At 68.9% G+C, this 56850-nt stretch carries 54 protein-coding genes (2 of these 54 cut by a window edge); 30 read left to right on the top strand and 24 right to left on the bottom strand.

Features of this window, described 5'->3' with window-relative positions:
* Together MUN33_RS07080 and MUN33_RS07075 are read right to left on the bottom strand one after the other, a co-directional pair.
* Nucleotides 1-573, bottom strand: partial view of a DNA alkylation repair protein gene (locus MUN33_RS07080; RefSeq protein WP_244804201.1) — the 5' portion only. Its footprint begins 159 nt before the window's first position; the window shows 573 of its 732 coding nt (coding positions 1-573); it begins with the start codon at nucleotides 571-573; its stop codon lies off the left edge, out of view.
* A gap of 25 nt (nucleotides 574-598) precedes the next feature.
* Entirely contained in the window at nucleotides 599-2416 is a 1818-nt protein-coding gene (locus MUN33_RS07075) for an alkaline phosphatase D family protein (protein WP_244804200.1), read from the bottom strand.
* A 239-nt stretch (nucleotides 2417-2655) separates the two neighbouring features.
* Between MUN33_RS07075 and MUN33_RS07070 the strand changes: the two genes are divergently transcribed.
* Nucleotides 2656-3702 (top strand): bile acid:sodium symporter family protein, encoded by a 1047-nt coding sequence (locus tag MUN33_RS07070; protein WP_244804199.1) that lies wholly within the window; start codon nucleotides 2656-2658, stop codon nucleotides 3700-3702.
* Here MUN33_RS07070 and MUN33_RS07065 read toward each other — a convergent pair.
* Complete coding sequence (locus MUN33_RS07065; protein ID WP_244804198.1) at nucleotides 3684-4400, bottom strand: hypothetical protein; 717 nt, start codon at nucleotides 4398-4400, stop codon at nucleotides 3684-3686. The genes MUN33_RS07070 and MUN33_RS07065 overlap by 19 nt on opposite strands.
* Before the next feature lie 123 nt (nucleotides 4401-4523).
* Here MUN33_RS07065 and MUN33_RS07060 point away from each other — a divergent pair, with 123 nt between their 5' ends.
* From MUN33_RS07060 to MUN33_RS07050, 3 genes are read left to right on the top strand one after another with little or no spacing between them, the layout of a single operon-like run.
* Nucleotides 4524-5948, top strand: coding sequence for an MFS transporter (locus tag MUN33_RS07060; RefSeq protein WP_244804197.1), 1425 nt, complete (start codon nucleotides 4524-4526; stop codon nucleotides 5946-5948).
* Between the two features lie 4 nt (nucleotides 5949-5952).
* Entirely contained in the window at nucleotides 5953-6360 is a 408-nt protein-coding gene (locus MUN33_RS07055) for a YccF domain-containing protein (protein WP_244804196.1), read from the top strand.
* Complete coding sequence (locus tag MUN33_RS07050; RefSeq protein ID WP_244804195.1) at nucleotides 6357-7556, top strand: FAD-dependent oxidoreductase; 1200 nt, start codon at nucleotides 6357-6359, stop codon at nucleotides 7554-7556. Before MUN33_RS07055 ends, MUN33_RS07050 begins: the two co-directional genes overlap by 4 nt.
* Nucleotides 7557-7620: 64 nt before the next feature.
* Here MUN33_RS07050 and MUN33_RS07045 read toward each other — a convergent pair whose 3' ends face one another.
* Both MUN33_RS07045 and MUN33_RS07040 read right to left on the bottom strand, forming a co-directional pair.
* The gene (locus tag MUN33_RS07045; protein WP_244804194.1) at nucleotides 7621-8313 is read right to left on the bottom strand and encodes a response regulator; all 693 of its coding nucleotides are present in this window, start codon (nucleotides 8311-8313) and stop codon (nucleotides 7621-7623) included.
* Nucleotides 8310-10022, bottom strand: coding sequence for a sensor histidine kinase (locus MUN33_RS07040; protein ID WP_244804193.1), 1713 nt, complete (start codon nucleotides 10020-10022; stop codon nucleotides 8310-8312). Before MUN33_RS07040 ends, MUN33_RS07045 begins: the two co-directional genes overlap by 4 nt.
* A gap of 158 nt (nucleotides 10023-10180) precedes the next feature.
* Here MUN33_RS07040 and citH point away from each other — a divergent pair, with 158 nt between their 5' ends.
* Complete coding sequence (gene citH, locus MUN33_RS07035; protein ID WP_255806608.1) at nucleotides 10181-11623, top strand: citrate transporter CitH; 1443 nt, start codon at nucleotides 10181-10183, stop codon at nucleotides 11621-11623.
* Nucleotides 11624-11644: 21 nt separating this feature from the next.
* On the opposite strand, the gene MUN33_RS07030 is transcribed toward citH, so the two are convergent.
* A complete protein-coding gene (locus MUN33_RS07030) occupies nucleotides 11645-12940 on the bottom strand; it encodes a PspC domain-containing protein (RefSeq protein ID WP_244804192.1) in 1296 nt (431 codons plus the stop codon).
* A gap of 183 nt (nucleotides 12941-13123) precedes the next feature.
* Between MUN33_RS07030 and MUN33_RS07025 the strand changes: the two genes are divergently transcribed.
* The 7 genes from MUN33_RS07025 (at nucleotide 13124) to MUN33_RS06995 (ending at nucleotide 19295) form a co-directional block, all read left to right on the top strand.
* On the top strand, nucleotides 13124-14488 hold the full coding sequence (locus tag MUN33_RS07025; protein ID WP_244804191.1) for an ATP-binding protein: 1365 nt from the start codon (nucleotides 13124-13126) through the stop codon (nucleotides 14486-14488).
* Nucleotides 14489-14550: 62 nt separating this feature from the next.
* Nucleotides 14551-15288, top strand: coding sequence for a LuxR C-terminal-related transcriptional regulator (locus tag MUN33_RS07020; RefSeq protein WP_244804427.1), 738 nt, complete (start codon nucleotides 14551-14553; stop codon nucleotides 15286-15288).
* 19 nt (nucleotides 15289-15307) lie between these two features.
* Nucleotides 15308-15571, top strand: coding sequence for a hypothetical protein (locus tag MUN33_RS07015; protein WP_244804190.1), 264 nt, complete (start codon nucleotides 15308-15310; stop codon nucleotides 15569-15571).
* Nucleotides 15572-15578: 7 nt separating this feature from the next.
* On the top strand, nucleotides 15579-16004 hold the full coding sequence (locus MUN33_RS07010) for an SRPBCC domain-containing protein (RefSeq protein WP_244804189.1): 426 nt from the start codon (nucleotides 15579-15581) through the stop codon (nucleotides 16002-16004).
* Nucleotides 16001-16945, top strand: coding sequence for a nitroreductase family protein (locus MUN33_RS07005; protein WP_244804188.1), 945 nt, complete (start codon nucleotides 16001-16003; stop codon nucleotides 16943-16945). Before MUN33_RS07010 ends, MUN33_RS07005 begins: the two co-directional genes overlap by 4 nt.
* A gap of 97 nt (nucleotides 16946-17042) precedes the next feature.
* A complete protein-coding gene (locus MUN33_RS07000; RefSeq protein ID WP_244804187.1) occupies nucleotides 17043-18836 on the top strand; it encodes an ABC-ATPase domain-containing protein in 1794 nt (597 codons plus the stop codon).
* 21 nt (nucleotides 18837-18857) lie between these two features.
* Entirely contained in the window at nucleotides 18858-19295 is a 438-nt protein-coding gene (locus MUN33_RS06995; RefSeq protein ID WP_244804186.1) for a helix-hairpin-helix domain-containing protein, read from the top strand.
* On the opposite strand, the gene MUN33_RS06990 is transcribed toward MUN33_RS06995, so the two are convergent.
* The 5 genes from MUN33_RS06990 to mmuM all read right to left on the bottom strand — a co-directional run bounded on the left by MUN33_RS06990 (nucleotide 19261) and on the right by mmuM (nucleotide 23344).
* On the bottom strand, nucleotides 19261-20217 hold the full coding sequence (locus tag MUN33_RS06990; protein WP_244804185.1) for a hypothetical protein: 957 nt from the start codon (nucleotides 20215-20217) through the stop codon (nucleotides 19261-19263). The genes MUN33_RS06995 and MUN33_RS06990 overlap by 35 nt on opposite strands.
* Nucleotides 20218-20361: 144 nt before the next feature.
* Nucleotides 20362-21204 carry a MetQ/NlpA family ABC transporter substrate-binding protein gene (locus tag MUN33_RS06985; protein ID WP_244804184.1) on the bottom strand — a complete coding sequence of 281 codons (843 nt, stop codon included), beginning with the start codon at nucleotides 21202-21204 and terminating at the stop codon, nucleotides 20362-20364.
* A gap of 121 nt (nucleotides 21205-21325) precedes the next feature.
* Nucleotides 21326-22156 (bottom strand): N-acetylmuramoyl-L-alanine amidase CwlD, encoded by an 831-nt coding sequence (locus MUN33_RS06980; protein WP_244804183.1) that lies wholly within the window; start codon nucleotides 22154-22156, stop codon nucleotides 21326-21328.
* A 74-nt stretch (nucleotides 22157-22230) separates the two neighbouring features.
* Nucleotides 22231-22437 carry a hypothetical protein gene (locus MUN33_RS06975; protein ID WP_244804182.1) on the bottom strand — a complete coding sequence of 69 codons (207 nt, stop codon included), beginning with the start codon at nucleotides 22435-22437 and terminating at the stop codon, nucleotides 22231-22233.
* 1 nt (nucleotide 22438) lies between these two features.
* Nucleotides 22439-23344, bottom strand: coding sequence for a homocysteine S-methyltransferase (gene mmuM, locus MUN33_RS06970; RefSeq protein WP_244804181.1), 906 nt, complete (start codon nucleotides 23342-23344; stop codon nucleotides 22439-22441).
* A gap of 36 nt (nucleotides 23345-23380) precedes the next feature.
* Between mmuM and MUN33_RS06965 the strand changes: the two genes are divergently transcribed.
* Nucleotides 23381-24817, top strand: a complete 1437-nt coding sequence (locus MUN33_RS06965; RefSeq protein ID WP_244804180.1) for an amino acid permease — start codon at nucleotides 23381-23383, stop codon at nucleotides 24815-24817.
* Between the two features lie 19 nt (nucleotides 24818-24836).
* Here MUN33_RS06965 and MUN33_RS06960 read toward each other — a convergent pair whose 3' ends face one another.
* Nucleotides 24837-26294 carry an MFS transporter gene (locus MUN33_RS06960; protein ID WP_244804179.1) on the bottom strand — a complete coding sequence of 486 codons (1458 nt, stop codon included), beginning with the start codon at nucleotides 26292-26294 and terminating at the stop codon, nucleotides 24837-24839.
* Nucleotides 26295-26505: 211 nt separating this feature from the next.
* Between MUN33_RS06960 and MUN33_RS06955 the strand changes: the two genes are divergently transcribed.
* On the top strand, nucleotides 26506-27960 hold the full coding sequence (locus MUN33_RS06955; RefSeq protein ID WP_244804178.1) for an APC family permease: 1455 nt from the start codon (nucleotides 26506-26508) through the stop codon (nucleotides 27958-27960).
* Between the two features lie 93 nt (nucleotides 27961-28053).
* Complete coding sequence (locus MUN33_RS06950) at nucleotides 28054-29361, top strand: flavin monoamine oxidase family protein (protein WP_244804177.1); 1308 nt, start codon at nucleotides 28054-28056, stop codon at nucleotides 29359-29361.
* 12 nt (nucleotides 29362-29373) lie between these two features.
* Here the strand turns inward: MUN33_RS06950 and MUN33_RS14220 are convergent, their stop codons facing one another.
* Nucleotides 29374-30369: an AraC-like ligand-binding domain-containing protein gene (locus tag MUN33_RS14220; protein ID WP_244804176.1), complete on the bottom strand. Its 996-nt coding sequence runs from the start codon at nucleotides 30367-30369 to the stop codon at nucleotides 29374-29376.
* Between the two features lie 214 nt (nucleotides 30370-30583).
* Here MUN33_RS14220 and MUN33_RS06940 point away from each other — a divergent pair, with 214 nt between their 5' ends.
* On the top strand, nucleotides 30584-32020 hold the full coding sequence (locus tag MUN33_RS06940; protein ID WP_244804175.1) for an aldehyde dehydrogenase family protein: 1437 nt from the start codon (nucleotides 30584-30586) through the stop codon (nucleotides 32018-32020).
* A 25-nt stretch (nucleotides 32021-32045) separates the two neighbouring features.
* Here MUN33_RS06940 and MUN33_RS06935 read toward each other — a convergent pair whose 3' ends face one another.
* The 8 genes from MUN33_RS06935 to MUN33_RS06900 form a co-directional block, all read right to left on the bottom strand.
* The gene (locus MUN33_RS06935; RefSeq protein ID WP_244804174.1) at nucleotides 32046-32720 is read right to left on the bottom strand and encodes a vWA domain-containing protein; all 675 of its coding nucleotides are present in this window, start codon (nucleotides 32718-32720) and stop codon (nucleotides 32046-32048) included.
* Between the two features lie 61 nt (nucleotides 32721-32781).
* Complete coding sequence (locus MUN33_RS06930) at nucleotides 32782-33930, bottom strand: magnesium chelatase ATPase subunit I (protein ID WP_244804173.1); 1149 nt, start codon at nucleotides 33928-33930, stop codon at nucleotides 32782-32784.
* Complete coding sequence (gene catC / locus MUN33_RS06925) at nucleotides 33927-34229, bottom strand: muconolactone Delta-isomerase (RefSeq protein WP_244804172.1); 303 nt, start codon at nucleotides 34227-34229, stop codon at nucleotides 33927-33929. Before catC ends, MUN33_RS06930 begins: the two co-directional genes overlap by 4 nt.
* 44 nt (nucleotides 34230-34273) lie before the next feature.
* Nucleotides 34274-35398, bottom strand: coding sequence for a muconate/chloromuconate family cycloisomerase (locus MUN33_RS06920; protein ID WP_244804171.1), 1125 nt, complete (start codon nucleotides 35396-35398; stop codon nucleotides 34274-34276).
* Between the two features lie 4 nt (nucleotides 35399-35402).
* On the bottom strand, nucleotides 35403-36278 hold the full coding sequence (gene catA / locus MUN33_RS06915) for a catechol 1,2-dioxygenase (protein WP_244804170.1): 876 nt from the start codon (nucleotides 36276-36278) through the stop codon (nucleotides 35403-35405).
* Nucleotides 36279-36646: 368 nt separating this feature from the next.
* Nucleotides 36647-37573, bottom strand: coding sequence for a dioxygenase family protein (locus MUN33_RS06910; RefSeq protein ID WP_244804169.1), 927 nt, complete (start codon nucleotides 37571-37573; stop codon nucleotides 36647-36649).
* 7 nt (nucleotides 37574-37580) lie between these two features.
* The gene (locus tag MUN33_RS06905) at nucleotides 37581-38762 is read right to left on the bottom strand and encodes a maleylacetate reductase (protein ID WP_244804168.1); all 1182 of its coding nucleotides are present in this window, start codon (nucleotides 38760-38762) and stop codon (nucleotides 37581-37583) included.
* 171 nt (nucleotides 38763-38933) lie between these two features.
* Complete coding sequence (locus tag MUN33_RS06900; protein WP_244804167.1) at nucleotides 38934-40505, bottom strand: PAS domain-containing sensor histidine kinase; 1572 nt, start codon at nucleotides 40503-40505, stop codon at nucleotides 38934-38936.
* Nucleotides 40506-40675: 170 nt separating this feature from the next.
* Between MUN33_RS06900 and MUN33_RS06895 the strand changes: the two genes are divergently transcribed.
* From MUN33_RS06895 to MUN33_RS06870, 6 genes are read left to right on the top strand one after another with little or no spacing between them, the layout of a single operon-like run.
* On the top strand, nucleotides 40676-41848 hold the full coding sequence (locus MUN33_RS06895; protein WP_244804166.1) for an acyl-CoA dehydrogenase family protein: 1173 nt from the start codon (nucleotides 40676-40678) through the stop codon (nucleotides 41846-41848).
* 35 nt (nucleotides 41849-41883) lie between these two features.
* Nucleotides 41884-42258, top strand: coding sequence for a hypothetical protein (locus MUN33_RS06890; RefSeq protein WP_244804165.1), 375 nt, complete (start codon nucleotides 41884-41886; stop codon nucleotides 42256-42258).
* Nucleotides 42259-42284: 26 nt separating this feature from the next.
* Nucleotides 42285-43571: an aromatic ring-hydroxylating oxygenase subunit alpha gene (locus MUN33_RS06885; RefSeq protein ID WP_244804164.1), complete on the top strand. Its 1287-nt coding sequence runs from the start codon at nucleotides 42285-42287 to the stop codon at nucleotides 43569-43571.
* Nucleotides 43558-44097: an aromatic-ring-hydroxylating dioxygenase subunit beta gene (locus MUN33_RS06880; RefSeq protein ID WP_244804163.1), complete on the top strand. Its 540-nt coding sequence runs from the start codon at nucleotides 43558-43560 to the stop codon at nucleotides 44095-44097. The genes MUN33_RS06885 and MUN33_RS06880 overlap by 14 nt, the downstream gene beginning before the upstream one ends.
* Nucleotides 44098-44110: 13 nt before the next feature.
* A complete protein-coding gene (locus MUN33_RS06875) occupies nucleotides 44111-44881 on the top strand; it encodes an SDR family NAD(P)-dependent oxidoreductase (RefSeq protein ID WP_244804162.1) in 771 nt (256 codons plus the stop codon).
* Nucleotides 44882-44915: 34 nt separating this feature from the next.
* Nucleotides 44916-45866 (top strand): PDR/VanB family oxidoreductase, encoded by a 951-nt coding sequence (locus tag MUN33_RS06870; protein ID WP_244804161.1) that lies wholly within the window; start codon nucleotides 44916-44918, stop codon nucleotides 45864-45866.
* Nucleotides 45867-45899: 33 nt separating this feature from the next.
* Here MUN33_RS06870 and MUN33_RS06865 read toward each other — a convergent pair whose 3' ends face one another.
* From MUN33_RS06865 to MUN33_RS06855, 3 genes are read right to left on the bottom strand one after another with little or no spacing between them, the layout of a single operon-like run.
* Nucleotides 45900-46532: a response regulator transcription factor gene (locus MUN33_RS06865; protein WP_244804160.1), complete on the bottom strand. Its 633-nt coding sequence runs from the start codon at nucleotides 46530-46532 to the stop codon at nucleotides 45900-45902.
* 1 nt (nucleotide 46533) lies between these two features.
* Nucleotides 46534-46839 carry a hypothetical protein gene (locus tag MUN33_RS06860; protein WP_244804159.1) on the bottom strand — a complete coding sequence of 102 codons (306 nt, stop codon included), beginning with the start codon at nucleotides 46837-46839 and terminating at the stop codon, nucleotides 46534-46536.
* Complete coding sequence (locus MUN33_RS06855) at nucleotides 46833-48209, bottom strand: amidase (RefSeq protein ID WP_244804158.1); 1377 nt, start codon at nucleotides 48207-48209, stop codon at nucleotides 46833-46835. The genes MUN33_RS06860 and MUN33_RS06855 overlap by 7 nt, the downstream gene beginning before the upstream one ends.
* A gap of 309 nt (nucleotides 48210-48518) precedes the next feature.
* Here MUN33_RS06855 and MUN33_RS06850 point away from each other — a divergent pair, with 309 nt between their 5' ends.
* The 8 genes from MUN33_RS06850 to benC form a co-directional block, all read left to right on the top strand.
* A complete protein-coding gene (locus MUN33_RS06850; protein WP_244804157.1) occupies nucleotides 48519-49709 on the top strand; it encodes a flavin reductase family protein in 1191 nt (396 codons plus the stop codon).
* A 37-nt stretch (nucleotides 49710-49746) separates the two neighbouring features.
* A complete protein-coding gene (locus MUN33_RS06845) occupies nucleotides 49747-50304 on the top strand; it encodes a nuclear transport factor 2 family protein (RefSeq protein ID WP_244804156.1) in 558 nt (185 codons plus the stop codon).
* Between the two features lie 177 nt (nucleotides 50305-50481).
* On the top strand, nucleotides 50482-51579 hold the full coding sequence (gene dctP / locus MUN33_RS06840) for a TRAP transporter substrate-binding protein DctP (RefSeq protein ID WP_244804155.1): 1098 nt from the start codon (nucleotides 50482-50484) through the stop codon (nucleotides 51577-51579).
* The gene (locus MUN33_RS06835) at nucleotides 51576-52214 is read left to right on the top strand and encodes a TRAP transporter small permease subunit (protein ID WP_244804154.1); all 639 of its coding nucleotides are present in this window, start codon (nucleotides 51576-51578) and stop codon (nucleotides 52212-52214) included. The genes dctP and MUN33_RS06835 overlap by 4 nt, the downstream gene beginning before the upstream one ends.
* A 3-nt stretch (nucleotides 52215-52217) precedes the next feature.
* A complete protein-coding gene (locus tag MUN33_RS06830; protein WP_244804153.1) occupies nucleotides 52218-53549 on the top strand; it encodes a TRAP transporter large permease in 1332 nt (443 codons plus the stop codon).
* A 121-nt stretch (nucleotides 53550-53670) separates the two neighbouring features.
* Nucleotides 53671-55149 (top strand): benzoate 1,2-dioxygenase large subunit, encoded by a 1479-nt coding sequence (benA, locus tag MUN33_RS06825; protein WP_244804152.1) that lies wholly within the window; start codon nucleotides 53671-53673, stop codon nucleotides 55147-55149.
* A gap of 28 nt (nucleotides 55150-55177) precedes the next feature.
* A complete protein-coding gene (gene benB / locus MUN33_RS06820; RefSeq protein ID WP_439647839.1) occupies nucleotides 55178-55684 on the top strand; it encodes a benzoate 1,2-dioxygenase small subunit in 507 nt (168 codons plus the stop codon).
* Nucleotides 55685-55693: 9 nt separating this feature from the next.
* Nucleotides 55694-56850 carry the 5' portion of a benzoate 1,2-dioxygenase electron transfer component BenC gene (benC, locus tag MUN33_RS06815; RefSeq protein ID WP_244804151.1) on the top strand. It continues 436 nt past the right edge of the window, so the window shows 1157 of its 1593 coding nt (coding positions 1-1157); the start codon lies at nucleotides 55694-55696; its stop codon lies off the right edge, out of view.

Genomic DNA, 56850 nt, shown 5'->3' with positions numbered 1-56850 from the left:
GCACTCGTTCTGTGCCCACTGCAGGCGCTCCGCGCTGTCCACCATGGTGGCCTCGATGGTGTCGAGCAATTCCGCCACCTCCGCCGGGTCCACCTCACCGGGACGCGCCACCAGCCGCCCGGTGGTCAGGGCCCACCCTGCCGAGGCGACCACGGGGTCGGGGTCGGTGAACCACCGCCCGCGGAGCTCGTCGACGCTTCCGCTCTTCGTCACCACGTAGCTCATCAGCCAGCCGTGGACCTTCGGGCTCCCTGCCTCGCGCAACATGGTGTCCAGGGTGTCGGCGTCCAGCTGCTTCGGACGCAGCAGCAGGGTGGCGACGAGCCTGCACGCGGAGTCCCCGGTCGCCCACAACGCCTGGCCGAGCTCGTGCTTCGCCGCGGGGCGACGGCCGGTCCCGGCCTGTTTGGCGACCTCGCGGAGCTTCGTCAGGTTGACCGCGTGGTCGTCGCCGTGACTCTGGTTGACCGCCAGGATGCCCGGGTCAGCCAGCCGTGACAACGCGTCCCGGACGGCACCGACCGCCTCGGCAGAATCGGCGGAATCGGCAGGGGCACGTGTCTCGTCACTCATGCCCCCATCCTATTCGCCGGCCCGCTCACCCGGCGGAGTACACGGCACGCGACCGGTCGAGCTGCCCGCCGGCCGGACGTGCCCCCGGGTCACCGGCGGTGGTGCGCCAACTGGTGGTGTAGGTGAGCGGCTCGGTCCTGCCGAGGACCTCGCCGTGGTACCAGTCCACCTGCGTCCGCGTCGCGTCCACGTCGACCACCATGGTGCCGTGCCGGCTCAGGTCGACGTACTTGTACCACGGGTCGGCTTCGGTGAGCAGCCGCTCGCCCACCTTCAGCACCTCCCGGACCGCGGGTGCGGCGGCTGGCGCCGGGGCGATGGAGTCGAAGGCGCTGGCGGCGGTCACCGACGGCACGACGAACTCCGCCGCGGCCACCGTCCTGTCCCTGCCCAGCCGGTACTCGCCCGCCTTGGCGGGCACGTCCGAGGCCCACGAGGAGTGGATGTCGCCGGTGAGGAAGACGACGTTCATGTCCCGGCGGTCCGGGCTGGTCCGGCTGTCCATGATCAGGTCCACGACGCGTTGCCGCTCCGCCATGTACCCGTCCCACTGGTCGGGGTTCAGGGCGAAACCCTCGGCCGGCAGGTCGACGGTGTCGACCAGCCAGTCGTGCAGCCGCGGGTCCAGGGAGTGCGGCAGCGTCATCGGGGAGAACATCACCGAGTTACCCACCAGTTGCCAGGTGGTGGAGGACGTCGCCATGACGTTGGCGAACCAGTCGAACTGGTTCTGCCCCATCATCGTGCGCCCCTCGGCGGCGGAATTGAACAGCGAGGCCTCGATGTCCCGGTAGGTGCGCAGGTCGGGCAGGATGATCTCGGCCAGCGTGCCGTAGCGCAGGTGGCGGTAGAGGTGACGGCTGTCGTCCGTGCCGAAGCCCTCACCGGCACGGACGGGCATCCACTCGTAGTACGCCCGGGTCGCCGCCTGCCGCACCGCGGCGTACTCCGCCGGCCCGCCGTACTCGGAGTCCCCGGTGGCCCCGTCACGCCAGGCGTTGTCGAAGAACTCGTGGTCGTCCCAGATGCAGATCATGGGCTTGGCGGCGTGCAGGTCCGCCAGGTCGGGGTCACGGCGGTAGTGCCCCTGCCGCACGCGGTAGTCGTCCAGGGTGGTCGTCCGGTGCGCCGGCTCCGCCCGACGCACGGTGGTGCTGTACGCCGCGCCGTACTCGCCGGTGGCGTACTCGTAGGTGTAGTCGCCCAGGTGCAGGACGAACTCCACGTCGTCGCGGTCGGCGAGCTCCCGGTACGCCCGGAAGTAGCCGGCCTCGTAGTTCGAACAGGAGCACACCCCGAAACGCAGGTGTTCCGGGGCGGTGTCCTCCGCCGGGGTGGTGCGGGTCCGGCCGGTACGGGACACCGCCCCGGCCGCCGGCCCGTCGAGCACCGTGAACCGGTAGTGGTAGGTGGTCGCCGGTGACAGGCCGGTGACGTTGACCTTCACGGTGTGGTCGCGCTCGGGACCGGTGGTCAGTTCCCCTCCGGCGGCGACCGCGGCGAACCCGGGGTCGGTGGACACCTCCCAGCGCACCCGGGTCGGTTCACCCAGCCCGGACCCCGGCGTCGCCTGCGGGACAGGGGTGACGCGGGTCCAGATGACCACACTGTCGGGCCACGGGTCCCCGGAGGCGACCGAGTGCAGGAACGCGTCGCCACCCGGGCCGTCCCCGGGATCAGGGGCGGCCACACCGGCGGCGGCGGTGCCGACGGTCCCTGCGGCCAGGCCACCCAGGGCGGCACCCGCGCCCACCGTCACCGCACCACCGAGGAAACGACGTCGTGAGACACCTCCGGCGGCCCGCGCGGGGATGTCGGTCGGTGTCATGTCTTTCGGCCTCATCGGCACAGCGTCCTTCTCCGTCTCTTATCCGGCGCACCGGATTTCCTCCGGCACTCCCACCGGAGATACAGAGTAGCGGGCCTCCGGCGCGCCCACTGATCAAACTGATGTATTTCTGTCAGCGTTTCCCGATTGTTCACCACGGGTTCAGACCCGACATCCAGGCAATATCCCATGATGCGAGACAAATGCACCCATATTTTGGGAAATTGCACCGGGTGCCGTTAGATTCGGGAGCCATGAGGAACCACGAACCCCGCACCGCAACGGTGGACCGTTCAGCAGCCGTCGCGGTCACCGCCTTCCCCCTGTTCATCCTCGCCGGCACCGTCGTCGCGTTCATCGCACCGGAACCGTTCATCCCGCTGACAGACCACATCAACCTCTTCCTCATGGTCATCATGTTCAGCATGGGCCTGACGTTGACCGTCCCGGACTTCACCGTGATCGCCAAGCGTCCCACCCCGGTGATCGTCGGCGTCGTGGCACAGTTCGTCGTCATGCCGCTGCTGGCGATCCTCGTCGCCAAGGTCCTGGGGCTCAACTCCGCACTCGCCGTCGGCCTGCTGATGCTCGGCTCCGTCCCCGGCGGGACCGCCTCCAACGTGATCGCCTACCTCGCCAAAGGTGACGTCGCGGTGTCTGTGGCGATGACCAGCGTCTCCACCCTGGTCTCCCCGATCATGACCCCGGCACTGATGCTGCTGCTCGCCGACACCCGCACCGGGGTCGACGGCGCCGGCATGGCGCTGAGCCTGGTGCAGACCGTCCTGCTGCCGGTCGTCGGCGGCCTCGTGGTCCGTACGGTGCTCAACCGGTGGGTCGACCGGATCTCCCCGGTGCTGCCCTGGCTGTCCATCGTCGGCATCGGCGGCGTGGTCTTCCCCGCGGTGGCGAACAACGCCGACCGCCTGGCCGAGGTCGGACTCATCGTCTTCGCCGCCGTGCTCCTCCACAACGTCTGCGGCTACATCCTCGGGTACCTCACCGGCCGACTCTTCCGCCTGCCGGAGCCGGTCAACCGAACCATGGCGGTGGAGATCGGAACCCAGTCCGCCGGACTCGCCTCCGGCATGGCGGGACGCTTCTTCTCCCCCGAAGCCGCGCTGCCCGGCGCCGTCGCCGCGGTGATGCACAACATCACCGGCTCCGTCTACGCCGCGCTGGCCCGCCGCCGTCCGATCGCCCCTGCCGCCACCGGCTCCACCGACTCCGCATCCTCCACGTCGACCGGTGCCGCACCGGCAGCCGACACCGGGTCGACGTCTCAGCCGACGATCTCGTAGCTGTCCGCGGTGACGCGGGTGGTGACGCCGTCCGCGGTGATCAGGGCGGCGTCCGGCTGGGTCAGGTCCACCACGAACCGGTCACCGACACCGGTGACGGCCCCGTCCTCGAGAGCTCCGGCGCGGTTGATGCCGGCCGCATTGCCGAGCAGCGCGTACAGCGCGGGGTCACCGCCGGCGCGGTACGCCACACCGTTGGCGTCCCCGCCGCGGGTGGCGTCCCACCCGGCGTGGAAGTTCTCTGCCTGGCAGCCCCAGTCGAAGCCGTCGGTCTCCTGGCTGTCGCGGAACATGCAGATCATCGAGTCCTGGCCGTTGAGGGGGACGGTGTAGTCGGCCATCGCCACCTGGTTCGGCGGCGCCACGTCCCCACCCGGCGTCGCCTTCGGCGCGGGGGCCGGTGCACCGTCCCCGGCGGGCTCATCTGCAGGCTCACCGGCGGGCGTCGGCTGCGGCGCATCGCCGTCCGTGGGCCCGGCCGCCGACGACTCCGCGGCCTGGTCCGACATGGTGGAGGAGACGGCGGCCTCGCCCGGGTCGGCGCTGACCGCCGCCCCGGAGCCCTGTGCCTCGTCGACCCCTGCCCCGTCGTCGGAACACCCGGCCAGGACCAGGCCGGCGGCGGTCACGACGGCGAGCCCCGCCGCGGGAAGGAACGCGCCTCGTCGGATTCCGGTCACATCACGCACAGGGCTCATCTCCAGTATCTGTAGTTCACAGCAGTGTCACCACCACCGTGCCACACCCGTACGGTGCAGCGCTACAGGACGACGGACATCCCCCACGTCGGGCCCACGGTCGGCTTCGCTACCATGGCGTAAATGGCGATGTCAGTCTTCCGGGACCGTCGCGGCCCCGTCCTCATAGCGATCATGCTGTCGTCCGCCCTCATGGCGGTGGACGCCACCGTGCTGGCCACGGCGGTACCGAGCATCGTCGCCGACCTCGGCGAGTTCTCCCGCTACCCCTGGCTGTTCTCCGGCTACCTGCTGGCCCAGGCCGTGACGGTCCCCGTGTTCTCCCGGCTCGCCGACACCTACGGCCGCAAACCGGTGATCCTCACCGGCATCGGCGTGTTCGTCCTCGGTTCCGCCCTGGCGGTTCTCGCCCCCAGCATGACCGTCCTCATCCTCTGCCGGATCGTCCAGGGCATCGGCGCCGGCGCCGTGCAACCGATGGGCCAGACGATCGCCGGCGACATCTACACCGTGCGTGAGCGGGCGAAGGTCCAGGGATACCTGGCCAGTGTCTGGGCGCTCTCATCGATGTTCGGCCCGCTGATCGGCGGGCTCTTCTCCCAGTACGTCTCATGGCGCTGGATCTTCGTGCTCAACGTCCCCCTGGGGCTGCTCGCCGCCACGATGGTCTGGCGCAACTTCCACGAGCAGGTGGAGAGGACACGGCACCGCATCGACGTCGAAGGCGCACTGGTGCTCACCCTCGCCCTGACACTGCTGCTGCTCGGGCTGCTGGAGGGCGGCGAGGCATGGGCGTGGAACTCCACGGCGTCGCTGGTGTGTTTCCTCGGCGGGGCCGCCGCACTGGTGCTGTTCGTGTTCATCGAACGCCACGCCGCCGAACCCGTGGTCAACCTGCGCCTGCTCTCCCGCCGGCTGATCGTGCACGCCGTGCTGATCTCGGCGGCGATCGGCGGCATCGTCCTGGGACTCACCAGCTTCGTGCCCACCTACCTGGAACGGGCCGCCGGCGCCACGCCGGTGGCCGCCGGGATCGCCGTCGCCGCGCTGACCATCGCCTGGCCACTGGCCAGCGCCAATGCCGGACGGATCTACGTACCCCACGGGTTCCGCGCCTCCATCACCCTCGGATCCTCGATCGTGATGGTCGGGGCGGTCCTGCTGCTCCTGGTGGTGGGACAGCGGAACATCTGGCTCATCGTCGCCGTGGCCCTGGTGCTCGGTGCAGGCCTCGGGTTCACCGCCGCGCCGAACGTGGTGGCCGCGCAGTCCTCCGTCGGCTGGTCGGAACGTGCCGAGGTCACCGGGCTCACGATGTTCGCCCGCTCCGCCGGCAGCGCCGTCGCCGTCGCGGTGTACGGCACGATCTCCAACGCCGTCATCGGCGACGGCGACGGTGCGACGGACCCCGCCACGGTGGTCGACGCCACGACCGGCGTGTTCTACGGCGTCGTCGGCGCCGCCCTGCTGCTGCTCGTGGCCGCGTGGACACTACCGAGGCAGCGAAGGCAGCCGGAGGACGACGGGCAGGCCGGTGCCTTACGATAGTGGGATGAAGCTCCTCCGCGTTGTCCTCAACATCCTCTGGCTGATCACCGGCGGAATCTGGTTGTCGCTCGGCTACCTCGTCTTCGGTGTCGTCGCCTGCATCTTCATCATCACCATCCCCGCGGGCGTGGCGTCGTTCCGGATGGCCAGCTACGCCCTGTGGCCGTTCGGCCGCACCGTGGTCCGCAAGTCCGGTGCCGGGGTCGGCTCCGGACTGATGAACGTCGTGTGGTTCCTGGTCGCCGGTCTGTGGCTGGCCCTCGGGCACATCGTCACCGCCGCCGTCCAGGCGATCACGATCATCGGACTCCCCCTCGCCTGGGCGAACCTGAAGATGATCCCCGTGACCTGCTTCCCCTTCGGCAAGACGATCGTCCCCGACGCCTCGGCACAGGTCGTCCCGGCCCCATGACGCAGACCGACTACCTCGTCATCGGCGCCGGCCTGACCGGTACGGCCGTGGCCCGGGAACTGGCTGACCTGGGCCGGTCGGTGGTCCTCGTCGACCGCGATGTCCCGGCGTCCGCCCACGGCAGCTCCCACGGTTCCGCCCGGATCTTCCGGTACCCCTACCCGGACCCGCTGTACACACGGCTGGTGGTGGAGGCCGCGGCGATGTGGGACGACCTCGAGAAGCGCAGCGGTCACAGGCTCATCACCCCCTCCGGCGCGGTCGACCACGGCTCACTGCGAGACCCGGTGCACCTGGCCCGGGTACTCGACGACGCCGGGGTGGAGCATGAACTCCTGAGCCCCGCGGACGCCGCCGCACGCTGGCCGCACATGACCTTCGACACCGGGGCCGCCACCGGTACCGCCACCGCGACCGACGGGAACCGGCCGGTGCTCTGGCACCCGGGGGCCGGGGTGATCGACGCCGAGTCGACGGTCCACGCCCAGGCCGCCGAGGCGCGCCGCGGCGGCGCGGTCGTCCTGGACCGCTGGGAGGCCGCCAGTGTGCGCCGCCGCGGCGGGTCGCGGACCGGATACACGGTCACCTCGACGACAGGGGAGGTCCTCGAGGCCGGACATGTCGTGGTCTGTGCCGGCGGGTGGGTCAACGACCTCCTGGCACACACCGACCTGCCCGAGGGGTTCCGTGCCCGGCTGCCGCGCGCACGGGTGAGCCAGGAGTACGCCTACCACTTCCCCTACCGGGACGAGGCCGACTGCGGAGCCACGCCGGATGGCTCCTCCACCAGCTGGCCGACGACCATCCACCTCCGCGAGGAGATGCAGGTCTACACCCTTCCCGGCGGTCGCGACGCGGGACACCGTGGGCAGAAGGTCGCGGAGTTCAACGGCGGACGGGCGATGCCCTCGGCGTCCCTCCAGGACGGCCGGATCGACCCGGCCAACCGTGCCAGGGTCGTCGAGTATGTCCGCCGGTATCTCCCGGGACTCGTCCCCGAACCGTTCGCGGAGACGACGTGCCTGTTCACCACCCTGCCCGACGACGACTTCCTCGTCGACACCGCCGAGGCTGTCACGGTGGTCTCACCGTGCTCCGGACACGGCGCCAAATTCGCCCCGCTCATCGGGTCGATGGCTGCTCGACTCGCCACCGGCCGGGCCGAGGTACCCGACCGCTTCCGCGCCCGGGCGTAGACCCCCCGGGCACAGGCCCCCGGGAACAGACCCCGGGGCACAGACCCCGGCATCCCCCGTCCGCTCACCACCCCACACCGGTGGACCGGGCGTACAGGTGCTCCGGACGCCCGGAGCTGCCGTAACGCAACCGCACGGTCACCACACCACGTCCCGCCAACGCCGACAACCGGCGCTGCGCCGTCGCCCGCGAGACCCCGGTGAGCTCGGCGACCTCCGTCGCGGACCTCTCCCCCGTCCCCAACGCACCGAGGACCAGGTCCTCGGTGCTGTTCCCCGCCGCCGTCACCGGCTGGGAGGTCCCGTGCATCGCCGCCAGCGCCCGGTCGATCTCCTCCTGCTTCATCGGGTGCGGTGTGCCGGTGATCCTCCGGAACCGCAGGAACCGGTCCAGCCGCTCCACCAGCGACTGCCGGGTGAATGGTTTGACCAGGTACGCGTGGACCCCGGCCGTCAGTGCACGACGGACGGTGGCCGCCTCCACCGCAGCGGACAGGACGAACGCGTCCGTCGAACTTCCTCGCACCAACTCGATACCGTCGCCGTCCGGCAGGTAGACGTCGGCGAGGACGAGGTCCGGCGGGCGTGTGGCGAGCTCCGCCCGCGCCTCGGCGCACGTTCCCACCGTCGCCTGCACCTCGAACCCGTCCACCCCGGCGACGATGTCGGCGTGGATCGAGGCGACCCGGAAGTCGTCGTCGACGACCAGGACCTGCAGGTCCCGGTGGGTGGACGTGGTCGTCGTCCTCGCTGTCATGGCCGTTCCTCGCCTTCTCGTGTCGGTGCGCCGTCGGTACCTGCCGTGAACACCCCGGGGAGCCGGACCCCGAACACCGCTCCGTGCCCCGGGGACGCGCCTCCCCGTTCGATGACCCAGAGTGCGCCGCCACGCCGGTCCACCAGCTCCCGGGTGAGGGTGAGGCCGATGCCGTAACCGTGGACCCTGTCCCCGGTACCGCTGTCCGGTCCGTGTCCCCGGTCCTGTCCCCGGTCCTGCTGCCGTTCCTGCTCCGTGGCGCCGTCCAGTCCGTTGCCGGAATCCGCCACGACCAGGGTCAGGGCGCCGCCGTCCTGCATCGCGGTGACCTCGACCCACCGGTCGCCGTCGCGGACGGACAGGGCCGCGGTGACCGCGTTGTCCACCAGGTTACCCAGCACCGTGGCGACATCCTCCACCGCTCCGGGGCCGTCGAGGACGTCCAGCACCAGGGTCTCCTCGCTGATCCTCAGACCGACCCCACGTTCGCTGGCCTCCATGGCCTTGCCGCCCAGGAACGACTGCAGGAACGGCTCACCGAGCAGCTCCGCGCCCTGCAACGGGAAGTCCACCGGGCCTCGGTCCGCCATGTCCTGGAGGAAGGCACGGGCGTCGTCCACCCGTCCGGCGTCGAGCAGCCCCGAGGCGGTGTGGATGCGGTTGGCGAACTCGTGGCGCTGCACCCGCAGGGTCTCCCCCAGTGCCTGCACGGTGCCGAGCCTGCGGGTCAGGGCGGTCAGGTCCGTCCGGTCCCGGACGACGACCACGGTACCGAGATGGTGCCCGGCGCGGGTGACCGGGCGTGCGTCCAGGTAAAGGACGCGGCCGCCGACCACGACATTGTCGAAGGAGCCGTCGAGCCCGTCGACGACACGCGCCGGCAGCCCCAGGTCCCGCACAGTGAGGCCCTGCACCCTGTCACCGTCCCGGTCGCCACCCCGGTCGCCACCCCGGTCGCCGAGCCCGAAGAGCCGCGACGCGACTTCGTTGACCACCTCGATCTCGCCGTCTGGGTTCACCGACAGCACGCCGTCCTCGACCCCGTCCAAAACCGCGGCGTGGTGGCGGACCAGCTCGACGAGGTCCTCGGGCTGCAGCCCCAGCGTCAGCCGTTCCCACCGCCGTGTGGTCAACAGGCTGGCGACCACCCCGATGAGCAGTGCGGCGGACCCCGCCGTCCCCACGCCGACCATGACCAGGGGCAGGTCGTCGAACACGCTGGCACGACGGAACCCCACACTGACCTCGCCGACCGGCCGGCTGTCGGAGACGTCCCTGACCGAGTCGTCGGCGGCGTAGACCGGGACCTTCGCCCGGGCGGAGTGGCCGAGCGTCCCGGTCTCCCAGGCGGTGACCTCCTCGCCGCGCAGCGCGGCCTCGTGGTCGGTGCTGACCTGCTCGCCGATGCGTTCCGGGTCCGGGTGCGCCAGGCGGATACCGTCGGCGTCGGTGATCACCACGAACAGGGCACCGGTCCGGGCCTCCACTCCCGCGGCGAGATCCTCCAGATCCGGTGCGGGGGCTCCCGCCGGCACCCCGGCCCGGACCTGGGGGTCCTCGGCCACCGACCGTGCGATGGCGACGGCCGAGTGCATGGCCTCCTGCTTGAGCCTCTCGACCGACAGCCAGGCGAAGATGCCGGAGCACACCGCCACGACGGCGACGACCGTCAGCACCTGGAGGAGGAGGACCCTCGTTGAGAAACGCACGTCGGGAAGTGTACGGCACGCCTCCGCACCACCGGTGAGCACAATGCGCACAAGTCATTGATTGCATAGAAGATGGCCCAACGCACACAAGCCCCCCGCTGTGTCTCCGGTCACTTTATCCTCTCCCTGTCCGGTCAGACACACCTGAAGGAGATGCGATGACCACCGCAGACACTCTGCTGCTGGCGGCAGACTACAACCTGAGCCACACCCCGTCCGACGGGATCCTCGTCGCCCTCGGGTTCCTCATGATCCTCACGTTCATGGCGCTGATCATGACCAGCCGCATGACGCCGATGCTGGCGCTGATCCTCGTCCCCACCGTCTTCGGCCTGATCGGCGGCGCAGGTCTCGGAATCGGCGACATGGTCCTCGACGCCATCAAGGACATGGCGCCGACCGCCGCGCTGCTCATGTTCGCGATCATGTACTTCGGGATCATGATCAACGTCGGGCTCTTCGACCCCCTGATCAGCTGGATCACCCGCATCCTCGGCAACGACCCGGCGAAGGTCGTCGTCGGCACCGCCGTCCTCGCCGGTGTCGTCTCCCTCGACGGCGACGGTTCGACGACCTTCATCATCACCACCTCGGCGATGCTGCCGCTGTACCTCCGCCTGGGCATGAGCCCGGTGGTCCTGACCTGCGTGGCCGGCCTGATCAACGGCACCATGAACATCGTGCCGTGGGGTGGGCCGACCGTGCGCGCCGCCGCCGCGCTGGGCGTCGAACCGTCCGAGGTGTTCGTCCCGATGCTGCCGTCACTGGGTGCCGGCCTGGTGATCTGCTTCATCTTCGCCTGGCTCCTGGGCCAGGCCGAGCGTAAGCGCCTCGGACGGATCGAGACCTCCCACCTGACCGGGATGGGCGGGCCGGCCACCGCACCCAACGAGGCCCCCGCGACCACCGAGTCCACGGCGCAGGCTGTGCAGACGTCGATGGCGGACACGATGCTCGACCCGGACCGGGCGTCGCTGCGGCCGAAACTGCTGTGGTTCAACCTCGCGCTCACCGTCGCTGTGATGGTGCTGCTGGTCGCCGATATCTTCCCCCTCGCCTTCGTCTTCATGGTGGGTGCCGCCGTCGCCCTCACCGTGAACTTCCCGCGGCTGAAGGACCAGGCCAACGAGATGGTCGCGCACTCCAGCTCCATCGTCGCCGTGGTCGGCATGGTGCTCGCCGCCGGCGTCCTCGTCGGTGTGCTGGACGGTACCGGCATGGTCACGGCCATGGCGGAGTGGATCACCTCGGTCATCCCGGACTCCCTCGGCGGGTACCTGGCGCCGATCACCGGTCTGCTGTCGATGCCGATGACCTTCTTCATGTCCAACGACGCCTTCTACTTCGGCATCCTCCCCGTCCTCGCCGAGAGCGCCTCGCACTTCGGCATCGAGCCGGTGCAGATGGCCCAGGCGTCGATCACCGGACAGCCCGTCCACATGCAGTCCCCCCTGGTCCCGGCGATCCTGCTCCTGGTCTCCCTGGCCAACGTGGAGCTGGGCGCCCACCACCGCAAGGTGCTCTGGCGGGCGGCCGTGGTGTCGGTGGTAATGCTGGCCGTCGGTGTCCTCGTCGGCCCCATCCCGTTCCACGTCGGCTGACCGGCACGGCACACCACCCGGTCAGCGGATCTGGTCGAACCGGACCTCGGACATCGTGGCGTTGACGTCCACGGTCACCGTGTGCTCGGCGTCCCGACCGGTGTCGCCGGCATTGTCACCGCGGCTTTTCACGAGCGTGTTGTCGAAGCTCGCGCAGTCGACCTCGCTCATGGTCAGCGACTCGCAGTTGACCCTGACCCGGTAGGACGGCCCGTCGGTGGTCTCCGGGAAGAGCATGCCCACCGAGCCCATGGTCGTCGACAGGGTGATCCTGCTGTCCTGCTCCACCGTGGCCCCGGTGAAGTCGAGGGTCGGCGAACTCATGGTGAAGGAGTAGTCGCGGTCACCGTCCACCACCGGGACGGTCCGGGTGCCGCTGCTGAACGTACCGGACGTGGACGTCCCGTCCTCGGAGGTCACGCCGCCCCAGCGGGGGAACAGCACCCCGGCCAGGACGATCGCCCCACCGACGAGTGCGAGGACCACCGCCAGCACCGCCGCGACGACCAGGGCCTTGACCCCGCGGCGCTTCTTCTTCGGTCCGGTGGGACCGGCGTCCTCGTCCACGGTGGGCTCACCGGGGTCCGGCAGGTCCCAGGCGAACGGTGCCGTGCCCAGCGGGTCCCACGACGGCGGCTGCGTCCGGGGAGGTTCGAAACCCGGCGCGGCGTCGACACCGTCGAGGTCGATCGTCGGCGCGCCGTCCTCGACCGGTGCGGTACCGTACGGTGGCGTCGGAGCTGACGGTGCCGTCGGTGCCGCAGCTGTTGTGGCGGCCGTCGGTGCCGTCTGGGCTGTGGCGCGGTGGTCGTCGCGGTCGAGCAACCCGGCGGGTGCCACCGGCTGGCGTTCGTAGAGCAACCACCAGGCCACACCGGTCAGCGCGGCGGACACCACGATGCCGGTCAGGGTGATCCCGCCGCTGAGGATGCCACCGAAGACCAGGAACACCGCGCCGATGACCAGGGTCCCGACAGCCAGGGAACGGTCGTCGGCGAAGCGGGGGTCACGCTCGCCGCGCACGAGCACCTCCAGCGGAGTCCGCGGGACGGTGTAGCGCCTCATGACCAACAGGGCGATGCCGTAGACCCACAGGCCGACGCCGCCGAGGAAGGCCATGAGGACGAACACCAGGCGGACCAGCAGGGGCGAGACCTGGTAGCGCACCGCGATGCCCTCGCACACGCCGAAGAACCAGGACCGGGTCGACTGACTGCGCGGGAAGCGGACGGGGCGGGTGTCCCACATCCGGCGGACGGTGGATTCGAAGCTGCCCCGGGGAGCACCCGGGGTCGTTGACTGTGTGCCGTAACTCATGGACCCCATTCTTCGCGGAACCCCCTGCGACCACATCGGGGATGCCCCGGATATCGACCCTGATCCTGGCGTCGTCCTACTCCTCGCCCACTCCCCTACGGCCCCTGACTGTCTCCGGGGCCCGTGCGATCTCAGGGTGGTCCCCGATACCCTGAGGCCCCCGGCCCTGGCAGTCTGGGAACCATGTCCCCTCTTCCCGTTCCGGCCGGGCACGCTGCACGGCGTCCCGGTCCGCCCACCCCCGACCTGTACCGGGTCGCCGACGGAGAAGTCGTCGCCGGCGTGTGCACCGGGCTCGCCGCGCACCTGGGTGTCCGTCTCACGGTGGTACGCCTGTTCTTCGCTCTGGCCTGCACCGTCGCCGGCGTCGGCCTCATCGCCTACGGCGCCCTGTGGGTGTTCACCACCCGCGTCGACACCGCCGGTGACGCCTCGAACGCCGCTGCCGAGCGCTCCGTGCGCCACCGTGGCCTCGACCCCGGCCTGGTGAACCGTCCGGCGGCCGGGGTGGACCGGATGCTGGTGGCCCTGGCGTGCGTCCTGTTCATCGGCGGCGCCGCGATCCAACCGCAGGTCGCGGTGAGTGTGATCCTGCTCGCCGGCGGCGTGCTCCTGGTGTGGCGGACCTTCGGCCCGAACGCCCTGGCCGGGGCCACGGGCACTGACGGACGGCTCGGCCAGGCGGACCGACGGGAGCAGCTGCGGCGCGTCCCCGGCGGACTGCAGTGGGCGAGCCTGGTGGGCGGCGTCGTCCTGCTGGCCGTCGGTATCGGCTACACCCTCTTCGGTGTCCGCGCCGACGGCGGGACCGGGGCCGACGGCGGGTCCGGCGGAGTGGTGGTCCCCGCCCTCATCGCCGCCGTCGCGTTGATCGCCGGTTTCATCGTGGTGCTCATCCCGCTGTGGCTGCGGCTGTGGTCGATGGCGAACACCAACGCCCGCGAACGCGCCGCCGAGGAGGAGCGGGCCCGGATCGCGGCGCGCATCCACGACTCCGTCCTGCAGACACTGACCCTGATCCAGAAGAAGTCGGCTGAACCCGAGATCGCGCAGATGGCGCGGAGCCAGGAACGCCAGCTCCGCCAGTGGCTCTTCGCCCCCGGTGAGTCCGTGCGCACCGAGACCCTGTTCGGCGCACTCCGGGTCGCCTGCGGCGAGGTCGAGGACACCTTCGGCGTGCAGATCCGCCCCGTCATCGTCGGTGAGGACCGCGACACCGACGACGCCTCGGTTGCCTTGCTCCTCGCCGGCCGCGAGGCGATGGTCAACGCCGCCAAGCACTCCGGCTGCCAGGAGATCAACGTCTACCTCGAGGCCGGCGACGGTAACAGCGACGGTAACGGCGACGACGGGATCGAGCTGTTCGTCCGGGACCGGGGTCCCGGCTTCCGCGTCGAGGACATCCCCGAGGACCGTCAGGGGGTGCGCGCCTCGATCCTGGACCGGATGGCCCGCGTCGGCGGTACCGTGGAGATCGACTCGGGCCAGTTCGGCACCGAGGTGATCCTCACGCTGAAAGCGCAGACGTCGAAAGGGCAGACACGGTGACCGAGCCAGACAGGACCCCGGCGACCGGGCCGGTGACGGTCTTCCTCGTCGACGACCACTCGATGTTCCGGACCGGGGTACGTGCCGAGTTGGACGGCCGCCCCGAAGTCCGCGTCATCGGGGAAGCCGGTTCCGTCGGCGACGCCGTCGACGGCATCCACGAACACGCACCCCAGGTGGTGCTGCTGGATGTGCACATGCCCGACGGCGGCGGACTGCAGGTACTGCGCCGACTCCGGGCCGACGGGGGCGCCACGGCCCCGGACGGTCCGGACGAGACCGTCCCCCGGTTCCTCGGGCTGAGTGTCTCCGACGACCCCACCGACGTGATCTCCCTGATCCGGGGCGGTGCACGGGGCTACGTGACCAAGAACATCGGCGGCGGTGAACTCGTGGACAGCATCCTGCGGGTGCACTCCGGTGACGCGGTGTTCTCCCCACGGTTGGCTGGCTACGTCCTCGACGCCTTCACCGCCGGGCCCGACGACGGGGCCCCGGCCGGTGCCGTCGCCGGCCGGTCCGGGCAGACTGCCCCGGCGGAGCCGACGGACCTGGCGGAACCGTCCGAACCCGCCCCGCTGCCCGACGACGCCGACCAGACCGTCCTGTCGACCCTCACCCCACGGGAGAAGGAGGTGCTGCGGCTCCTCGCCCGCGGCTACACCTACCGGGAGATGGCCGGGCGGCTGTTCATCTCGGTGAAGACCGTCGAGACCCACGTCTCCAACGTGCTGCGCAAGACCCAGCAGACCAACCGACACTCCCTGTCACGGTGGGCGTCCGACAACAGGCTGGGATAGACGTGTAGAAGTGGTGGGCATGAGCAACCAGAACTCCAGCTACACCGTCAACGTCGTCCGTGGGGCCGCTGCCGGGGACACGGCCGGGCCCACCTGGTACGCCACGGTGGCCGGTGTCGACGGTGCCGTCGTCCGGGGCGACGACTTCGAGGACCTCGAGGCCGCCGTCCGCCGGACACTCGCCGAGCTCGCCGGCGAACCCCAGGGCACCGACCCGGAACTCGTCTGGCAGATCGACAGCGACGCCGAGACGTCCCGCCAGGTGCCGCTGAACCCGATGTGACACACCCATGGTCCCCGCCACGATCACCCTGACCGTACAGCTGCCGACGACGCCGACGCGGGCGTTCCGTGCGCTGACCCGCGCCACCCAACTGCGGCGCTGGTTCGGCGACATGCTCGACTACGACCGCTCACTGCTCGTCTTCGGTGCAGGCCGGCAACTCACGTTCATCTCCGACGGCACGGTCGGACAGGGGCAGGTCACCGTCTTCCGTCCCCCGTCGGTACTGGAGTACAGCTGGAACAACGAGACCCTGCGGTTCGACCTCGACGCCGAAGGTGAGGAGACGTCCCTGACGTTCACCAACACCATCCACGGTGCCGGCGCACAGACCATCGCCGAGGCGGCGTACCCCGACTGGCGGGACGCCCTGGAACGCCTGCGGGCCCTGTTCACCACCCCGCCCACCACCGACCCCGGAGGAGCCGAATGACCGACCACCCCACCCCGGACGACCGCCTGACCGACCGTTACGGGAGGCCCCAACCATGGTCACCCGGGCAGTGGAACGACACCCTGGAGACCATCACCGCACACCGCTCCGTGCGGTTGTGGCAGGACCGGGACGTCGACGACGACGTGCTCTCCACGGTGCTGGCCGCCGCACAGTCCGCCCCGTCGTCGTCGAACAAGCAGACCGTGTCCGTGGTGGCGGTGCGGGACCGGACGGTGAAGGAGCAGCTCGCGGGCATCGGCAAGCAGATGTCCGGCCACGTCGCCACCGCCCCGGTACTGCTGCTGTGGCTGGTGGACTTCTCGCAGATCCGGTTCCTGGCCGCGCAGGCGGAACAGGCGGCGGCCGACGGGGATGCGGACGGGGACGGGGATGCGGACGGGGCTGCTGGCGCCGGGGAGATCCACGGCGTCTCCTCGGCGCCGCCGCACGACCTGGGGTCGCTGGGCTACCTGGATGAGCCGGTGACCTCGGTCCTGGACATCGGCATCACCTCCCAGACCGCCGCCATCGCCGCCGAATCCCTGGGACTGGGCACGGTGTACCTGGGCTCGATGCGCAACGACATCGGTGCCGTCCAGGAGATCCTCGGGATCCCGCAGGACGTCGTCCCGTTCCTCGGACTGGCGGTGGGCTACGGCGACCCCACTGAGAACGCCGGTGTGAAGCCGCGCCTGCCTATGGAGCTGTTCGTCCACCACGACCGGTACAACCCGAGGGCCGACGAGGCCGGCGCCACGGAACGTGCCGGCCTGCTCGCCGACTACGACGACGCTCTCGTCGGCTACTTCGCCCGGTACGGCCAACACCCGCAGTGGTCGGCGCAGACCCTGCACCGGGTGTCGCAGAACGCCGCGACGAAGACGAAACGCCACCTGATCCGGCAGTTCCTGGAGAAGGCGGGGTTCGGGCTGAAGTGACCCTCCCGCCATCGAGGGGAGCCACCGACGACACCGCACACGCAGCAACCCCACGGGTCGGCAACACCGACCTGTGGGGTTGCTAGGCTGCGGAACCATGACACCCGGCCACAGTCATCCCGGCAGAACCACCGACCTCGGCAGCACGCTCAGCAGTCTCGACGGCTCAGGATACGGCGCCTACAAAAAGCTCCACGGGGAGCACCACCTGCAGACCCCGTCCGGGACACCGGTGACGTTGTCGGTGGACAAGGTGCAGTCCGACCCCTTCGCCCCTCCCTCGCTGGTACAGGTCAGCGTGCCGCTGTCGGCCACGGGGATCGCACCGGACCTGGTGGGGTCACGCCGCGACGCGGTACCGGTGCGTGACCACCTGACCCGCCGCGTCGCCGCCGCGATCGCCACCCACAACCCGTCCGGTGGCAAGGGCTCCGGTTTCCTCGCCGTCGACGCACCTGGCCAGCAGGTGATCGACCGCAGCAGCGTGGTCATCGACGCGGACCGGGACCGGGTGACCGTCCGGCTGGAGGCCGCACTGCCGGCGCAGGGACGGCGGATCCGGGGTCCGGCTGCGGCCACGTTGTTCTGCGAGGTCCTGCCGGCCGTCGTGCAGGAGGCGCTGGTGGACCTGGACTCCCCCGCTCTCGACGCGCTGAGCCTCGCCCACGAAACCTACCTGGACCAGGAGTTCCTCCGCGGGGCCCTGGACGGGATGGGGCTCGTCGGCTTCGTGGCGGACGGTTCCGTCCTGCCGCGGGCGGCCGGCAACTCCCAACGTCCGTTGTCCGGTGCCGTGGCGTTCCGTTCTCCGGAATCGTTGCGCCACAGTGTGGCGCTGCCGTCGGGACGGACCGTCACCGGACTCGGTGTGCCGGCGGGGGTGACGTTGGTCGTCGGCGGCGGCTACCACGGCAAGTCGACCCTGCTGCGGACACTGGAACTGGGGATCTACAACCACGTCCCCGGCGACGGCCGCGAGTTCGCCGTCACCGACCCCGATGCCGTCGCGCTACGGGCGGAGGACGGACGTGCGGTCACCGACGTGGACATCTCCCCGTTCCTGCACGACCTCCCCGGGGCGGGACGCTCCCCTGACACGCGCTGTTTCTCCACCACCAACGCCTCGGGGTCGACCTCCCAGGCCGCCGGCCTTGTCGAGGCGCTGGACTGCGGGGCGCGGACCCTGCTGATCGACGAGGACACCTCGGCGACGAACTTCATGATCCGCGATGACCGGATGCGTACCCTCGTGCCGTCGGCGAAGGAGCCGATCACCCCGCTGGTCGACCGCGTGCGGTCCCTGTGGGAGGACCACGGGGTGTCCACCGTCCTGGTGGCCGGCGGTTCGGGCATGTTCATCGACGTCGCCGACACGGTGATCATGCTCGACAACTACCGTCCCGTCGACGTCACCGCCCGGGCGGCGGAGCTTGCCGAGCCGTCTGGTGGGCAGGCGATGCCTCGTCCGGGCCGTCGACGTCCGGGACCGTTCTCCTTCCGCCCTCCGTCCGGCGGAGGGCGCGGAGGACGCGGCGGACGGGGTGGACAGGGCGGCCGGGGTGGACGGGGTCCCCGTCCTCCGCAGGCGAAGGGCCTGGACACCATCCGCGTCGGTGAGGAATCCATCGACCTGTCCGCTTGGGCGCAGCTGGTGGACCCCTCCCAGACCGCTGCCGTGGCCGCGGCGCTGAGCCAGGTCTCCTTCGACGGGGACACGACCCTCGACGAGGTGGTCGACGAGGTCGTCCGTCGCATCCGTGACGGTGGGCTGGACGTCCTGTCCGCGCACGGGCGGGGACGCCATCCCGGACGGCTCGCCGGCGTCCGCCGTCACGAGATCGCCGCCGCCGTGAACCGCTACCGGGGTCTGCGTCCGCGCGGGCGCGGGTGACACCGCGGTAGTCTCGGGGCTGTGACGACTCCAGCACAGATCCGTAAAGCCGCCCTCGCCCTCCCCGGGGTCGACGAGGCCGTGGAAGGGAGGCAACGGACCTACTCCGTGGCGGGGGCGGTCGTCGCCGTCGTGACCCCGGACGCGGATCTCCGGATCCCAGGCCGGCAGGACGTGGCGCTGGCCGGGATCAACGGGATGGAGTCCAACGCCCTGGTGCGCCAAGCCTGGTACGCCGCGGCCCCGGAGAGTCTGACGGCACGGCTACGTGCGGCCGAGGAGGCCGTCGCCGGTGAGGTCGGTGATCTGCCGAAGAGCATCGGGACCCCGGCGACCCGGGCCCTGGTGGAACGGGGTATCACCTGCCTCGCCGACCTCGACGGGATCACCGAGGAGACACTGGCGTCCTGGCACGGGGTGGGGCCTACAGCTGTCCGGATCCTGCGGGAGTCGCGATGACGGTGCCTGACGGGCCGTAGCAGATTTCCGCGGCATCGAGCTGGGCACTGCGTCGGGCGGTGGGACTCGAGCAGTCCCACTCCCCCATCCGCATCGCCAGCGTGTTGCCACCGCATTCGGCGTCGCGCCGCTCACGGTAGTCGTCGATGACCTCCTGAGCGTCGAGACACGACACAGACCCTTCCCTGACCTTGACGAGGGTGTTCCCGGACGCGGCTCCGCACATCGTTCCCGCCGCCACGGGCTCGTCGGTGTCACTGTAGTCTCCGTCGATGCCGGCCGGAGGGGCAACCTGACCTGCGGTGAGCGCCGGGGCACTGGGGTCCACGTGGTATTCGTCGTCGAGGACGTCGCCGGTGAGTGTCATCGTCCGGTCTTCTCCACTGACGGTCAGGACTGTCTCACCGACAGCACAGCTCAGCTCCCGGTTCCCGCCCATCTCGCAGGTGGCGTCCCCGACCGTGATCCGCTGGTCGGGCTCCAGAGCACCCGGCGCCGGCGGGACCCCCTCGACCAGGGTGTAGGTGATCCCCTCGTCGGTGATCCTCGCGGCTCCCGGACGCTGCTGCTCGAACGGGGGAACCTCGATATCCGGGGCCTCGTCGGGGGCCGTACCGGTGCAGGTCACCGCATCGGGATTGGCGTCGTCAGCCTCGATGATGCAGAGTCCGGTCTCGTCTCCCCCGGTCCGGTAGTCGAAGACCACGTTGCCGTTGAGTATGTAGTCGGCGGGGTCGACGTCCTCGACACCGGCGCCCTCCACAACGGTCGTGGCCGTGACCTGTTCCGCGAACGTCGGCGTCGGGGCCTCCTCGCCGGAGGTGCACCCGGAAAGAAGGCCTGCTGGTACCGCAATGACGGCCGGTGCGAGTCTGACATTGATTCTGGCTCGGGCGTTCTCCGAGTATCGCATTCTCCTCACAGGAAACTGTCTACCAGGCGAGCGTAGGCACAGAGGGGCGAATCGAAATCCTCGAGGGCATCTACGTCGCGTTCCTCCTGGCACGGATCCAGGATGAGGACACTGATGTCTTCCTGAGCAGGACGGCGTCGGATGCAGGGCCGGTCACTTCAATGCCTCGGGAACAACCCAGTAGCCCCCTTCACCACGGCTCTCCAGGTACTCCGCGAACTCGCCGGACCGATAGGCTGCGGCAACATCGTCGGCCCACTCCGAATCCGCGTCCTCGCTTCTCACCACGGCGACGAGCTCGAGTTCGGGGAGCAGTTCCTCCTGGAACAGCTGGAGGTTCTGGTCCACGCCCGAGGCGTACGCCATGGAACCGGGAATGACCGCCCAGTCCACGTCGTCGAGCCCCCGGGGGATGAACGCCGAGTCCAGGGTTCTGATGTCCAGGTCATGCGGGTTGTCCGCGATGTCTTCTGCAGTGAGCTCGGTGTCGTCCGCACCGTCCTTCATCGTCAGCCAGCCTGCCTGGGCGAGGATCCGGTAGGCGCGCGAGGCGTTCGACGGATCCTCCGGGATAGAGACGGTCTGACCGTCAGCGACATCCTCAAGGCTGCCATGGGCCGACGAGTACAAGCCGGCGGGGACAGTGGGAATTGGCGTGATCGACACGAGATCCGCCCCTGCATCCCGGTTGAACGCCTCCATGTAGGCGGTGTGCTGGTCGACGTTGATGTCGACGCTCCCCTCCTGCAGTGCGATTTCCGCCTGCTGGAGTTCAGTGTAGTCGTCGAAAGTGACGTCGTATCCGTCGTCCTCGAGGATCGGGACGATCCCCTCACGGAAAAGCTCACTGTAAGGCCCGGGCGACGTGCCGACCCGGATGGTGCCCACCTCTTGCTGTGAGCTGTCGTCGACGCAGGCCGCAAGACTGACGGTGAGTGTCGCCGCAACCGCTGCGGCGCCGACGCTGCGTGAGACCCGGTGTGCGATGGTTCTCATGATGTTCTCCTCGTGGTGTGTGAAACGTCGTCCACATACCAGAATAGACCACTCTGTCTATGTGGTTATCACCCGGCCCACGGAAGGAAGTTGCGAAAGAGAGCACCAGAAGCCCGAAGCGTCAGCTCCCCAGCCGGGTACACGCCGGGGACGTGGCCGCCGCGGCAATCAGCCCTGCCGACAGGCCGTTGATGTACCGCGCCTTCTCAGCGCCGGTGAGCCCGTGCGCTCCCCCGCCGGTGTCGCTGCCGAACTCGTTGTAGACCCACGGGGTGTCCGCGATCAGGGAGATCACCGGGAGATTGCCCTCCCACAGCGGGTCACGCCCCGCGAACGAGTTGTCGCGCACCGGCACCGCGCCACCCTCGACCACCGAGCGGGCACCTGCCACGATGCCCGACAGCCGCTCCGATTCCGCAGCCGTCGCCGCGTTGTCGAAGGCCACCTTGCGTGGTTCTCCGGCGGCGTCCGTCCCCGCCCGGTACCCGCCCTGGCGCTGCGGGAAGACCGCCGACTGGTCCGCACCAGGGGTCGTGTGGACGGACACGCCCAGGAACGCCCCTGCGTCGGCCGCCCGGTCGACCCGCTCACGGTACGTCACGTCCTCGTCGACGGAGTTCTTCAGCACCACGGTGCCGATCCCCGCCAGCGACAACCGCGACTCGACGGCACGGACGATCTCGTAGGCCTCGGCGTTCTCCACGCCGTTGGGGTAGTCGATCATGCGGACACCGGTGGCCGGGTCGAACTCGTCGGTGTCCACGGCATTGTGTCCGGGATCCAGGGCGACGACACACTGCGTCCCGCCGGCGCCACCACCGACGGACGACCCCGGCAGCGACGACGACTGCGCCTGCGCCGTGGCCACCGGCCCGACGGTCACCGCGACGAGGGCCACGAGTGCGGCGGAGACGACACGGCGGGAACGGCCACCCGGGAAAGAAGACAGCATGTGGAGAGTATAACTCACAGATTAATCTGTTCCTACGCTCATGCCACGCACCACATCCCGTCCAGCGTCACCAGCTACGACGAGGCCTTGGCGACGGCCTGCTCGATGATCTCGAGCACCCGGACGGAGTCCGCCGGGGCGACCGGCAGCAGGCCGGTGCCGTAGATCGCCGAGGCCAGCGCCGGTTCTGGAAGACGGTGAGGTGACGTCCCGCCCGGTCGGCGTGCTCGCTGAGCTCCCGTCCCGGCCGCCCCGTGAATCGACGTGGCGACGGGACCCATGTCAGGCGTCGGCGATGCGCTCCCGGATCGCGGTGATCTCCCGCGGCGTCACCCGGCAGCACCCACCGAGCAGGTGGACGCCGGCCTCGAGGAAGTCCGGGACGGCGTCAATGAGCCCGAGTCCGCCGGTCTCCCGCGGCACCCAGACGCGGTTCACGTGGTCCCACCGTTCACCGCTGTTCGGGTAGGCGGCCAGTGGAAGGTCGGTGAATTCAGCCAGCCTGCGCACCCCGGCCAGGACGTCCGCCACCGAGCCGCAGTTCACCCCCACTGCACGGATCGAGGTCGACCCCGAGACGATCGCGGCGACCTCCTGCAGGTCCGTCCCGTCGCTCAGCATCCGGCCGTCCCCGGGGGTGACGGTCACGCTCAGCACGGCGGGTCGCCCGGCGCGGTCGAGTTCGCCCGCCAGCGCCTCCACCTCCAGGACGGACGGGACGGTCTCGGCGAAAAGGAGGTCTGCCCCGGTGTCCGCGAGGATCCCGATACGGCGGCGGTGCCACGCCGCCAACTGCGCGGCCGTCAGCCCGTACGCGCCGTCGTACTCGGTCCCCTGCCCCGGTCCGGCACCGTAGGGACCGACTGACGCGGCGATGACGTGGTCGCCGTCCGCCGCGTGCACCGCGAGCTGCACGCTCTGTCGCAGCAGCGACTCGGCCACGTCCTCCACCTCGGCGGTCGGCACCCCAGCGTGGAGGAGACCGCCGACGGTCACCTCGTAGGAGCACGTCGTGGCGACGTCGGCACCGGCGGCGAAGAAATCACGGTGTGCGGCGACGATCTCGGACGGGTCGTCGCGCAGGATCTGCGCCGACCACAGGGAACCGGTGACGTCGTTGCCACGGTCGGCCAGGTGGGTGCCGAGACCGCCGTCGAGGATGAGGCACGGAAGAGAGGGGTCTGTCATCCGGACCACTGTAGACGGAGCAGTACAGTATCTGCCATGACCGTACCCGCCGAGCACGCCACCGGTGCCGCCACCGCGCATTCCGCACCACCGGGGAGCTCCTCCCTTAAACGCACGATGGCCTCCCGCCACCTGGTGATGATCGCGCTGGGCGGGGTGATCGGCTCGGGGCTCTTCGTCTCGTCCGGATACACCATCGACCAGGCCGGCCCGCTCGGTGCCGTGATCGCCTACGGGATCGGTGCCCTGGTCGCCTGGCTGGTGATGACCTGTCTCGGCGAGCTCGCCGTGGTCTACCCAGTGTCCGGCGGTTTCCACGTGTACGCGACCCGGAACCTCGGCCCGGCCTGGGGTTTCACGACCGCATGGTTGTACTGGATGTGTTGGGCGGTGGCGCTGGGCAGTGAATTCACAGCCATCGGGATCCTGATGCGACGGTGGTTCCCCGACATCCCGGTGTGGGTGTGGTGTGCGGTCTTCGCCACCGTCCTGTTCAGCCTCAACGCGGTCTCCTCGCGGGTCTTCGGCGAATCCGAGTTCTGGTTGTCCCTGGTCAAGGTCGTCGCCGTCGTGGCGCTCATCGTTGTCGGCGCCGCCTCCGTCATCGGCATCAACCCGCTCACCGACGGCGGCGCCATCGGACTGGGCAACTTCGACACACCCGACGGGCTGCTGCCCACCGGGATCGGCGGCATCCTGATCACCACCCTGGCGGTGTTCTACGCCTTCTCCGGTACCGAGCTGATCGGGGTCGCCGCCGGAGAGACGAAAGACCCGGAGACGACGATCCCGCGGGCCATCCGGACCGCGGTGCTCCGCCTGACCGTCTTCTTCATCGGGGCGATCGCCGTCATCGCTGCGGTCATCCCGTACTCCTCCGCCGGCCTGGACGAAAGCCCCTTCGTCACCGTCTTCGACGTTGTCGGGATCCCGGGAATGGCGGACGTGATGAATTTCGTGATCATCACCGCCCTGCTCTCCGCCGGCAACTCCGGTTTGTTCTCCTGCACCCGGATGCTGCACTCACTGGCGTCCGAGGGGCAGGCGCCCAAGGCACTGGCCCGTACGACCGCACGCGGGATCCCGATGCTCGCGTTGTGCGTGTCGATGCTGGGTGGCCTGGCGTCCCTGATGTCCAGTGTGATCGCACCGGGGAGTCTCTTCCTGGCGCTGGTATCGGTCGCCGGCTTCGCTGTCGTCGCCGTGTGGATCGCGATCGCCGCGTCCCAGATCGCCTTCCGGCGACGTTTCGTCGCCGGCGGAGGACGTCCCGACGATCTCGCCTACCGCTCACCGCTGTTCCCCTGGGTGCCGGGCACCGCGCTCGTACTGTTGGTGGTCTCACTGGTCGGCGTGGCATTCGACCCGTCCCAACGGGCGTCCCTGTACTTCGGGATACCGTTCACCCTGGTCTGCCTGGGGTACTACCGGTGGAGGCACGGCGCCGGGGTGTTCCGTCCCACGACGCACTGACCGCACCGGCGGCAGGGGGTCAGGACCGCACCGGGGACCGCGGCACCAACGCCATGAACACGCACCCCGCCAGGGCGAAGGCGGCGAAGATGTAGAACGAGGTCGACGGGTCGGCGTTCATCCCGATGAGCACCCCGCCGATCACCGGTCCGAGGATACCGCCGAGACGTCCGAACCCTGCGCACCAGGCGACACCGGCCGCCCGGGCCTCGGTGCCGAAGTAGTTCGCGGTGAAGCCGTACACCAGTACCTGGGTCCCGATCGTGCCGAGCCCGGCCAGGGCGACCAACAGGTACAGCACCCCCAGCGAGAGGCTCACCGGCAGCAGGACCAGGCACACCGCCGCCAGCAGGAAGGTCGCGGCCACGATCACCTTCGCGCCGAGCCGGTCGGCCAACGCCGACGCCACGAGGACCCCGACGATCGCCCCGCCGTTGAGCACCAGCAGGAACAGCAGAGAGCCTTCCGCCTCCGCACCGTTGTCCTGCATGATCTGGGGAAGCCAGGTGTTCAGCCCGTACGTCAGCAGCAGCCCGATGAAGCTCATCAGACCGATCAGGACGGTGCCCGCCAGGTACCGGGTGCTGAACAACGCCACGAAGCCGACCTTGCCCCGGGGCCGGGTGGCCTCCGGCCCGACACCCGGCCCGACACCCGGACCGGTACCCGGACCACTACCCGGACCACTACCCGGACCGGTCGCAGCTTCTGTGACAGGTTCGGGGTCCGGGACGAACGTCTGCACCGGCAGGCCGTACTTCTCGCAGACCGCCCTGGCCTCGTCCCGACGTCCCACCGTCACGAGCCACTGCGGGGACTCCGGGAGCGCGACCCACGCCAGCGGGAGCAGGATCACCAGCGGGGCCGCACCGATCATGAACAGGCCGCGCCACCCGATGTCGGACAGCAGGGCGATGGCCAGTGCCGACGCCATCAGTCCACCGGCGGGGATGCCCGAGTAGGTGACCGCGTTGAAGAGGTTCCGGCGTTCACGGGGCGCGAACTCCGCGACGATCGCACCACCGGTGGCCACGATCATGCCGACGCCGATGCCGGTGACGAACCGCAACAGCCCGAACACCACCATGGACTGGGCCAGTGCGGTCACCAGCATGCCCACGGAGAACCAGACCGTGGCCACGAGCATCACCCGCCGTCTTCCGACCCGGTCCCCCACCGCCCCGGCACTCAAAGCGCCGACCAGGACTCCAATCAACGCGTAGGACGCCAGGGTACCGGCCGTCGACGGGGTCAACGCGCCGATCTGGGTCGGGTCAGCGAGCAGGTCCGGCAGGACGGCACCGTAGACCACCAGGTCGTAGCCGTCGAAGAGGATGGCCACGGCGACCACGGTCAGGATCAGGTAGACCGTACGGCGGTGCCTGGGCGAGTCCCAGGTCGCGTCGCGACGCGCCGGGGAGGACGTGGCCGGTGCCGGCGCCCCTGGGGACGGTGTCTGTGCTGGGGGTGAGCTCATCGGGTCTCCGATCGTCGTGGATGGTCTGTACACCTCCACCACACCAGGATGTGGCGCCCGTCACACCAGGGCTTTCCCCGACACTTCCCCGGGGTCGTGCAGCACCCCGTCGATTCACGCTGCACCAACTACGCCGCACTGCGGACAAAGAGAGCCTGCTGTGACACAGGTCATAATGAGAGCGTCATCGACCCGTAGAGCGGAGCACTGTATGAGCGACAACACCACACTGAAGAAAGGGCGACTCGGTACAGCCGCCCTCGTGTTCATGATCATCGCGGCCTCGGCACCACTCACCGTCCTCGCCGGTGGTGCGCCGACCACGTTCGCCGTCTCGGGCCTGCTCGGGCTCCCCGTCGGCTACCTGGTCCTCGGGGCGGCGCTCGTCCTCTTCGCCGTCGGCTACTGTGCGATGAGCTCCCGGGTGCACAACGCCGGGGCGTTCTACGCCTACATCTCCGAGGGGCTCGGCCCCCGGCACGGCATCGCCGCCGCGCTGCTGGCACTGGTCGTCTACAACATGCTCCAGGTCGCGCTCTACGGACTGTTCGGCTTCTCCCTCTCCGCCGCACTCGCCACCTGGACCGGGCTCAGCGTCCCCTGGTGGGTCGCCGGGGCCGTCGGATGGATCATCGTCACCCTGCTGGGGGTCAGCAACGTCGACCTCTCGGCCAGGGTCATCGGGGTGCTGGTGACCCTCGAGTTCCTGGTCGTCCTGGTGGTCATGGGTTTCGCCCTGACGAACCCCCAGGAGGGGATCAGCGCCGACTCCGTCCTCCCCGAGCAGTTCCTCACCCCGGGGGTCGGCGTCCTCCTCGCCTTCTCCATCGCCGCGTTCATGGGCTTCGAGTCCGGTGCGATCTACTCCGAGGAGGCGAAGGACCCGAGCAGGACGGTCCCGCGGGCGACCTACATCGCGGTGAGCATCATCGCCCTGTTCTACGCCCTGTCGACGTGGGCCCTGACGATGGGGGTCGGCCCCTCCGGCATCATCGACGAGTCACGGACCTACGGTCCCGACCTGGTGTTCGTCTGGCTCTCGGAGTTCTCTCCACTGCTGTCGGACGTCGTGCACCTCCTGTTCGTCACCAGCGTCCTCGCCGCCCTCCTGGCCTTCCACAACGCCGCGGCCCGCTATTTCTTCGCCCTCGGGCGCTCCGGGGTGCTGCCCCGGTTCCTCGGGACGCCCGGCAGGAACGGGGCACCCGTGGCAGGTTCACTCACGCAGTCGGCCGTGGGCGTCGTCATCGTCGTGGTCTTCGCCCTGGCCGGGCGCGGCTCCGAACTGGGCGAACTGTTCCCGGTGATCACCCTGTTCACCTGGTTCTCGACGGCGGCCGCATTCGGCCTGGTCTTCCTGCTGGCGGTGACGTCGGTGGCGGTGCTCGTCTGGTTCCGGCGTGACCACCACGGATTCGGCGTGTTCACCCGGGTGGTCGCACCGGCCGTCTCCGCGGTGGCGATGCTGGTGGTGGCGATCCTCATCCTCGTCAACTTCGACATCATGATCGGCGAGGAGTCGCCGCGGTCCATGGTGTTCATCATGCCCGGCATCATCATCGGCGCCGGGGTCTTCGGGGCACTCTGGTCCCTGCGCTTCCCCAACGGGACGGTCGACATGGACGTCCTCCCGGAGCCCACGGAGCCGGTGTCTGTCCCCCGCTGAACCACTCCACTGAACCACTCCACTGAACCACCCCGCTGAACCACCCTCTCATCCCCCACGTCCCCACCCAACAACACCACCAAGGAGAACACCATGAGCAGGAAAGTAGTCGTCGTCGGAGCAGGATTCGCCGGACTCGTCGCCGCCCGGGAACTGCAGTCGGCCGGCATCGACGTCGAGGTCGTCGAGGCCCGGGACCGCATCGGTGGCCGCGCCTGGACCGACGACCGGATGGGCGCGCCCCTCGAACTCGGCGCCACCTGGGTGCACTGGCACCAGCCGCACATCTGGGCGGAGATCACCCGCTACAACCAGGGGATCTACGCCAGCCCGGACGTCGACGACGCCTACTGGCTCAGCGGCGGCACCGTGCACCGTGGCACCGAGGAGGAACTCGACCGGCGCCGCGAACGCGCCATGGACCGTGTCTACGAAGGGTCCCGCAGGTTCTTCCCGAACCCCTACAACCAGCTCTCGGCCCTCGACGACCCCGCCCTGCGCGAGGAGTTCCTCGCCGCGGACCAGCGCACCGTGTTCGACGAACTGGCCGACGGCGACTTCTCGCAGGAGGAGATCGACCTCACCGACGCCTACTGGTCCGGCGGGTTCATCGGTGAACCGCGGCAGGGGTCGGTGCTGATGGCCAAACAGTGGGCCGCCCTGTGCGACCACAACATGGCCGCGGTCGACGCACAGACCCTCGGCTTCAAGCTCGACAACGGGATGCGCGGCCTCTACGAGGGCGTCGCCGGCGACCTGGAGAAACCCGTCCGCCTGTCCACCCCGGTGACCGGGATCGCCCACACGACGACCGGTGCGGTGGTCACCCTGGACGGCGGCGAGGAGATCTCCTGCGACGCGGTGGTGGTCACCGTCCCCGTCGGTGCGCTGGGTACGGTCTCCTTCGACCCGCCGCTACCCGCCCCCATGGCGAAGGTCGTGGCCGAGAAGTGGAACTCCACCGGTGCGAAGATCTGGATCAAGGTCAAGGGCCACCACCGCATCCTGGGGATGGCCCCGCAGCCCTACCCGGTGAACATGCTGCGCTCCGAGGTGTTCACCGACGACGCCACGATCATCGTCGGCTTCGGCTCCTACCATGACCGGCTCGACCTGGACGACCCCGCGTGCGGCCAGCGGGTCATCGACCAATGGCGGGACGACCTGGAGGTCATCGACTGCACGGGCCACGACTGGGTCGCCGACCGGTGGAGCGGACAGGCCTGGGCGACCCCGCGCACCGGCCAGTTCACCGACAGCTGGCACCACTTCCGCGACACCGGGACCCGCCTGCACTTCGCCGGCTCGGACTGGGCGAACGGATGGCGCGGGGTGTGCGTCGACGGCGCCCTGGAGATGGGTGTGACCACCGCGCGCACGGTGATCCGGGAACTGGCCTGACCCGCCCGGCCGTCACCGGTGCAGGCGTGACCGGTAGGCCCGCGGGGACTCCCCGTACTCGGACCGGAACGCCTTGGACACGTGGGAGGCGTCGAAGAGCCCGTGCCGTGCGCTGATCGACTGCACGGTCTCCCCGCTGAGCTGGGGGTCGGCGAGGTCCGAGTGGATCGCACTGAGACGCCGCGACCGGATGTAGGACGCCACCGTGAGATGCTGCTCCGCGAAATGCGCGTGCAGACTGCGGACCGAGACGTAGAGCTCACGGGCCACACTGCCCGGGGACAGGTCCGGGTCCGCCAGGTGGGAGTCGATGTAACCCACCGCCCGCCGGAACACCTCGGACTGGGCGACCTCCCCCGCCGCCGGACCGTCCCCGTGCCGGGTCCGTTGTGCATGGTCCGCCAGGACGGTGACGAGGACGTCGAGGGACGAGCGGATCAGCGACTGCCCGTGGGTACCTCGTAGTTCGTCGAGGTTCCCGGCGAGCTGCCGGAACAGCGGGACGGCCACCTTCCCCAGGCCCACGTCCCCGGAGACCGCCGTCGCGGTGATCGCCGCGAGCTCGTCGTCACGCAGGTGGATGTAGGAGCGGGGGAAGAAGACCACGAGGCTGCGCTGCCGCTGCGGGAACTCCAGGGAGTACGCCCGCTCGCCGGTGTAGAGCGCCAGGTCCCCGGGCCGCAGCTCGCAGGAGCGGGAGTCCTGCGACAACAGGCAGCTGCCCTCCATCTGCAGGCTGAGCTTGCACATCGGCACCCCACGCCCCTCTCCCCCGGCCGGCCTACCGGCCACCACCGCCCCGACGTCGGGGTGCCCGACGGTGTGGGGACCGGTGTGCATGTCGAACAACTCCACGTCACCGAGGTGCACGTGCCTGGCCTCCGCGGTGAAATCCGCGGACGGACCGCTCACCCGTATGCCACGGAACGTGCGGGTGATCACCTCCGTCCACTGCGCGAAATCATGGGTCGTGGTGGTCTCCACGGTCGTCCCCACACTGGTCGTCACGTCGTCCTCCTGCCCGAGGGAAAAGCATCCGGTCCTGTCGTCCGGGATATCGCCAAGCCTATGGCGTCCGTCACACACTCCAGAACAAAAACCCTGCGCAATAAAGCAATTCCCTATACGTCGGGCACGGCAGAATCGTCCCTACCACGGGATTCCCACCGGAGCCCCGTCAGCAGCCCCGGCCCGCACCCCACCGTTCAAGGAGCGAATAGACATGTACACAGACCTACTGACGGCGATCGACGCGACGGACCCCTCCGGCAGGGCGATCCCGGACCCCGCCACCGGCGAGGTGATCGGTCACGCCCCCGAGCAGGGCGTCGACGACCTCGACCGTGCGGTGGATGCGGCGACCACCGCCCAACCCGGGTGGGAGGCCCTCGGCCACGAGGAACGGTCCCGGCTGCTGCGCGCCGCCGCCGACGCCGTCGACGCCCATGCCGAGGACCTCGCCCAGCTGCTGACCCGGGAGACCGGCAAACCCCTCAACGGTCCGAATGCGCGGATGGAGGTGGCCATGTGCGGCGACTGGCTGCGGGCCACCGCCGGCTTCGAGACACCCGGCGAGACCCTCGTCAGCGAGCCGGGGAACGCAGGGGATGGCGGGGACACCGGGGACACCGGGGCTCACGCCACACTGGCCTATGAACCCATCGGCGTCGTCGGCGCGATCGGCCCGTGGAACTGGCCGTTGATGATCACCGTGTGGCAGGTCGCCGCCGCCCTGCGCATGGGCAACACCGCCGTGGTCAAGCCCTCGGAGTACACCCCCCTCAGCGTGCTGTCGCTCGTGCACGTCCTCAACCAGGCACTGCCGGACGGGGTGCTCCACGTCGTGTCAGGGGGACGGGACGTCGGGGCCCGGCTGAGCGGACACCCCGGCATCGGCAAGATCATGTTCACTGGCTCCATCCCCACCGGCCGCGCCATCGCGGCGGCCGGTGCCGGCACCCTCAAGAGGCTGACGCTGGAGCTCGGCGGGAACGACCCCGCCATCATCCTGGACGACTGCGACCCTGCGGCCATCGCCGAGGACCTCTTCTGGGGTGCGTTCATCAACACCGGGCAGACCTGCGCGGCCGTCAAACGTGTCTACGCCACCGACGCCGTCTACGATGACCTCTGCGCCGCCCTGGCCGAGATCGCCGCAGCGGTCCCGATGGGGCCGGGCACCGACGAGGACAACGTGCTCGGCCCGTTGCAGAACCCGGCGCAGTTCCGCATCGTCGCCGACCTCGTCGACGCCGCCCGGGACGCCGGCGCCCGGATCCTGACCGGTGGCGACCCCGCCGGCGGCCCGGGGAACTTCTACCCCGCGACGATCGTCTCCGACGTCGCCTCCGACAACCCACTGGTCGTCGAGGAACAGTTCGGCCCGGCGCTGCCGATCGTCCGGGTCCGCGACGCCGACGAAGCCGTCGCCCTGGCGAATTCTCTCGACGTCGGGCTCGGCGCGTCGGTGTGGTCCGCCGACCGCGACCGGGCACTGGAGGTCGCCCGTCGGGTCCGCGCCGGGACCGTGTGGATCAACGGGCACGCCAAGCCGGACCCCCGGATCCCCTTCGGCGGGATCAAGCAGTCCGGGTACGGTCTCGAGTTCGGTGCCGAGGGGCTCAAGGCGGTGGCCGTGCCGAAGGTGTACAACGGCTGAATCCCCGGCCAGCCCCGGCCATGGCTCACAACCGCAGGGCCGTGGACAGGTTCTCGGCGTTCATCTCCGACAGGCGGACGCACGGCCCGCCCAGCAGTTCGGCCAGGGCGGACGCCCGTTCCCGGCGCACCTTCAACCGGCCCTCGCAGTCGATGACGAGGTTGCCGGACAGCCCGGCCTTCACCACCCGCCGCGCCGCGGTGACCACGCCCGCCTCACCGGCGTCGGAGGTGTCCTCCCCGTCGGTCATCACCACCAGCATCGCACGGCGCCCCGGCTCGCGCCGGTGCTCCCGCTCCATGACGTCCACGGCCATGAGCAGCCCCTCCGCCAGCGGGGTGCGTCCCCCGACAGGCATGTCGTCCAGGCGCCGGCGAGCGAGGTCCACCGAGCGGGTGGGTGGCAGGACCAGGGTGGGCCGGCCGCCGTTGACGGTGATCACCGCGACGGAGTCCCGGCGCTGGTAGGCGTCGGTGAGCATGGACGTCACCGCGCCGGTGACGGCCCTGACCCGGGACCGGGCCGACATCGAGCCCGAGGTGTCCACGACGAAGACGACGAGGTTGGCCTCGCGTCCACGGCGCAGTGACCCGCGCAGGTCCGACGGGTGGAGGTCCACCATGCCGTCGACGACGCCGGTTCCACGGTCGGCGGCTGCCATGACGGTGCCGACGAGGTTCACGCCGTGCCCGCCGCTCACCGCCCGGACATCGGAGCCCTGGGCGGTGAAGGCGGGCGACCGCCGCCCGGGGGTGGCGTCCTCATGCCCGGTGCGCTGCAGCCGTACCGCCCGCGGGACGAAAGGGTTCGCCGGAGCCGGCGGTACCTGCCTTCCCGGTCATCTGCGGACGGGCCTGCGAGCTGCCCTGCTGCGCCTGGTCGTCGGTGGGGTTCTCGGTGTCCACCAGGACCTCCGCACCGGGCTGCGTGTCGTCGTCGGCCGCCTCGGACACCGGGCCGCCGTCGTCGTTGTCCTCGAAGAACCGTCGTGCCTCCTCGAGTGTCTCGCGGACCTCGCGTTCCTCCATCTCCGGCGCCTCGAACGGTTGCCGACGACGACGGTGCGGCAGGGCGAGCCGGGCCGCGACGTCGACGTCCTCGTCAATGACGCGGTCGCCGCCCCGCCAGGCCGCGTGCGCGATGGCGGCGCGGGTGATCACGAGGTCGGCGCGCATACCGTCCAGGTCGATGCGGGAGCACAGCCAGGCGACCTGGTTGAGGACCGCGTCGGGGAGGGTGACCGAGCCGACACCGGCGCGGGCCCGGGCGATCCGCGCGGCGGTCCGCGCGTCCTGCTCCGCCCACGCACCGACCATGGCGTGCGGGTCGTCCTCGAAGGCGAGCCGACGGCGGACGATCTCCACGCGGGTCTCCGGCCGCGTCGACGCGGCGACGTCGACGGCGAGGCCGAACCGGTCGAGGAGCTGGGGACGTAGTTCGCCCTCCTCCGGGTTCATCGTGCCCACCAGGACGAAGTTCGCCGGAGAACTGTGGGAGATGCCGTCGCGCTCCACGGTGACCCGGCCGGTGGCCGCGGCGTCGAGCAGCGAGTCCACCAGGTGGTCCGCGAGGAGGTTGACCTCGTCGACGTAGAGCACGCCACCGTCGGCCTGCGCGAGCAGTCCGGGCCGGTACTCAGCACGTCCGGTGGTCAGGACGGTCTCCATGTCCAGTGAACCGACGACACGGTCCTCGGTGGCGCCGACCGGGAGGTTCACCAGCGGTGCCTCGCCGAGCAGCGAGGCGAACGCCCGCACGGTGGTGGTCTTCGCCGTCCCTTTCTCGCCACGGACGACGACACCGCCGATGCGCGGCGAGATCGCCGTGAGGATCAGGGCGAGCCGGAGGTCGTCCTGTCCGACGACCGCCGAGAAGGGGAAGCCGGGGGTGTCGGTGCCGTGCCGGGTCACGGCTGCTCCCCCTGGTCCGCGGAGATGTCGGACGGATGGCGTGACAGGGCGGTGACGGTGCAGGTCATGTACCGGAACAGCGGGAGGTTCCACAGGATGTCGTGGAGCTCGTCGGCGTCGGCGACGTCGAACACGGAGTAGTTCGAGTACTCGCCGGTGATCCGCCAGATGTCCCGCCATTCGCCGCTGCGCTGGAGTCTCTGGGAGTACTCCTTCTCCCGCGCGATGGTCTCGGCGGCGACGGCCGGGTCGAGGTCGTGCGGGATCGCGACGTCCATGCGGACGAGGAACAGTGCCATGGTCTTGTCTCCTGGTGGTTTCGGGATGTGGTGGTTGTCTACGGTCAGGCCCGGGTGAAACGCTCCACGGCGTCCCAGTCCGCGTCGAGGCCGAGTCCTGGGCCCTCGGGGAGGGTGACCTGCCCGTCGGCGTAGACGAGGTCGGTGGTGGTGTACGACTCACGCAGCAGCATCGGCCCGAACAGTTCGGTGCCCCAGCTGACCGCCGGGACCGCGCAGGCAAAGTGCAGCGACGCCGCGGTGCCGAACGGCCCCTCCAGACTGGTGGCGCCGTGGCAGGCCAGCCCGGCTGCCTCGGCGACCGCGGCGGTCTTCAGTGACTCGCGCAGTCCCCCGAGTTTCGTGGTCTTCAGGGCGATGACGTCGGCGGCCTCGGCGCGGACCACCGCGAGCGCGTCCGCCGGGGAGCAGACCGACTCGTCGGCCATCACCGGCACGCCGGTGCGCCGGGTGATCTCGCGGAGCGTGGCCAAGTCATGCGCCGGGGTGGGCTGTTCGAACAGGTCGAAGCCCGCCTCCGCCAGCCGGGGCAGCTGCTGCAGGGCCGTGATCCGGTCCCACCGTGCGTTGACGTCGATGCGCAGCGACACCTTGTGCCCGACCTCACCGGCGAGGGCGACGAGCCGGTCGACGTCGCGGGCGGGGTCGCCGGCGCCCATCTTCAGCTTGAAGCTGCGGTGGCCGTGGGAGGCGATACGTTCCTCGATCTCCGCGACGGCGGTGTCCACGGGCAGGACCCCGAGGGCCCAGGTGACGTCGACGCTGTCACGGAACCTGCCGCCGAGCAGGTCGCGGACCGGGATGCCGAGCGTCCGCGCCCACGCGTCGTGGATCGCGACGTCGCACGCCGCCTTGGCGAACCGGGCGTTGGCGACGACCTTCTCCATGTCGGCGAGGATGCCGGCGAGTTCGTCGACACGTCGGCCGACCATCACCGGGGCGAGGTAGCGGTCCACGAGCGGTTTCATCGTCTCGACGGATTCGCCTCCCCACCAGGGGCCGCCGGGGACGACCCCCTCACCGAAACCGGTCACCCCGTCGGCGGTGGTCACGCTGACCAGCAGGACCGACTGTGCGGTGGCGGTCGTCGTCGCGAACCCGTGCGGCCGGATCAGCGGTACGTCGAGGATCCTCGTGTCGACCCGTTCGATGGTCAGCCCGCTCGCCACCGGGTCAGTCCTCCTTGTCCAGCGCGAAGTTGTAGTCGACGATGTTGCGGCCGTCCTCCGACCGCGGGTCGAGCAGCAGTTCCGGCTTCACGGCGGTGGCGACGTCGTTCTCGATCCACTTGCCGCCCTTGAAGTACAGCTGGGTGGTGATCTCGCGGTAGCCGGGGTAGGTCACCCGCAGGTGAAGGTGGGCGGGACGCCACGGGTGCCCACCGTAGGACTCGACGAACCAGCCGGTCGGGCCGTCGTGCGGGATCATGTACGGCGCCGGCTGCAGGGTGGTGATCTCGTAGCGGCCCTCCTCGTCGGAGACGATGGTGCCGCGGAGGTTCCACTCGGGGATGTCCGGCGCGAACTGGGAGTAGTAGCCGTCCTCGTCGGCGTGCCAGAGCTCCAGGCGGGCACCGCCGAGGCCGTTGCCGTCGACGTCGGTGACCTGGCCCTGGAAGATCAGCGGAGTGGCCTCCTTGTCCTTGTCACGCATCGGCATCTGGCAGCGCGCGGGCAGTTCCGGTGCGTCCGGGACGTAGTACGGCCCTTCGATGGACCCCTTGGTGCCGGTGTAGGCGTGGCGGTTGTAGTTGATCTCCTCGATCTCGTGCTCGACGAACACGTCCAGCCACAGGGGCCACTCGCCGTACTCGCCGACGTCGATCATCCACTGCTTCACCACGCGGTACTCGTCGTAGGTGACCTCGTGCTTACGGGCGACCTCGCCGATGGCACCCAGCAGGTCCTTGTAGATGGCGTTCGCCCGTTCACGTGAGGTGTCGGAGCTGACCCGGTTCTGCTTGAACTTGTCGGTCGCGGCGTTACCCGACCCGTGGGCGGTCGGGTTGTCGTCGGCGGCGGTGGTGTCGGTGGTGGTGTCGGTACTCATGACTCTCTCCTCAGGGTGGTTCTGGGACGACGTGCGCCCCGGTGGTGGAACACCCTTCACTGTGGTCCCGAACACAGCGGTAGTCAAAGCCGCCCGGACGTCACGACACCGGCAGTCGGACGCCGAACACTCGAGGACGAAAGTGCCGTACTACCAGGTCACAGCAGATTTCCCATGAGGCACCTGGAGTGCCCGCCAAGTCCGTTCCCCGACAAAACCCCAGGAACATCCCTCACGCCCGGAAAGCTTCCCCCACCCCCGTTTCCTCCCCTCCCCATGCCCCCGTCCCGCCCCCACCGCGCACGGCACGGGCCGGCGGCGCGTCAGTGAATGGGTCAGGGGTGAGTCAGTGGTGAGTCAGTGGTGAGTCAGTGGTGTGTGTCGGGGATATCCTCCGGGGCCAGGACGATGTCGAACCGCGCCCTGCTCCATTCCTTCCCGCCGAGATCCCGGCCGTCGGGCGTCGCGGTCCCGGCCGGCTGTCGCTCGAAGGCGGTCACCAGGGAATCCTTCACCCCGAACACCGAATCGCCGATCGCCAGCTGCGGGTCACCGTCGACGAAGATGTGGGTGACCAACCGGCGCAACCCCGGCGCGGTGACCATGAAGTGCAGGTGGGCTGCGCGTACCGGGGAGCGTCCCACCGCGTCGAGCATGCGTCCGACCGGCCCGTCGTGCGGAATGGGGTACGGCACCGGTGTCAGCCCCCAGAACCGGTAACGGCCCTGCTCGTCGCTGACCAGGTGGGCCCGGGCGGCGGTCCGGCCGTCGTCGTACTGCACGTCGTACAGGCCTTCCTCGTCGCACTCCCACACCTCGATACGGGCCCCGGGGACGGGGGTCCCGTCGGTGTCGGTGACCGTCCCCTCGATCCAGGCGGGCTCGCCCTGGGCGCCGGCGGCGATGTCACCGCCCAGCGGGATCGCCGGGGCGTCGTCGACGAAGAACGGGCCGAACACGGTGGCCTCGGTGGCGTTGCGGTAGGCCTCGTTGTTCACGGCGATCGTCTGCATCGACGCACCGAGTGTGTCGGACAGCAGGATGAACTCCTGCCGGGTGTCGTCGGTGATGTGGCCGACCTGGGTCAGGAAGTCGATGGCGTGGCGCCATTCGTCCTCGGTGAGCCGGACCTCCCGGATCAGGCCGTGGAGGTGCCGGACGACAGCCTCCATGATCTCCCTGAGCCGGGGGTCGTCGCATCCGGAGAAGGAGTCCAGGACCCGCTGGAGCAGGTCCTCCTCCACCGCGGTCTGCCGGTCGCCGTGCTCTGGGGTCGCGTGGGTCGGGGTCGTCATGCCGGGGTCACTCCTCGGTGCGTAAGTCGGTGGTGGTGGTGGTGATGGTGCTGGTGTCTGCGGGGTCGGAGCCGTCGAGCGCGGCGTGCAGCAGGGCGGTGAGCCCCTCTACGGTGACGGTCCGTGGATTGCCGGCCGGGATGTTCTGCAGGACGATGTCCACCGCGACAGGGATGTCCGCGGCGGTGAACCCGAGGTCGGCGAGCCGGCGCGGCGCCCCCACCCGGTCACGGAGCCGGTCGAGGCCGGACAGCGCGGTGGCGGCACCGAACGCCTGCGCCGCGCGGGCCTCGGCGGCCGGAGCCGCGGGCCCGTTGAAGGCGAGCACGTACGGCAGGACGATGGCGTGCGTCTGGGCGTGCGGAAGATCGAACGTCCCGCCCAGGACGTGGCAGATCTTGTGGTGCAGGCCGGAGCCCGCCGACGAGAACGCCACCGCCGAGAGGTAGGCGCCGTAGAGCGCGAGGTCGCGGCCGGCGGTACTGCGCGGGTCGTCGACGATCAGGGGCAGCCCCTCACTCAGGGCACGGATCCCCTCGGCGGCCATCGCCGCGTTGATCGGGTCGGCCCGTGGCGCCCACAGCGAGTCCACGCAGTGGGCGAGCCCGTTGAGACCGGAGGCCACGGACATCTCCACGGGCAGAGTCACCGTGAGGCTGGCGTCGTAGATCACGCTCACCGGCAGGACGGCGTCGTCCACTCCCGTGGTCTTGCGGCCGTCCTCGGTGAGCCCCCAGACGTTGGTGGCCTCGGAGCCGGCGTAGGTGGTGGGTACCGCCACGATCGGCTGGCGTCCGGTCAATGCGACGGCCTTGGCGAGTCCGGTGGTCGACCCACCTCCGACGCACACCACCAGGTCGATCCCCGCGGCCTGCGCCGCCTCCCGTGCCGCGGCCGCGGTCTCCACCGGGACGTGCATGACCACGTCGGTGTGCCACAGCGCGACCTCCACCTGAGCGGTGACCTCCCCGGCCAGTGCACGTTCCCGTTCCGAGGCGATGACCATCACCGAGCGCGCGCCCAGTCGGTCCACCTCGGCGGCCAGGTGCGCCGCCGCGCTCCCCGAGCCGAACAGCACCCGCTGGCCGGCGGTGACATGGGTGAAGGAGAGCGCCTCTCCCCCGGGGCCGCCGCCGTCCCGGCCCGTCTGCTGCTGTGCCCGGTCTGACGTCCGGTCTGTCTCCGTCATCTCACGCTCTCCTTGCGCTCGGGGGACGGTGCTGCCGTCCGACTGTCTCCACTGTGACCTGCGGGCGGGCCCGTGGCAACGCCACCGTGGTCCTCCCTTAGCCGGGTCGGGGCAATCCCCACCCCCGGATGCGGGGCGCCGACCGTGGTGGTCAGGTCACGGTTTGTCCGGTCACGGTTTGTCCAGTCGCGGTTTGTCCAGGGGGAAGCTGATCCGCACGGTGGTGCCGCGCGGCTCGTTGGGTTCATAGGTGATGGTGCCGCCGTGGCGCTGGACGATGTGCTCGCAGATCACCAGGCCGATACCCGACCCGTCGCTCTTCGACGAGAACGCCCCGGCGGCGAGCATGTCGGCGGGCACCCGCGTCATGCCCCTCCCCCGGTCGCGGACCAGGACAGAGGCAGTGTTCCCGGTACGTTCGGTCGACACCTCCATGTACTTCTCCTCGGTGGCGGGCAGGCTGACCTCGTCGATGGCGTTGACGCAGATGTTGATGATCACCTGGCCAATGAGCACGCTCTCCCCCACGATCACCAGGGGTTCCCGGCACAGGTCGGAGATCACCTCGACGCCCTTGTCCTCGGCCCGTAGCCGGACGAAGTAGAGGCTCTCCTCGAGCGCGTCGTTGAGGTCGACGGAGGTGCTGATGTTCTCGATCCGCCGGACGTACTTCTTCACCGACGAGACGATGTCGGCCACCCGCTCCAGCTGGGTACCCGCCTGGTCCAGACCGTACGTCAGGGAGGGGTTCCCGCCACCGTCGTGCACCAGGCGCCGCCGTACCCCGTCCAGGTAGTTCGTGGCCGCCGCGATCGGCTGCCCCAGGTCGTGGGCCAGGATCATCGCCATGTCCCCCATAGCGTTGTAGCGGCTCATGTACTGCAGGTTCTGCTCCTGGTAGGCGTTGCGGCGCTCCCACTCGACCTTGTTCGAGATGTCCCGCACCGTGAGCACGCGGACACACCCGTCATCGAGGATGACGTTGTCCAGGTTCCCCGCCAGCCACCGCACCTCCCCACTCTCGCTGGAGACCTTCATACGGACGGTCAGCGCACCGTCGGGCTTGCTCATCTCCGACAACACGATCATGTCGTCGAGCGGGGTGTCGATCTCGGCGAGTTCGTCGAGTCGGACCCCCAGCATGTCCTCCACCGAGGACCCGACCAGCTTCGCCGCGAACGGGGACACGTCCTCGACCCGGTAGTCGCGGTCCAGCAGCATCATGCCCGAGGAGGTGTGCAGCATCAGGCGGTCGAGGGAGTCCTCCACCCACTTGCTCGAATCCGGGACCACCTCCGCCTCCCGGAGCACCCGGAACTCCACCAGGATGACGTCGATGCCCTGGTCACCGGCGGTAGCTCCGTCAGAGCCGTCAGATCCCTCAGGGCCGCCAGATCCCTCGGGGCCGTCGGTGACCGCGGCGGCGGGAAGGGTCACCAGGGTGGCGATCGCGTCCGCCATGAACTCACTGCCGTCCCTGCTGGCGTAGCGCCACAACCGCTTGTTGCCCCCGTAGACCACCGCCGCCTGCAACCACGCCGTCCCCATCGCCCGCCGGTACCTCGGGTCCCGGGAGCTCATGTGGTGCGCCTTGAGGGACCGCAGCTCCTCGACGGTGTAGCCGAACGTCTCGCACGCCGTCCGGTTCGCCCAGAGGATGCGCTTCGACTTTGCGTCGTGGACCAACCAGCCATTCGACGAATTATCCGCCAGCACCCGGAAACTTTCTGCGCCGAAATCCATGGACCCCACTATAGGCGCCTGGGAAAACCGCTGGAAGAGGGATTGCAGCACCGGTGAATAAGGATTCCTGTAGCTGTGCCCGGGGGTTTCCCCAATAGTCGCCGACGCGCCGGAACCATAACGTCGGAGAGGAATAATCCACCGACGACACCTGAAAACCTGGAGGATACGTGCTACTCGACGACGTCGAATTCACCACACAGGCGGAACCTGCCGGGCCGGCCCGTGACGCCGCGTTCGCTCACGCGCTGGCGGTCCTCCGGGACCGGCGCGACGAGTTCACCCGGCTCGGCCACGTCCCGAAGGACTACGTGGACCTGCTGGTCAAGGCGGGGATCTACCGTGCGTCCACGCCGGCCACCTTCGGGGGCGAACCGCAGGCACCGTCGGACTTCATGCGCCGGATCGAGGAGATCTCGGCGATCGACCCGTCCACCGGCTGGGTCGCCAGCTTCGGTTCAGCACTGACGTACTTCTCGGCCCTTCCCGAAGACACCCAGCGCACGCTCTACGGAAAGAGCGTGGACGTCGTCTTCGCCGGCGGGATGTTCCCGATGATCGAGGCACGACGCGTCGACGGTGGCTGGATCGCCTCCGGCACCTGGTTCTTCGCCTCGGGTTGTCGCGGCGCCGACATCCTGGGGATCGGACTCCGGGGTGGCCCGGAGACCGAGGGACGCCCGCTGACGGCCCTGGTCCACCCGGACGACGTGGAGATCGTCGAGAACTGGGACGTGGCGGGGATGAAGTCCACCGGCTCGCACAATGTGCAGGTGAAGGACCTGTTCATCCCCGACGAGCTCACCTTCGTCCGGGGCGGGACCCCCACCGTGGACGAACCGCTGACCCGGTACCCCGCGCTGGCCTACGCCGCCCAGGTCCTTGCCGTCACCGCGTTGGGCGCCGGACGCGGGGCACTCGACCACATCCGCGAGCACGGGGCGGCGTCGACGTCGGTCACCGGTGGCACGGCCAAGGGCAACCGGCCGGTCTACAAGCTGGGGCTCGCCCACGCCGAGGCAGAGCTCCGGTCGGCCCGCGCCTTCTTCTACGAGACCACCGACGACGTCTGGGCGAAAGCCGTCGCCGGCGAGGAGATCACCGTCGAGGACCGCGCCCTGCTGCGGATCGCGGCCTCCCACGCGGCACAGGCCGGCCGACAGGTCGTGCTGGCGGCCTTCGACCTCGCCGGGACCGGTGCAATCTTCAACGGTCACCCGCTCCAACGGTTCCTGCAGGACGGCCTGGTCCCAGCCCAGCACGCGATGCTCCAGGAGAACACCTTCGAAGCCGGCGGCGCCCTGCTGCTCGGCCTCGACGCCGGAATCCCGAGCTTCCCCTGACCCCCACCGAACACCCGAACCACCAAGGAACCCCCATGTCAGACTCACCCTCCGCCACCCCGCTGCGCACCCTGTTCTGTGTCGGGAACAACCAGAACTTCTTCGACCTGCCGAAAGACGACATCGGCAAGGTCTGGATCGCCACCCAGAGCTTCCTCACCCAGCTCCGTGACATGGACGGGGTCGACATCATCGGCACGTTCGACGACGACGCCCACATGGTCGGCCCGTCCACAGGCTGGCCCTGGACGTTCTACGTCCTGGCCGACGTCCGCGACCAGCCGACGGTGAAGGAGGCGTGCAACCTGCTGCGCACCATCCGGGTCGAGGAGCACGCCCTGTGGCGCTACTTCACCATCGAGGCCCGGATGGGAAGGGAACTGACCATCCGCGACGACGTCGCACTCTGATCCACCGCACACGAGGAGCCTTCCCCATGACCATCCCCACCGACAACCGCACCAACTTCGCCGACCTGGTGGAGGACGACCGCGTCGCCGGACGTCTCTACACCGACCCCGAGATCTTCCGCGAGGAGATGAAGCGGATCTTCTACCGCACCTGGGTGTGGGTCGCGCACGAGAGCGAGATCCCCGAGTCCGGGTCGTTCAAGACGACCTGGGTCGGTGACCAGCCGGTCATCGTCAACCGCGACCGCAAGGGTAACTTCAACACGCTGCTCAACCGGTGCCGTCACCGCGGCGCCACGGTCTGTGACCAGCGCAGCGGCAAGGCGAACGGTTTCACCTGCCCGTACCACAACTGGTCCTACACCCACGACGGGCGCCTGCGTGGCATCCCCTACCCCGACGGCTACGAGGGACTGATCGACAAGAAGGACTTCGGCCTCCAGAAGCTGCGTACCGAGAGCTACCTCGGCATGATCTTCGCGACCTTCAACGACGACATCGAGCCGCTCGAGGAGCACCTCGGCGACGCGAAGATCTGGATGGAGCGCTTCTTCAAACAGACCAACGGCTACCCCTGCAAGGTCATCGGCGTCCACAAGTTCCGGTTCAAGGGCAACTGGAAGATCCAGTTGGAGAACACCACCGACGGCTACCACTTCCCCATGGTCCACAAGTCCTGGATGGCGTCCGTCGACTCCGAGACCGCGGACATGATGTCGTTCATGGACGACCCGGCCGCCGAGACCCACGCCCTGGGCAACGGCCACAGTGTCAGCATCATGGCGACCGCCCATATGGACCTCGACGTCGACGACGGGACCGAGGAGATCCAGCCCCGGTTCAACCACATCGTCGAGGAGCTCGAGGCCGCCGGAGAGAGCCCGGAGCGGATCCGTCGCTTCATGCGGTCGATGCACGGCTGCGGGTTCAACCTGAACATGTTCCCGAATATCGCGATGTCCTCGGCGTTCTTCCGGGTGCTCATCCCGGTCTCGGTGGACGAGACCGAGATCTGGCACATGGCGCTGGGCATGGACGGCGGACCCGAGTCGGTCAACCGGGAGCGGCTGCGTATCCACGAGCACTTCCAGGGGCCGTTCGGTTTCGGCAGCCCCGACGACTCCGAGGGCTGGGACCGGGTGCAGATCGGCGCCGGCGGCAACCCCGGGATGCCGATCATGATCAACCGCGGCCTCGGTCGCGAATACACCACCGAGGACGAGAACTGGCCGACGTCCCACGTCACCGATGAGACGGGGATGCGGGAGGCCTACTACATGTGGAAGAGGATGATGAACAATGACGACGAGTGAGACGGCAGTAACGACAGAGACGGCAGCACGACCGGCCTCCCCGTTCCTGGCCGACCCCCGTGTCCAGCGTGCGATCGAGCTGGTGTGGCATGAGGCGGCGCTGCTGGACCGCAAGGACTACCCTGCCTGGGAACGCCTGTTCACCGACGACGGCTACTACGTCGTGCCGGTCGACCCGGAGACCGAGGACTTCGAGAACTCGCTCAACATGATCTACGACGATGCGCGGCTCCGCCGCCTGCGCGTCGAGCGGCTCATCCAGGGCTTCTCCCCCAGCGCCGTCGCGGCGGCGTCGACGGTGCGCACCGTGTCGCGTTTCGAGGTGCTGGAAGTGTCCGACACCGAGGTGGTGCTCCGGTCGGCCCAGGTCATCACGGCCTACAAACGGCAGGAGACGCGCACCCTCGGTGCCGACCTCACCCACCGGATCCGACTCGACGACAACGGTGTCGACCGTATCTCGCAGAAGGTCGCCCGCCTCATCGACAGCCAGGACGCCATCGGCGCCGCCGGCTTCCTGATCTAGAAAGGTCACCCCCATGAGCGAACACACCTCACAGACAGACGGGCGTCACCCGGGTATCGCCGTGGTCACCGGTGCCGCCGGTGGTCTCGGGAGCTTCATCACCCGCCGACTCCACGCCGACGGGCACCGGGTGGTCGTCACCGGCCGCAACATGGAGAAGGCCGCCGGCCTCGCCGCCGAGCTGTCCCCGGACGGGTCGACGGCGATCGCCGTGGAACTCGACGTCTCGCGCAAAGAGGGGTTCACCAACGCCCTCGACCGGGTCACCGACCAGTGGGGCACCCCGTCGGTGCTGGTCAACAACGCCGCGGTCACCCGGGCCGCCGACGTCCTCACCCTGGACACCGACGAGTTCGACGAGGTGCTGACCACCAACGTCAACAGTATCTTCTTCGGATGCCAGGTCTTCGGCCCCGCGATGGCCGAGCAGGGCTACGGCAGGATCGTCAACCAGGCGTCCCTCGCCGGCCAGAACGGCGGGACGGCCACCGGCGCGCACTACGCCGCGTCGAAGGGCGCGATCCTGACGACCACGAAGATCTTCGCCAAGGAGTTCGCCGCGTCCGGGGTGACCGTCAACGCGATCTCGCCGGGTCCGCACGACGTCTCGATCGTCCACGACACCGTCGGCAGCCGGCTCGACGAGGTCGTCGAAACCATCCCGGTGCGCCGACTGGGCAGCCCGGAGTTCATCGCGGCCACCGTGTCCCTGCTGACCGGCCCGGACGCCTACTTCGTCACCGGCGCCTGCTGGGACATCAACGGCGGACTGTACCTGCGGTAGCGCACGACCGCGCCACCAACGAGAGGGGAAGACAATGGCACTCAAGGAAGTCGTCGTGGCCGACATCGTCCACGAGACACCGACCATCATCTCGATCTACCTGAGCATGCCCGACGGTACCCCGATCGGGCACTACACCCCCGGCGCCCACATCGACGTCGAGGGTCCGACCGCCATCACCAGGCAGTACTCGTTGTGTGGCCGGCCCGACGGCGACGACGCCTACGTCGTCGCCGTGAAACGGGAGGACGACTCCCGCGGCGGGTCCGCGGCCCTGCACACCCTGCAGGTCGGCGACCGGCTGAAGATCTCCGAGCCCCGCAACCTCATCGGCATGGACCCGACCGCCACGCACCACATCCTGGTCGCCGGCGGTATCGGGATCACCCCGATGCACAGCCTGGCCCGGTACATGGACGTCCGCGACATCAGTTTCGAGCTGCACTACTTCGCGTCGTCCGCCGAGGACGCCGCCTTCCTGCCGGTGCTGCAGGAGAAGTGCCCGGAGAAACTCCACGCCCATCTCGGGGTCGGACGGGACGAACAGACCACGATCCTGGAGAAGGTCCGGGACGCGGCCCCGGACGGCAGCCACGTCTATCTCTGCGGCCCCCAGGGGTTCATGGAGAAGGTGACCGGGATCGTGTCGGCCCGGTTCGACGACTCCGAGATCCACTTCGAGAACTTCCACGCCGGTGACCCGGTCGATGAATCGGAGAACACCGCGTTCGTCGTCGAGCTCGAGGGCGAGGAGTACGAGATCCCGGCGGACCGCAGCATCGTCGACGTCCTGAACGAAAACGGCGCCGAGATCGACACCTCCTGCCGGGAGGGTATCTGCGGGACCTGCATCATGGAGGTCCTCGAAGGGACCCCCGACCACCGGGACAACGTGCTCACCGCCGCCGAACGTGAGGCGAACGAGACGATGGCGGTCTGCATCTCCCGCTCGTGTTCACCCCGGCTGGTGCTCGACTACTTCTGAGCCCCTGGCCGGGGTGCACCGGCCACCGGTGTGTCACACCGGGGTGCCGTAGCGCAGGATGTCGCGGACGAAGGTGCCGATGCTCTCCGCACCGGTCTTCATCTTGATCCGTGTCCGGTGGACGTCGACGGTCTTGACGCTCATGCCGAGCCGCCGGCCGATCGACTTGCTGGGCAGGCCCTCCACCACCATCGCAAGCACCTCACGCTCCCGCGGTGTGAGCAGCTCCACCTTCCGCGCGACGTCGGTCATGCTCATGTGGTGGGCGAAGTTCTTCGCCGCGTCCTCGACCCCCAGCTGGACTGCGTCGAGCAGTTTCTGGGGGTCGTAAGGTTTCTCCAGGAAGTCCTGCGCACCGGCCTTGATGGTGTCCACCGACATCCGGATGTCACCGTGCGCCGAGACGAAGATGATCGACACGGACGGTGCGATGTCCGCCAGCTTCTCCTGGAGCCGGGGGCCGCTCATCTCCGGCATCCGCACGTCGAGGACGATGCACGCCGGCCGGGCGCGGTCGAACCGTCCGAGGAACTCGGCGGCGCTGTGGCAGATGACGCTGTCGATGCACGCGCTGTCCAGCAGCCAGGCGACCGAGTCGCACAGTCCGGGGTCGTCGTCGACGATGTAGACCACCGGGGAGGTCACGGAGCTTTCCACGGCGTCCATGTCAGTCGTGTCCGTCCCAGGTCGCTTCCGCGGTCCAGTAGTGCATGCCGAAGTCGCTGACGTGGTGTGTCCACGGTGTCGTCCGGACCAGGTCCGGCTCCTCCCGGCGGACGGATTCGTCCGCGGCCTCGGGCCCGTCGGCCTCCACGGTCCAGTGGACCCAGTTGACCTCCCGCCCGAGCTCGTCGTGCACGAACAGGTCGACGTGGTGCCACCCGTAGGTGAACCTGTCGCCGTAACAGGTGAGGAACATCCGGTGGTGGTTGACCGGACGAGGACGGATCAGGGTGTCGTGTGTGGCTACCATTTCATCTCCTTGAGAGTGGGTGTGCCGTCGGTGTCGCTGAAGGACGGGAGGGCGCGGAGCAACGGCTCCAGTGCCGCGCCGAGGCGCAGCAGGGTCGGCTCGCTCCCCTTCGGTCCGATGACCTGGATCCCCAACGGCATGCCGGTGACGGTCCTCGCACCGGGGACGGTGAGGACCGGGAGTCCGAGCAGCTGCCAGGGCCGGCTGAGCTCCGGGGAGCCGGTACCTGTGGTCATGTCGGGGGCCGGCCCCTTCGCCGCCGGCCCCACGATGAGGCCGTTGGCACCGAGGCACCGGTTCAGCGAGGACAGGGACACGTCCCGCCGGAACAGAGCCTCGGTGACGTCCCGCTCCTCGACGGCGTCACCGTCGTCGAGGAGCTGGCGGAACTGCCCGCTCAGCAGGGCCCGGGTGTCACCCAGACCCCGGCCCATGCCGTGGGCGGCCTCGTAGGACATGACCGTCCGGTGGTCGTCGACCAGGGTGCGAATATGGTCGTCCCACTGCAGGGGAGCCGTCTGCGCACCGAGCGACTCGAACAGGCGCGGCAAGGTCCGCAACAACCTGACCATGGTGCCCTCCAGGTTCAGCATGCCGGAGCCTTCCCACAGGAACACCGTCAGGTCCGACGGTTCCGATGCGTCCGGCGCGTCCGGCTGCTCTGCAGCCTCGGCACGGTCAGCGTGCCCGTCCGCGAAGAACGCCCGGTGGACGAAGGCGAGGTCCTCCACCGTCTGGGCGAGGAATCCCAGGGAGTCCAGGGAGCCGCTGAGTCCGGTGACCCCCGCCAGCGACGTCGCCCCGTGCGTGAGCACCAGCCCGGCCGCACCACAGAAGGACGCGGGACGGGTCAACGACCCCGCGGTCTGCGTCCCCAACGCGAACGGGACCGTTCCCGCGCCCACCGCGGCGGCGGACCCGCTCGACGAGCCTCCCGGGGTCGCGCGGGCGTCGAAGGGGTTGCTGGTGGGACCCGGCGAGAAGTAGCCGTACTCCGTCGTCACGGTCTTCCCCTGGATCACGGCACCGAGTTCGCGTAGCCGGGCGACACAGTCGGCGTCGCGGTCCTTCGGCGTCGGGTCGGTCGTCGGTGTGCCGCACCTGCTCGGCAGGCCGCGGACGTCGATGATGTCCTTCACCCCGACAGACAGGCCCGCCAACGGCCCGTCCGCGGGGACGATGTCTGCCGCGTCCGCCGTGTCGTTCTCCCCGGGGTCGAGGTCGGTGAGCTCGACCCAGGCTTTCAGCCGTGGTTCATACCGCGTGATCTCGCGACGGTGGTGCTCGGCGACGTCACGGGCGGAGACGAATCCGTCCCGGACGGCGGCGACCTGGTCCTCCACCGACCGAATGCGATGTGCAAGCGTCATGTCGGTTCCTTCCCTGTGAAGATCCGTGGGGGTGTCCGTTGTTGCTCCGGATACATCCTGTGACCACTGTGACTGCGGTCACCCAGGACCTTTTGAGGACCAGACTATTACAGCACCTCACCATCCCCCTACTTTCGCAAGGTAAAGGTTCCCCCGATGCCGGAGGGCGGCGATACCCAGTCAGCGACATCCTCCGCCGACTCCCGCCAAAAGCAACGCCTGTCGTCGATCCCCTAAAGGTTTCCCCTGTAGCGCCGTAAGTCACACCGATTTTAGGTTGGTGACGTAACCGACAAAGGAGTCAGCGACATGGACAACGATCTCGTCTCCAGGCAATTCGACCCCCGCACTTTCCGGAATGCGATGGGCCACTACCCGACCGGTGTCGCACTGGTCACCGGACGGGCGCCCGACGGAGAATTGCTGGCGATGGTCGTCGGCACATTCTCCTCGGTGTCCCTCGATCCACCACTGGTGTCCTTCATGCCGATGAAATCGTCGTCGACGTTCCGGAAAATGCAGGAATGCGACTCACTGTGCATCAACATATTCGGCGGCGAGCAGGAATCGGAGATGCTGTCCATCGCCCAACGGTGGCAGAATAAACTGGACGGCATCGACTGGTACCCGTCCCCCGCCGGCGACCCGGTGCTGAAAAACTCCATCGCCTGGATCGACACCACGATCGCCGACACCGTGGAGGCCGGGGACCACTGGATCGTGCTGTGCCGGGTCCACGACCTGGAGGTCACCAACCCCGTTCCCCCGCTGCTGTTCTTCCAGGGCGGCTACGGCAGCTTCGTCGGGTCGTCGCTGCTCGGCAGGCTGCGGCACGACTCCCTCCCCGCCATCCACGCCGCCCACGGCGCCAGCGCCGAACTCGAGGACCTCGCCGACTCCATCGGTTGCGAGGTCATCGTCTACGCTGCACTGAGCGAGGACGAGTTTGCCACGGTGTACTCCGCGCTGGGACCGGATGTCTCACAGGAACACCGGTTCGCCAGCCGTGTCCCGATCGTCCCACCCATCGGCGACACCTACATGTTCGACAAACCCGACGACGTCCGGGACCGCTGGCTGGCGAAGATCGGGACCTCGTCCGGCGAGGTTCCCGACGAGGTCAGGCAGTCCCACTGCCGTCGACTCGAGATGCTCCGCGACACCGGTCACCTGATCGCCCACCTGCCCGATGACGGAGGCGCAGCGTACCAGCAGATGATCGAGGCGACCAACGAGTACCTCAACGCACCGCTGACCCCCTTCGCCGAGAAGACGATCCGGGAACTGATCGGGAGCACCACGGTCGACTACACCCAGCGGGAGATCACCGCCGACCAGCGGTACACCATCGGATCGATCGTCTTCCCGGTCCGCGACCCGGCCGGCGAGCACACCATGACCCTCCGCCTGGCCCAGCTGCCCCAGGACGTCGACGGCGAGACCGTGAACCGGTGGATCGGCCAGGCCGAGAACGTCGTCCACACCATCGAAGCAGACTGACCCAGCCCCCTATCCCCTTGAACCAGGAGCATCACCCATGACCGACAGCACCCCCACCATCGAACAACTCGCGGCGCGGATCGAGACCCTGGAGGCGGAGGCCGCCATCCGCAAGGTCCAGGCACGGTACATGATGCTGTGCGACACCCCGTGCCCCGTCCACCCCCCGGTCAGCGACCAGGAACGCATCGAGCTCGTCCTCGAGCTCTACACCGACGACGCCGTCTGGGAAGGCGTCGGCGAATACTACACCGGTCAGTTCGGCCGCGCCGAAGGCAAGGATGCGATCCGAGCCCACTTCAACCGGTTCTGGCCGGAAGACCAGGACCCGAAGCTGATCCTCAACGCCCACTACCTGACCTCCGAACAGATCACCGTCGACGGAGACGAGGCGGAAGGCACCTGGATCCACATGCAGCCGTGGCTGTTCTCCGACGGCCACGCCCTGCTGCGGTCCAGTCGACTGAACAATGCGTTCCGGAAAGAGAACGGCGTGTGGAAGGTGACCCGAACACGGACGGAGAATGTGTTCATCTCCGATCTGCCCGATAATTTCGCGACGAGTTACCCCACCCAGTCCGTGCTCTTCTCGTAAGTAGGACACGCGATTCACTGAAACCCAGGCGGTCGGCCAATGCCGGCCGCCGTCGGCATGTTCAGGTAAGGAAAATTCTTATTCCGCGACACCCGACGTGATCCATATCATAAACCGCACGGAATCATCGTCGCGGCCAATTCCCGGCCCACGGAAACTGCATTGTCAGGAGGCAGGATGTTCGGAAAGACACGACAACGACTGGCGGCGGTGCTCCTGGTGCCGCTCCTGGTGGCCGGCTGTTCCTCGGCAGCGACGGACGACAACGCCGGCGATGTCACGATCACCCTCGCCAGCGGCTTCGCGAAGAACCACTCGAACAACGAGGGCGTCTTCATGTTCATCGACCGGCTGAAGGAGACCGCCCCGTGGATCACCGTCGACTTCAAGGGCGGCCCCGAGGTCATGGCGCCGAACCTGCTCATCGAGGGCGTCTCCGCCGGCGTCTTCGACATGGGGATCATGCCGGGTGACTACTACGTCGACCAGGTCCCGGCAATGGAGATCGCCCGCTTCACCCCGTTCACCCCCATGGAGGAACGGGAGAACGGTGTGGTCGACATCTACGACGAGATCCACCGGGAGCAGCTCGGGGTCACCTACCTGGGCCGCGCTGTCGCGGGCATGCCGCAGGTGATCCTCAGCCGCGAGGACATCACCGGCCTCGACCTGCACGGTGACTCGTACCGTACCTCGTCGGCGACGTCTGGCATGGTCAGCCAGATGCACGGGGTCCCGGTGGACCTGCCCGGCGGGGAGGTCTACACGGCCCTGGAGCGCAACGTCGTCTCCGGCGCCACCTGGGCTTCGGTGGGGCCGTCGAGCCTCGGTCTCGAGGGCGTGGTGAGCCACGACCTGGCACCCCGGTTCTACGAGTCCGTGGCGAACCTGCTGATGAACGACCGCACCTGGGACCGCCTCGACGAGCGGACCCGGAACGCACTCACCGAGACCCTCGCGGAGACCGAGCCAGAGATCTTCGCCCACTACCTCGGGCGGACCGTCGAAGAGACACAGCAGTGGCACGACGCCGGCGTCCGGGAGTCCCGGTTGAGTGACGAGGACTCCGAGGCCCTGCTCGAACTGGCCTACGTCGACGCCTGGGAGGGCCTCGACTGGGACCGCATCCTGTCGACCTCCCCCGCCGCCGCGGACCTCCGCGAGGCGTACGACGTGCCACTGGAGGGACGCGGGTACGACAGGGTCCCCGCCGGCGCCTTCATCTCCGACACGGAGAGACTCCACACCGAGACCCGCCAGGAGAACACCCGATGAGTACCCGAGAACCCACTGGTGCCGACAGGACCGACAGGCTCGACAGTGCCGAGGCGGCACTCGAGACGCTCCCCGACACCGTCAACGACACCACCGACATCTCCGCGCCCAGATGGCTGCCCGAACGCCTGCTCGAGTACCTGGGCGCCGTGATGATCATCGTGTTGTCCGTCTTCATCGCCGTCACGGTGGTGATGCGGTTCAGCGGACACGGCGTCCTCGGTGCCGTCGAGCTGTCCGCCCTGGCTATGGTGCTGATCACCGTGCTGGTGGTCCCCGCCGCGACCGCGGCGGACGACAACTTCAAGGTCGAGATCATCGACATGCTCGACCGGCCACGGCTCGTCGTCGCCGGCAAGATCATCGGCGCCGTCGTGCAGCTGGTCGTCGCGTTGTTCCTGACCTTCAGCGCCCTCGAACTGCTCGTCAACGACTGGACCACCAAGACGACGATGGCCGGCGAACTGGCCCTGCACCGGTACTGGCTGTCGGCGGCCGTGTTCATCGGCTTCGCCGTCCTGCTGCACGCCACGGTCTTCCACCTGATCACGACGATCAGGTCCGCCCGGGCGGTCGCCCGGCACCCCGGCACACGACAGGCGGCGCCGACGACGTCGCCGCGAGAGGAGGCGTAGACGATGGAATGGTACATTTTCCTGCCGCTCTACATCCTGGCACTCATCCTCGTCCTCCTGCTCCGGATCCCGGTCGCATTCGGCATCTTCGCCGTGGGGATCGTCTCGTCGCTGCTGATCTTCGGTGACCTCGAGGTCACCTCACGCCTGCTCAGTCTCAGCGTGATCAGCTCAGTCAACAGTTTCACCTTCACCGCCATCCCGCTGTTCATCCTCATGGGTGACGTGCTGTTCCGGGCCCGGATCGCCCAGGACGCCATCGTCGAGATCTCCAAACTCCTGCGGCGCGTCCCCGGCCGCCTCCCGATGGTCGCCGTCGCCGGAGGCAGCGCCTTCGGCATCCTCTCCGGGTCGTCGCTGGCCAACACCGCGCTGCTCAGCCGCACCCTCCTGCCCCAGATGAAGTCCGCCGGCTACGACACCCGGTTGTCGGCCGGCTCTATCCTGGCCGCCGGTGGACTGGCGATGGTGTTCCCGCCGAGTGCCCTGGCGATCCTGTGGGGCGGGGTCGCGAACGTCTCGATCGGCCCCCTGCTCATCGCCGGTATCGTCCCCGGCATCATGATGGCCGTCGGCTACGTGCTGATCGTCCTGTGGAAGAGCCGGCGCAGCGCCACCGGCGACGCCTCACCGGACGCCACCCGGAACCTGCCGCCGAAGCGCAGCGGGTCAGAGGTCGTCCAGGGGTTCCTCAGGAACCTTCTGCTCCCGGGCATCCTGGCGGTCACCGTGCTGGTGGTCATCTTCGCCGGCATCGCCACCCCCACCGAGGCAGCCGGCTTCGGCGCCCTCGCCTCGATCGTCCTGGCCTTCGCCACCGGCCGGTTCACGGTCAAGGACCTGGTCGGGGCCGGGGTGGGCAGTATCCGCATCACCGGCACGATCTTCATCCTGGTCATGGCCTCCACCCTGTACTCGCAGATCATGGCCTACATGGGGGCCACCGCGGGGCTCGTGCAGTGGGTGTCCGGCAGCATCGCCAACGGTGCCCTGATGATGTTCCTCATCGTGCTGGTGCTGGTGGTCCTGTCCTGTTTCATCGACCAGGCCTCGATCATGCTGATCACCGCACCGCTGTTGATGCCGATCGTCACCCAGTTCGGGTGGGACCCGGTGTGGTTCTCGATCATCGTGCTGGTCACCCTGCAGATCGGCAACATCTCCCCGCCGTTCGGCATGGGTCTGTTCGTGATGAAGTCCACCGCCTCCTGGCTCTCGCTGTCCACCATCTACCGTGCCGCCGTGCCGTGGATCCTCTCCGACCTGGTCGTGATCCTGATCCTCTGCCTACTGCCCTGGCTGGTGACCTTCCTGCCGCAACTCATGGCGGGGTAGCCGCGGCGGGGCGGGGCACCACACCCTGACCCAACCCTAGGGGCGCTCCCGGTGTGATCTGCGTCATTTCCATCCACTATGGACATCGACAAAGTTCCCACCGACCCCAAGGAGCACACCCGTGACCACCGCGGCCGAGAACGTTCGCACCACCCTGGACCACGCCCTGGAAGAACACCCGGAGGACGGCGTGGTCCGGGTCAACCGCCGGATCTTCACCGATCCGGAGATCTTCGACCTGGAGATGCGCCACATCTTCGAGGGCAACTGGGTGTACCTCGCGCACGACTCCCAGATCCCCGAGATCGGTGACTACTTCACCACCTACATCGGACGCCAGCCCGTGGTGATCACGCGCGGCAAGGACGGCCAGCTCAACTGCCTGATCAACGCCTGTTCCCACCGGGGGGCGATGCTGTGCCGGCGCAAGACCGACAACCGGACGACCCTGACGTGCCCGTTCCACGGCTGGACCTTCTCCAACGCGGGGGAACTGCTGAAGGTCAAGGACGAGAAGGCCGGCGGTTACCCGGAGAACTTCAACACCGACGGGTCACACAACCTGCGTCGGGTGCCGGTCTTCGAGTCATACCGGGGTTTCCTGTTCGGTTCGCTCAACCCCGACGTGGTGCCTCTCTCGGAGCACCTCGGCGACTCCCGGGTCCTCATCGACATGCTCGTCGACCAGTCGCCGCAGGGCCTGGAGGTGTTGCGCGGAGCCTCGACCTACACCTTCGACGGAAACTGGAAACTGCAGGCCGAGAACGGCGCCGACGGGTACCACGTGACATCGACCCACTGGAACTACGCCGCCACGACCTCCCGGCGCGCCTCCGGGGAGTCCACCAACGAGACCAAGGCCATGGACGCCGGCTCCTGGGGCGACCAGGGCGGCGGGTACTTCTCCTTCCCCTACGGGCACCTCGCGCTGTGGACCTCGTGGGGCAACCCCGAGGACCGGCCGATCTACGACCGTCTCGGGGAACTCAAGGAACTGCACGGTGACGAACGTGGCGAGTTCATGGTCGGGGCATCGCGCAACCTGTGCGTGTACCCGAACGTCTACATCATGGACCAGTTCTCCACCCAGATCAGGCACTGGAGGCCGATCTCGGTGGACCAGACCGAGGTCACCATCTACTGCATCGCGCCCAAGGGCGAGTCCGACGAGGCCCGTGCCGCACGTATCCGCCAGTACGAGGACTTCTTCAACGCCACCGGGATGGCCACACCGGACGACCTGGAGGAGTTCAGGTCCTGCCAGAAGACCTACCAGGCCAGCGCATTCCCGTGGAACGACATGACCCGTGGCCTGACCCAGCAGGTCGCCGGCGCCAACGACGTCGCGACGAGGCTGGGCATGGACGAGGTCCTGTCGTCCGGCTCCCGTGCCGAGGACGAGGGCCTGTACCCGATCCAGCACCGGTACTGGGCCGAGCAGATGGAGGCGGCGTTGGATAAGGACGCCACGACCACCAAGTTCACCGCGGACGACGCCGCGTCGTCGCGGGCGACGACCGACTACGCCCGCTCGCGTGCGCGGGACCGGGCCTCGGGTGAGAACGCCACCCCACAGCGCCGCCGCCGTCGCCGCGGCTGACCACCCTGTACGACCCACACACCTGGAGATGACGATGACCAACGCCGACATCACACGCACCGAGGTCGAGGACTTCCTCTACCGCGAGGCCCGCCTGCTCGACGACCGCCGGTTCGAGGACTGGCTGTCGTGCTACCGCGAGGACGCCGAGTACTGGATGCCCGCCTGGGACGACAACGGGGAACTCACCACCGACCCCCAGCGCGAGATATCGCTGATCTACTACCCGAACCGGGGCGGTCTCGAGGACCGCGTGTTCCGGATCCGCACCGAGCGGTCCTCGGCGACCTCCCTGCCGGAGCCGCGCACGGGGCACAACATCACCGACGTCGAGATCCTCGACCGCCGTGCCGGCGAGGTCGACGTCCGGTTCAACTGGCTGACCTTCTACTTCCGGTACAACACCACCGACACCTACTTCGGCACGACCTTCGTCACCCTGGACGTCTCCGGTGACGTCCCGCTGATCACGAGTAAGAGGATCGTGCTGAAGAACGACTACATCCACCACATCGTCGACATCTACCACGTCTAGGAGGGCACCATGAGCCACCAGATCGCCCTCGCCTTCGAGGACGGGATCACCCGGTTCATCGAATGCGACGAGGACCAGACGGTCGCCGACGCCGCGTACCAGGCCCGGATCAACATCCCCTTCGACTGCCGTGACGGGGCGTGCGGAACGTGCAAGGCGTTCTGTGAAGCGGGTGACTTCGAGGAGGGTGAGTACATCGAGGACGCCCTGTCCGGCGCCGAGGCTGCCGACGGGTACTGTCTCCCCTGCCAGATGACCCCGAACTCCGACCTTGTCCTCCAGATCGCGACGACCTCCGAGCGGGCGAAGACAGGCGCCCAACGGCTCCGTGGCGAGGTGACCGAGATCGTCCGGCACTCGGAGTCCACGGTGGGGTTCACCGTCCGGCTCGACGACCGGGAGAACCTGGGCTACCTGCCCGGCCAGTACATGAACATCACCGTCCCCGGTTCCGAGCAGACCCGGTCGTACTCGTTCTCCTCCGGCCCCTCGGACGACACCGTCTCGTTCCTGGTCAAGCTCACCCGCGGCGGATTGATGACGACCTACCTGGAGGACCGGGCGGCGGTCGGTGACGAGCTGGTGATGACCGGGCCGATGGGGTCGTTCTTCCTGCGCGAACCCTTCCGTCCGATTCTCCTGCTCGCCGGGGGAACCGGACTGGCACCGATCCTGTCCATCCTGGAGAAGCTCACGGAGGACGAACTGCTGGACGTCCCGGTGCGTCTGGTCTACGGGGCCTCCGCGGAGATGGACCTGGTCAAACTGGACCAGCTCGCCGGTTACCGGGGACGGCTCCCCGACTTCGACTTCTTCACCGTCGTCTCCGACCCGGACTGCGGGCATGAACGCACGGGGTTCGTCACGGACCACCTGTCGTCGGCGGACATGCACGGCGGGGACTGCGACGTGTACCTGTGTGGTCCCCCGCCGATGGTCGAGGCGGTGCGGGTGTTCCTCCAGGAGCTCCCGGAGCAGCCCGAGAACTTCTACTACGAGAAGTTCTCCTCGGCGGCCGGCACCGCCGGCGCCTCGGACACGGACTCCCTGACGGTGACCACGTCCGAGACCGGGGACGGCACGGCCGCGCGGGCCGAGGTCGTCATCACCGCCCCCGGTGTGGAGATCGGCGAGGTCCACTCGGCGAAGGCCGACTCCACCTCGCA

The sequence above is a fragment of the Corynebacterium kalidii genome (assembly GCF_022869005.1).
GTDB lineage: Bacteria > Actinomycetota > Actinomycetes > Mycobacteriales > Mycobacteriaceae > Corynebacterium > Corynebacterium kalidii.
Note: the sequence above shows the minus strand (reverse complement) of the source record. Positions and strands in the feature narration are given on the sequence as shown.

What these genes read in the sequence shown, in the direction of transcription:
- MUN33_RS06910 (WP_244804169.1), bottom strand. Translation starts at nt 37,573, where the DNA reads ATGACGACCCCGACCCACGCGACCCCAGAGCACGGCGACCGGCAGACC.
- MUN33_RS07005 (WP_244804188.1), top strand. Translation starts at nt 16,001, where the DNA reads ATGACCGACCACCCCACCCCGGACGACCGCCTGACCGACCGTTACGGG.
- MUN33_RS06865 (WP_244804160.1), bottom strand. Translation starts at nt 46,532, where the DNA reads ATGGACGCCGTGGAAAGCTCCGTGACCTCCCCGGTGGTCTACATCGTC.
- MUN33_RS06940 (WP_244804175.1), top strand. Translation starts at nt 30,584, where the DNA reads ATGTACACAGACCTACTGACGGCGATCGACGCGACGGACCCCTCCGGC.
- catA (WP_244804170.1), bottom strand. Translation starts at nt 36,278, where the DNA reads ATGAGTACCGACACCACCACCGACACCACCGCCGCCGACGACAACCCG.
- dctP (WP_244804155.1), top strand. Translation starts at nt 50,482, where the DNA reads ATGTTCGGAAAGACACGACAACGACTGGCGGCGGTGCTCCTGGTGCCG.
- MUN33_RS06950 (WP_244804177.1), top strand. Translation starts at nt 28,054, where the DNA reads ATGAGCAGGAAAGTAGTCGTCGTCGGAGCAGGATTCGCCGGACTCGTC.
- MUN33_RS07060 (WP_244804197.1), top strand. Translation starts at nt 4,524, where the DNA reads ATGGCGATGTCAGTCTTCCGGGACCGTCGCGGCCCCGTCCTCATAGCG.
- MUN33_RS06855 (WP_244804158.1), bottom strand. Translation starts at nt 48,209, where the DNA reads ATGACGCTTGCACATCGCATTCGGTCGGTGGAGGACCAGGTCGCCGCC.
- MUN33_RS07020 (WP_244804427.1), top strand. Translation starts at nt 14,551, where the DNA reads ATGTTCCGGACCGGGGTACGTGCCGAGTTGGACGGCCGCCCCGAAGTC.
- MUN33_RS06830 (WP_244804153.1), top strand. Translation starts at nt 52,218, where the DNA reads ATGGAATGGTACATTTTCCTGCCGCTCTACATCCTGGCACTCATCCTC.
- MUN33_RS06850 (WP_244804157.1), top strand. Translation starts at nt 48,519, where the DNA reads ATGGACAACGATCTCGTCTCCAGGCAATTCGACCCCCGCACTTTCCGG.
- benB (WP_439647839.1), top strand. Translation starts at nt 55,178, where the DNA reads ATGACGATGACCAACGCCGACATCACACGCACCGAGGTCGAGGACTTC.
- MUN33_RS07075 (WP_244804200.1), bottom strand. Translation starts at nt 2,416, where the DNA reads ATGAGGCCGAAAGACATGACACCGACCGACATCCCCGCGCGGGCCGCC.
- MUN33_RS06885 (WP_244804164.1), top strand. Translation starts at nt 42,285, where the DNA reads ATGACCATCCCCACCGACAACCGCACCAACTTCGCCGACCTGGTGGAG.
- MUN33_RS06845 (WP_244804156.1), top strand. Translation starts at nt 49,747, where the DNA reads ATGACCGACAGCACCCCCACCATCGAACAACTCGCGGCGCGGATCGAG.
- MUN33_RS06980 (WP_244804183.1), bottom strand. Translation starts at nt 22,156, where the DNA reads ATGCTGTCTTCTTTCCCGGGTGGCCGTTCCCGCCGTGTCGTCTCCGCC.
- MUN33_RS06870 (WP_244804161.1), top strand. Translation starts at nt 44,916, where the DNA reads ATGGCACTCAAGGAAGTCGTCGTGGCCGACATCGTCCACGAGACACCG.
- citH (WP_255806608.1), top strand. Translation starts at nt 10,181, where the DNA reads ATGACCACCGCAGACACTCTGCTGCTGGCGGCAGACTACAACCTGAGC.
- MUN33_RS07050 (WP_244804195.1), top strand. Translation starts at nt 6,357, where the DNA reads ATGACGCAGACCGACTACCTCGTCATCGGCGCCGGCCTGACCGGTACG.
- MUN33_RS06860 (WP_244804159.1), bottom strand. Translation starts at nt 46,839, where the DNA reads ATGGTAGCCACACACGACACCCTGATCCGTCCTCGTCCGGTCAACCAC.
- MUN33_RS06955 (WP_244804178.1), top strand. Translation starts at nt 26,506, where the DNA reads ATGAGCGACAACACCACACTGAAGAAAGGGCGACTCGGTACAGCCGCC.
- MUN33_RS07030 (WP_244804192.1), bottom strand. Translation starts at nt 12,940, where the DNA reads ATGAGTTACGGCACACAGTCAACGACCCCGGGTGCTCCCCGGGGCAGC.
- MUN33_RS06890 (WP_244804165.1), top strand. Translation starts at nt 41,884, where the DNA reads ATGTCAGACTCACCCTCCGCCACCCCGCTGCGCACCCTGTTCTGTGTC.
- MUN33_RS06985 (WP_244804184.1), bottom strand. Translation starts at nt 21,204, where the DNA reads ATGAGAACCATCGCACACCGGGTCTCACGCAGCGTCGGCGCCGCAGCG.
- mmuM (WP_244804181.1), bottom strand. Translation starts at nt 23,344, where the DNA reads ATGACAGACCCCTCTCTTCCGTGCCTCATCCTCGACGGCGGTCTCGGC.
- MUN33_RS06965 (WP_244804180.1), top strand. Translation starts at nt 23,381, where the DNA reads ATGACCGTACCCGCCGAGCACGCCACCGGTGCCGCCACCGCGCATTCC.
- MUN33_RS06875 (WP_244804162.1), top strand. Translation starts at nt 44,111, where the DNA reads ATGAGCGAACACACCTCACAGACAGACGGGCGTCACCCGGGTATCGCC.
- MUN33_RS06835 (WP_244804154.1), top strand. Translation starts at nt 51,576, where the DNA reads ATGAGTACCCGAGAACCCACTGGTGCCGACAGGACCGACAGGCTCGAC.
- MUN33_RS07070 (WP_244804199.1), top strand. Translation starts at nt 2,656, where the DNA reads ATGAGGAACCACGAACCCCGCACCGCAACGGTGGACCGTTCAGCAGCC.
- MUN33_RS07045 (WP_244804194.1), bottom strand. Translation starts at nt 8,313, where the DNA reads ATGACAGCGAGGACGACGACCACGTCCACCCACCGGGACCTGCAGGTC.
- MUN33_RS07000 (WP_244804187.1), top strand. Translation starts at nt 17,043, where the DNA reads ATGACACCCGGCCACAGTCATCCCGGCAGAACCACCGACCTCGGCAGC.
- MUN33_RS07055 (WP_244804196.1), top strand. Translation starts at nt 5,953, where the DNA reads ATGAAGCTCCTCCGCGTTGTCCTCAACATCCTCTGGCTGATCACCGGC.
- MUN33_RS07065 (WP_244804198.1), bottom strand. Translation starts at nt 4,400, where the DNA reads ATGAGCCCTGTGCGTGATGTGACCGGAATCCGACGAGGCGCGTTCCTT.
- MUN33_RS06900 (WP_244804167.1), bottom strand. Translation starts at nt 40,505, where the DNA reads ATGGATTTCGGCGCAGAAAGTTTCCGGGTGCTGGCGGATAATTCGTCG.
- MUN33_RS07025 (WP_244804191.1), top strand. Translation starts at nt 13,124, where the DNA reads ATGTCCCCTCTTCCCGTTCCGGCCGGGCACGCTGCACGGCGTCCCGGT.
- MUN33_RS07015 (WP_244804190.1), top strand. Translation starts at nt 15,308, where the DNA reads ATGAGCAACCAGAACTCCAGCTACACCGTCAACGTCGTCCGTGGGGCC.
- MUN33_RS06960 (WP_244804179.1), bottom strand. Translation starts at nt 26,294, where the DNA reads ATGAGCTCACCCCCAGCACAGACACCGTCCCCAGGGGCGCCGGCACCG.
- MUN33_RS07010 (WP_244804189.1), top strand. Translation starts at nt 15,579, where the DNA reads ATGGTCCCCGCCACGATCACCCTGACCGTACAGCTGCCGACGACGCCG.
- MUN33_RS06880 (WP_244804163.1), top strand. Translation starts at nt 43,558, where the DNA reads ATGACGACGAGTGAGACGGCAGTAACGACAGAGACGGCAGCACGACCG.
- MUN33_RS06905 (WP_244804168.1), bottom strand. Translation starts at nt 38,762, where the DNA reads ATGACGGAGACAGACCGGACGTCAGACCGGGCACAGCAGCAGACGGGC.
- MUN33_RS06975 (WP_244804182.1), bottom strand. Translation starts at nt 22,437, where the DNA reads ATGGGTCCCGTCGCCACGTCGATTCACGGGGCGGCCGGGACGGGAGCT.
- catC (WP_244804172.1), bottom strand. Translation starts at nt 34,229, where the DNA reads ATGGCACTGTTCCTCGTCCGCATGGACGTCGCGATCCCGCACGACCTC.